Origin of the sequence: Bacteroides ilei, from assembly GCF_900128495.1 — a bacterium.
GTDB lineage: Bacteria > Bacteroidota > Bacteroidia > Bacteroidales > Bacteroidaceae > Phocaeicola > Phocaeicola ilei.
The window spans coordinates 1,150,559-1,208,229 of sequence record NZ_LT635801.1; the positions used below are offsets into that span (position 1 = coordinate 1,150,559).

Here is a 57,671-nt window from a genome sequence, read left to right on the forward strand (position 1 = left end):
CTATCAGTTGCCGGATGTACTGTACGGCCAGCGTAAAGGTTTTTCCAGAACCTGCCGAGGCTTTATACACCAATAATTGAGGATATGAGGTCATTTTTCGGTTGGTTATACAGTTTGTGGAGTAACAAAGGTATGAAAAAATGTCGTTTTTTCGACAGAAGTGACGTAATACATTTTCCCGTTCGGGCAGGAATGACTGCCCGTATGAACAGAAACCGTCCTTTATCCGGATTTTGTATGGCAGATAAAGGACGGTTCCGATAGTTGCAATATGTTTTTACTCTTTGATATCCTGATATAGATAACGTTTGATGCTTTTTTTGGCTGTCTTTTCAAATTCTTCCGGATACAGCTTGACATGAGCTATCTGTGAATAGGCCGGCAGTGTCTTGTTCAACATGACACGGTTGGCTTCGATGGCTGCTTCCAGCTGTTTCTTGTCCATACCCTGTGAAAACGCTTCTTCATTGTCCGCGTATACGAGTGCAACCAGCTTATTGTCCGAAAGAATTACCAGTGATTCATTGACATAGGGCATGTTGTTGAGTCGTGCCTCTATTTCTTCCGGATATATGTTTTGTCCGGAAGCTGTAAGTAACATGTTCTTGCAGCGTCCTTTGATATAGATGTTCCCTTCGGTGTCTTTGACAGCCATGTCGCCTGTATGTAACCAGCCGTCCTTATCTATAGTCTGAGCGGTGGCTTCTTCATTTTTATAGTAGCCGAGCATGACATTCATACCGCGGCAGACCAGTTCGCCCGGAATGTTTTCCGGATCGTCGGACAGGATTCTGGTTTCCATGTTTGCCACTGTCTTACCGCACGACATGTATTTGATTTCATCCCAACGGCTGTGGCAGATAAGCGGTGCCGTTTCTGTCATGCCGTAGGCGATGGTATACGGGAAATTGATCTTGCGCAGAAAGGCTTCCACTTCAGCATTGAAAGGGGCTCCGCCTACTACGATCTCAATGAAATTTCCCCCGAAGACTTCCATGGCCTGATGCCGGATCTGTTCTTTTATCTTGTCACTTATTATAGGCAAGTTGAGTAGCAGTTTTCCCAGTTTGTTGTCTACCTTCGGAAGAATGTTCTTCTTGAATATCTTTTCAACTATCAGAGGAACACAGGCGATAACCCGCGGACGGATAACGGCAAACGATTCGGCTATGATCTTGGGGCTAGGCATGCGGGTCAGGAACCATAAGTGGGCACCTACAGTTACTCCGTACAGAAAATCGAATACCAATCCGAATATGTGTCCTAAAGGAAGCATGGAGACAATGCTGTCGCCGGCTTTCAATTCTACCTTGTCATGGATATGGACAATATTCGACAAGATGCTGCGGTAAGGCAGCATCACTCCTTTTGAATAGCCTGTGGTTCCTGATGTATAGTTGATGATGGCCAGTTCTTCCGGTTCTTCGCGCCGGTAAGAGATATCGGTCGAACGGAAACGGCAGGGATAGCGTTTCCCGAATTCTTCGTTCAGATGTTCTCGTGCATAAGTCAGTTTTTCGGAGCGGGAAACGACCAGATCAAAATTCTTCAGTTCGATGATCCCTTCCAAGTGAGGCATGGCCGCTTCATTGTAGTTTTCCCACACCTGGTCGCCTACGAACAGCATACGTGCTTCCGAATGGTTGACTACGTTATGCACATTGTCTGCCTTAAACTCGTGCAGGATAGGGACTGCTACGGCACCGTAAGTAATGACGCCCAGGAAGGTTGCCGTCCAGTTGGCGCTGTTTCTTCCACATAGTGCTATTTTGTCTCCCTTCTTGATTCCTGCGTATTCAAACAGAATATGCATCTTTTCTATTTTACGGGCTACATCCTTATATTGGAGGGTGGCCCCCTTATAGTCGGTCATGGCATCCAAGTCCCAGTTTTTCCGGATGCTATCTTCTATAAGTTGTATAAGACTGCTTTGTATATCCATTGTTTAATTCCTGCACAATTTTTGCGCTTGTGTGCGCAAAAGTAATAAAAGTTGGGTGAACGCGCCCCATGTTTGTAGAATTATTTTCCGGCAGTCGGAGGATAATACGTGAGATTTGCTAACTTTGCCCTGAATTAAAATATTGGATTATGCTGATTTATAATACGACTTACCATGTTGAAATCAACGACGCCCGGAATTTCATAATCTGGCTGAATGAATGTTACATTCCACAGGCTGAGGAGTCGGGTGAATTGAAGAATCCTCATATATTCCGGATCTTGAGTCATAAGGAACAGGATAGCGAATGTTTTTCTCTTCAGTTTGAAGTGGAGGACAGTACAGTTCTGCACCGGTGGTATACAGGTTCCGGCATGAAGTTGAATGAAGAGATGATGAAGATATTTAAAGACAAGGTGATAGGTTTTCCTACCCTGATGGAGGTAATCAAGTGATACAGCCGGTCAAGGAAAAGATTATATTAGGTATCGACCCGGGTACGAATATCATGGGATATGGTGTATTGAAGGTGACGGGTGTGAAACCCCAGGTGATGACTTTGGGAGTGATTGATCTGCGTAAATGTACCGATCCTTATCTGAAGTTACGGCATATCTATGAGCGGGTGCAGGGTATCATCACCTCCTATCTGCCCGACGAACTGGCCATTGAAGCTCCTTTTTTCGGGAAAAACGTACAGTCTATGTTGAAATTGGGACGGGCTCAGGGAGTTGCCATTGTGGCGGCCTTGTGCCGGGATATACCGGTAACCGAATATGCTCCGTTGAAAATCAAGATGGCCATAACCGGTAACGGTCAGGCCAGCAAGGAGCAGGTGGCCGATATGTTGAAGCGTATGCTGCATATTCCGGCATCGGAGATGGGGCCTTTCATGGATGCGACAGATGCTTTGGGAGCGGCTTATTGTCATTATCTTCAGATGGGACGTCCGTCCGTGCCGAACGTTTACTCGAGTTGGAAAGACTACATAGCGAAGAATCCTGATAAAGTTAATAAATGATATTACCATGAACGTAAAGCACCTTTTAGTCATGTCGATGCTGGCAACTGCCATCGGCTGTACTTCTGTACAACAGAATACGTATGAGTCATATGATGATTATCCGGTTTATGACGGGAACTGGGATGAGATGGTCTATTCACCTGCCTTTACCCGTTTCGCCTTGTGGGCTCCTACAGCCCAGGAAGTGAGGGTCCTGCTTTATGAGGCCGGTGAGGGCGGATCTGCTTACCAGATGGTTGCCATGCAACCTGACCGGGACGGTATGTGGAGAGCACAGGTTGACGGTGACTTGAAAGGTAGGTTTTATACATTCAATGTAAAGATCAGTGATATCTGGCAGGGAGATACTCCGGGAGTTATGGCTAAGGCGGTTGGGGTTAATGGAAACCGTGCCGCTATCATAGACTGGAACGTGACGAATCCTGTAGGTTGGGACAAGGACCAGCGTCCTCCATTGAAGAATTTTTCCGATATCATTATTTATGAAATGCATCATCGGGACTTTTCGATCGATACTGTCGGGGGAATCAAAAACCGGGGAAAGTTCCTGGCACTGACAGAAGAAGGTACGAAAACTTTTTTAGGTGAAAAGACTGGTCTGGACCATCTGAAGGAACTGGGTATTACACATGTACATCTGTTGCCGTCGTTCGATTTCTCGTCGGTCGACGAAACCAAACTTGACAAGCCTCAATACAACTGGGGATATGATCCGAAGAATTACAATGTACCCGACGGATCATATTCGACCGATCCTTACCGGCCGGAAGTGCGTATCCGTGAATTCAAACAGATGGTGATGGCGCTCCATAAAGCCGGTATCCGTGTCATTATGGATGTGGTATATAATCATACAGCGGTGACCGATGGAAGTAATTTCCAGCGTACGGTACCCGGTTATTTTTATCGTCAGGACAAGGACGGAAAGTTTGCCGACGCTTCTGCTTGCGGGAACGAGACAGCCAGTGAACGGGCCATGATGCGTAAGTTTATGATAGAGTCTGTCTGCTATTGGGCGAAGGAATACCATATCGACGGCTTCCGTTTCGATTTGATGGGTATTCATGATATTGAAACGATGAATGCAATCCGGAAAGCTTTGGACAAGATTGATCCGACTATCTACATTTATGGTGAAGGATGGGCGGCGGGTGCTCCTCAGTTGCCTGAAGAAAAGCTGGCCATGAAGAACAATACCTACAAGATGCCGGGTATCGCGGCTTTCAGTGATGAATTCCGGGACAGTTTGCGAGGACCTTTCGGCAATGACGCTCAGGGTGCCTTCATCATCGGTCGTCCGGGGCATGAAGCAGGAGTCAGATTCGGACTTGTAGGCGGTATCATGCATCCGCAGGTAAACAGTAATCCCAAGCATAAGGTTCCGAAAATCTGGGCCAATTCTCCGTCGCAGATGATCAGTTATGTGAGCTGCCATGATGATTTGTGTCTTACCGACCGTCTGAAAGCTACTTTGCCCGGGGCTTCGGTACAGGAGCTGAGCGCCTTGCAGAAACTGGCGGAAACAGCTGTATTGACATCGCAGGGGGTACCGTTCATCTTTGCGGGTGATGAGGTCTTGCGCGACAAGAAAGGGGTGCATAACTCATATAGCAGTCCGGATTCCATCAATGCGATCGATTGGCGTAACAAAACACAGCATAAGGATGTCTTTGATTATGTGAAAGGTTTGATAGCTATGCGTAAAGCTCATCCTGCATTCAGAATGGGCGATGCCGGGCTGGTGCAGAAACATCTTGAATTTATAGATGTGCCGGCATCGAATGTAGTGGCATTCCGGCTGAAGGGAAATCCTTGTGGAGATTCATGGCTGAACACGATTGTGGTGCTGAATGCCCGTACCGAACCGGTTGCGGTACCCATACCGGAAGGTAAGTATTGGGTGGCATGCCGTGACGGAAAGATAGACCTGGTGTTGGGGTTGGGTATTATAACTGGAAATCAGATACTGGTGGCCCCGCGTTCCGCTATGATTGTACATCAATGATAATTGATAGACTACAAAATAAATACAACAGAAAACTAATAAGGAAAGACAATGCAGAATATTATTTCTATAGAGAATGGGGTGACGCGTCATCCTCTCTATCGCATGAAGGAACCGATTAACCTTCAGATTGCGGCCGGTGAACATGTCGCTATTGTGGGAAGAAACGGATCTGGGAAGAGTTTGCTTGTGGATACGATTATCGGACGGTATCCATTATTGATGAATGAGGTGAAATATGATTTCTCTCCTTCGGAGTCGAAAATGGTATGCGATAATATCAAATACATAACTTTCCGTGATTCTTACGGGGATGCTGACGGTACATATTATTATCAGCAACGGTGGAATGCACACGACCATGATGATACGCCGATTGTACGTGACCTGCTTCCTGAATGTAAGAATGAAGAACTGAGGAAGTCGTTATATGACCTGTTTGGAATTGAAGCCATGCTCGACAAGCATATTATTCTGTTGTCGAGCGGTGAGTTGAGAAAATTCCAGCTTACCAAAACGTTGTTGAGCAATCCGCGCGTCCTGATTATGGATAATCCGTTTATCGGACTGGATGCCAAGACGCGTGACCTGTTACATAGATTGTTGGCCCGGCTGACAGAGGTTACTGATCTTCAGGTTATTCTAGTTCTGTCAAAGACCGATGATATTCCTACTTTTATAACTCATGTAATTCCGGTTGAAGATCGTCATTGTGGTAAGAAGATCACGTTGCAGGAATATCTGGCTACCCGTCCGGCTGATCCGGTTCATGTATTGTCGGATGAAAAGCGCCAGCGTATTCTTGATTTGCCTTATGCCGACAACCTTTATCATGCGGAGCATATTGTAGACTTGAATAAGGTGAGTATCCGTTATGGGGAAAGGACTATTCTGAAAGACTTGGACTGGAGTGTCCTCAATGGAGAGAAGTGGGCGCTGAGCGGTGAGAACGGTGCCGGAAAATCTACTTTGCTGAGTTTGGTCTGTGCCGATAATCCCCAAAGTTATGCCTGTGATATTTCTCTGTTCGGACGTAAAAGAGGAAGCGGGGAAAGCATTTGGGAAATAAAGAAACACATCGGTTATGTAAGTCCGGAAATGCATCGAGCCTATCTGAAGAATCTACCTACTATTGATATTGTAGCCAGCGGACTGTATGATTCTATCGGTCTGTATCGGAAGACCCGGGAAGAGGATGTTGCCGTATGTGAATGGTGGATGGATATTTTTGGCATTCGGGATTTGAAGGACCGTAATTTTTTACAGTTATCGAGCGGTGAACAGCGTCTGGTATTACTGGCTCGTGCTTTTGTCAAGGATCCGGAACTGCTGATTCTGGATGAGCCGCTGCATGGCTTGGATATGATTAACCGCCGGTTGGTCAAGGATATCATAGAAGCTTTCTGCCATCGGAAGGATAAGACTATGATTATGGTGACCCACTATCAGGAGGAACTTCCGGATACGATTACGAATTCATTGTTCTTGAAACGCAATAATTGATAAAGATTATTCTGGAACTATTCCAGCAAATATAATCGAAGGCTTCATCACAGGTAAAGGTATGCTGTGATGAAGCCTTTTTGTTTTCTATTGGGGTACCTCTATTTCTTAGGGATGGGAGCCTTTGAAAACCATTTGTTGATCATTAAGGCCAATGCGCCGTCGCCCGTTACATTACAAGCAGTACCGAAACTGTCCATGGCTATGTATAGGGCAATCATCAGTGCCTGTGCATTGTCGTCGAAGCCCAAGATGGAGGAGAGGATGCCTAAGGCTGCCATGATGGCACCTCCCGGAACACCCGGTGCAGCAACCATGGTAATGCCCAGCATGAAGATAAAGCCGGCCATCATCTGGAAATTATAGGGGATACCTTGTATCATCATCAGGGCCAGTGCGCAGGCTACAATCTTCATGGTGCTCCCCGACAGATGGATTGTGGCACATAAAGGAATTACGAATCCGGCAATTCCTTCGTCTACACCGTTCTTTATGGTCTGCTTCAATGTTACAGGGATCGTTGCGGCCGATGACTGGGTGCCTAATGCCGTAAAATAGGCGGGCATCATCCTCCCTAACAGTCGGAACGGATTCTTGTGTACAAACAGGGCTGCGATGCTATATTGGAAGACCAGGAGGAAAATGTGGAGTAGGAATATCACTCCGATAATCTTGATGAATATCAGCAGGATATGAAATACCTGTCCCGAGTGGGTCATATTGAAAAAGATTCCGAATATGTAGACGGGTAAAAGCGGAAGAATGACTTCCTGGATTGTTTTTACGATGATGAGCTGGAAGTCATTGCATACGTTTTTCAGATAGTCGGTTTCCAGATGGGCTATACCCAGTCCTACGGTAAATGCCAGTACCAAGGCTGTCATGATGTTCAAGGGTTCAGGTATCGGGATGCTGAAAAAAGGTTTTATTCCTTGCGCCTCACTGATTTCGGAAAGCGGTATATTGTTGTCGATAAGTCGTGGAAAGATACTTTCTCCTACGCCATACGACAGGAAACCGGAAATTAAGGTCGCTCCGTATGCCAGCAGAACGGTGACAACAAGCATTTTACCTGCCCCTTTGCCTATGTTGGCGATAGCCGGAGTCACCAGTCCCACTATGATCAATGGAATAATGAATCCTAGAAACTGGCTGAATATTTCGTTGAATGTAACGAAGACTCGTACAGGTAGATCAGGAGATATCATTCCAGCCGCAATACCGAGTATGATGGCAATGATGATCCGCGGCAATAAACCGATTCTTATCTTTTTCATCGTTTGTTATGTGTTAAACGTTTCTGTATTTTGATAGCAAATTTTAAGTTGAAATTACAAAATTATGGATTTTTGTTTCATATGCAAACAACTTTTATTCGTTCTTTCATTAATCGGTTTTTTATGTCGTTTTTTTGATACACCTTATCTGGAATAATTTGTACTTTTGCCCAGTTTTAAAATGTATTTGAAAGTTTATGGAACCGATACAGAAAATTAATAAGGTAGAGATTCGTAATCTGCAGATGGAGGATTATGCACAGTTGGCTCAGTCATTTACCCGTGTATATGCAGATAAAGATGTTTTCTGGACAAAAGAACAGATCAAGACTTTGATAAAGATATTCCCGGAAGGACAGATCGTTACGGTAGTCGATGACAAGATTGTAGGTTGTGCCCTGTCTATCATTGTTGATTATGATATGGTAAAGGGGGATCATACTTATGCCAAGGTAACAGGTAATGAAACGTTTAATACGCACAACCCTAAAGGAAACATTTTGTATGGTATCGAAGTATTCGTTCATCCGGAATACCGAGGTCTGCGTCTGGCTCGCCGTATGTATGAGTACCGTAAAGAACTGTGTGAAACCTTGAACTTGAAGGCAATCATGTTTGGCGGACGTATCCCGAATTATCATAAATATGCCGACACGATGCGTCCGAAGGAGTATATTGACAAGGTACGTTCCCGTGAAATCTATGACCCGGTGCTGACCTTCCAGTTGTCGAATGATTTCCATGTGCGCCGTGTAATGCGTAATTACCTGCCGAACGATGAAGAGTCAAAGCATTGCGCAACTTTACTTCAGTGGGATAACATCTATTATCAGCCACCTACAGATTCTTATGTAGACAAGAAGACTACCGTACGGGTGGGACTGGTGCAATGGCAGATGCGTCCGTACAAGACTCTGGATGATGTTTTTGAACAGGTGGAGTTCTTTGTCGATGCCGTTTCAGGGTATAAGAGTGACTTTATCCTGTTCCCTGAATATTTCAACGCTCCGTTGATGGCTAAATTCAATGATATGGGGGAAGCACAGTCAATCCGTGGACTGGCCCAGTATACCGATGAAGTCCGTGAACGTTTTATCAAGTTGGCTATCAGCTATAATATCAATATCATAACGGGAAGTATGCCATATGTAAAGGAAGACGGCGGATTGTATAACGTAGGTTTCTTATGCCGTCGTGACGGATCGTATGAAATGTACGAAAAGGTACATGTCACTCCTGATGAAGTCAAGAGCTGGGGATTGAGCGGAGGTAAGATGGTACAGACTTTCGATACCGATTGTGCTAAAATCGGTGTATTGATCTGTTATGATGTCGAGTTTCCGGAATTGTCACGTCTGATGGCCGACCAGGGTATGCAGATTCTGTTCGTTCCGTTCCTGACGGATACCCAGAACGGCTATTCCCGTGTCCGTGTCTGTGCGCAGGCCCGTGCCATTGAAAATGAATGTTTTGTCGTGATTGCCGGAAGTGTAGGCAACCTGCCTCGTGTGCATAATATGGATATCCAGTATGCACAGTCTGGTGTATTTACTCCTTGCGACTTTGCTTTCCCTACAGACGGTAAGCGTGCCGAAGCTACTCCGAATACAGAAATGATTCTGGTATCGGATGTAGATCTGGATTTGCTGAATGAACTTCATACATATGGTAGTGTCCGTAATTTACGTGATCGTAGAAATGATTTGTATGAATTGCGTATGAAAAAGGCTGCTATGGAAGAAAAGTGATCCACAGGAATTGAGGACATTCATATCTTTCAAGTTTAAAAGAAGACATCCTGTAAACAGTTGTTTCATATTACTGTTTACAGGATGTCTTCTTTTTAGGTTTCCCGTTTTATTTATAAAGGTTTTCGTTGAAGTCGAACAACCATTCGGCATCTTTCAGCATCGGATGGTGTTTGTCCTTTTCAGACAATATGACTTTTTCTGCCGGAATTTTCCAGTCAATGCCTAAGGCCGGGTCATTCCATGCTATGGCCCCTTCGCTTTGAGGTGCATAGAAATTGTCGCATTTGTATTGGAAAATCACTTCGTCGGTCAATACGCTGAATCCATGTGCAAATCCTCTCGGAATAAAGAACTGGCGGTGGTTATCTTCTGTCAGTTCTACAGATACATGTTGGCCGAAAGTCGGGGATCCCTTACGTATATCTACTGCTACGTCCAGGACCGATCCTTTTATGACACGCACCAGTTTGCTTTGGGCAAACGGTGGTTTCTGGAAGTGAAGTCCGCGGAGAACTCCATAGCTGGATTTGCTCTCATTGTCTTGTACAAAGCGTACGGTACGTACCTGTGCATTGAAATCCCTTTCAGAAAATGATTCGAAAAAATAGCCTCTGTCGTCTTTGAACAGGCGAGGTTCTATGATTACTACGCCATCAATGGCGGTTTTGATTACTTCCATCTTTTTATTCTAATTGTTCTAAGTTTTCGTTCTTTTTCAGTTCGTCAATGACTTTCAGCAGATATTGTCCATATTGGTTCTTCAGCATCGGTTGGGCCAGTTCCCTCATTTTCTCGGGTGTGATCCAGCCTTTACGTAACGCAATGCCTTCCAGACAGGCCACTTTCAGCCCCTGACGCTTTTCTATTACTTCAATATAGGTTGAGGCCTCGGCCAAGGAATCGTGGGTTCCGGTATCCAGCCAGGCAAATCCTCGTCCCAAAGTCTGGACCTTCAGTTTATTGGCTGCCAGGAATATCTGGTTGACCGTTGTGATCTCCAGTTCTCCGCGGGCTGAAGGCTTGATGTTCTTGGCTATTTCTACCACTTCATTCGGGTAGAAATACAGCCCCGTTACAGCATAGTTTGATTTGGGGTGTTCCGGTTTCTCTTCAATGCTCAGGCAGTTGCCTTCCTTGTCGAATTCAGCGACACCGTAACGTTCCGGGTCACTGACCCAATAGCCGAATACCGTAGCTTTCTGTTCCGCTTCCGCTGTGCGTACGGCTTCCCTTAACATAGCCGAAAATCCATTGCCATGGAATATGTTGTCTCCCAATACCAGACAGGCACAATCGCTTCCGATAAACTTCTCACCGATGATGAATGCTTGGGCCAGTCCGTCGGGAGATGGCTGTTCGGCATATTCAAAACGGACTCCGAAGTCGCTTCCGTTTCCTAGAAGGCGTTTGAAACCGGGTAAGTCTTGAGGGGTTGAAATAATCAGTATTTCCCGTATTCCGGCAAGCATAAGTACCGAAATCGGATAATAGATCATGGGCTTGTCGAATATAGGGATCAGTTGTTTGGATATCCCTTTGGTTATGGGGTAGAGGCGTGTGCCCGAACCGCCGGCTAATACAATACCTTTCATGGAGAATGTTTGTTTAAGTTCGGATGCAAAATAAAGGTATTTTCGGTTAAAGGCAAAGTTTTTGTCAAGAATCTGGTTCCAGCCCGTCTATTCTTTTGTAAGGAACAGTGCTGCGTATAATTTCTTGCCTGTCGGGGTTATCATCATTGTATCGAACAGGTGTTGGGCTTTATCCATTTTATAATAGCCTTCTACCAGATTTACGATCAGGTCGGCTTCAAACAGGGGAGAGAAGTGCAGCTTGACGGCCGACGGGTATTGATGGTGGGTACCTACTACATCGGCCAGCCATACCTTTTCTTCTGCTGTAAGGCCTGTTTCATTTTTCAGCCATTCTTCCACCAGCTTTTTCCCTTCACTTTCCTGGTGGGCAGGCAGGCTGTTTCCGTAAAGTTTGCGTGCATTGGGGCAACCTATGTCGTGCAGCCAGGCTGCTATTTCAATAAGGTCGGTCTGATGTTGGTCCCATCCTTCTCCATATGCGATAAGCCGGGTATAGGCCGCTACCGACTGGGTATGGAGTATCTGTTCGATAGCTGGTGCATTGTTTATATAGTATTCCGTTACTTTCTGCTCCAGTGCATTCTTTATTGGAGTTAGTGTGTGCATTTCCATTTTATGTCATTGTTTTTATTTAATACCTCTTGCCTTGTATATCTTTTCTTTGGCGGCATTGATCTGTTGGAATTTTATTTCGGCCGCTTTCCGGATGTCTTCTCCCAGGGTGGCTACCTTGTCGGGATGATGCTTCAAGGCCAGACGACGGTAGGCGGCCCGTACTTCCTCATCGGTAGCGGTAGGTTCTATTTCCAGAACTTTGTAGGCTCCTTCCAGTGAATCACCTCCCAGGTTAAGCATGGATTCCAGTTCCTTTTCCGAAAGGTTCATGGAAAGGGAAACTTCCTTCAGTGCTTCGATTTCGGCCGTGCATACATTTCCGTCTGCCTGGGCTATCTTGACCAGGAAATCGAGTAGCTGCAAACGCTGTTCGTATGTCATGTTTGCGGCAATCTGGGCTCCGCATTGGCGGATGGTGTTCTTGAAGGCATCCGGATTGTTACGTTCCATCTGTTTGCGTTGTTCAAAAAGATTAAGCAGTATCTGTTCGCCTTGGCTTACGGCCTCTTCACCGAAGTTCACTCTCAGAAAACGGCGTACCAATTCCATTTCACTGTGCATGATTTTTCCGTCGGCGCGGATGATGTACGATGCCAGAACCAGCATGGAGAACAGGAAGCTGTTGCGTTGTCCCGCATACGGATCGGATGTGTTGTATCCGGTTGTGTCTCCATTATCTCCGTTGAAAGAATCCTGTGCATTGTCGAATAAAGAGCCGAGGGCAAAACCCGCCAGTGCGCCTAAAGGTCCCATTGTCATGAAACCCATGATCCCGCCTATCCATTTACCTATTTTCATAATTCTGTTTTTAAGTTTCTTAATTGCGTGGTAAAGTTAGTAAAAAATAGACGGAACACACCCGGGATTATATGCAATTTTTATTGCAGGATAATCCCGGACATGTCCCGTCACAATCTGTCAGGTCTGTTTTATTCTTTTTCTTTTTCTTTTTCCCCGGCATGATATTCTGCCAGTTCACGTTCGCCTTCATCGGCAAAACCGTAGGATTCATCATGCTGGCTTATATCCAGTCCTACTGCTTCGCTCTTGGCCGAAACACGTAACGGAATCATTTTGTTGGTCAGCCAGTAAAGTGCATAGCTCACTATGAATGTATATCCGCATACCAGGACAACGGCCAGCAGGTGGATGAGGAATACGTCAATGTTTCCGGCAACCAGTCCGTTGACGAATACTCCGGTCAGGATAGTTCCGAATATACCGCCTACACCGTGGGTAGGGAATACGTCGAGAGCATCATCCACACTGGTCTTGTTTTTCCAGTATACTGCAATGTTACATACCATGGTGGTAGTCAGTGCTATGAAGATGCTTTCACCTACCGTGACATATCCGGCAGACGGGGTGATGGCAACCAGTCCGACTACGGCTCCTACAGCTGCTCCCATGGCCGACGGCTTACGTCCGCGCAGGCAATCGAAGAATATCCATACCATCATGGCTGTCGCCGATGCCGTGTTGGTGTTCAGGAAGGCTTTGATGGCAATGCTGTCTGCTGCCAGGGAAGAACCTGCGTTGAATCCGAACCAGCCCAGCCATAGCATGGCAGCGCCCAGAATTACGAAAGGTATATTTGCCGGGTTATGATGCTTGTTGGTACGGCGTCCCAGGAAGATGGCTCCTGCCAGTGCGGCTACACCCGAAGAAGCGTGTACTACGATACCTCCGGCGAAGTCGACTACCCCCATCTGACGGAGGAATCCGTCCGGATGCCATGTCCAGTGTGCCAGCGGACAATATACGAATATGCAGAACAGGATCATGAAAATGAGGTATCCCGAGAAACGGACACGTTCGGCAAATGATCCTGTGATAAGCGACGGGGTGATTATGGCAAATTTCATCTGGAAGAGCGCATATAACGCCAGCGGTATAGTCGGGGCCAGGTAGGTATCTACTTTGGCTCCTACGCCATGGAACATAAAAAAGGTAGCGGGATTTCCGATGAAGCTTCCGCAATCGTCACCGAAGGCAAGACTGAATCCGAAAACCACCCAGATTACACTGACAACTCCCATTGCTATGAAGCTTTGGAGTATGGTGGAGATAACGTTTTTCTTTCCTACCATACCTCCATAGAAGAAGGAAAGTCCCGGGGTCATCATCAGTACGAAAATTGTAGCGGTGATCATCCATGCGACGTTGGCCGCGTTCATGTTTTCATCCGGTTCCCATAGTCCGGGAGTCTCTGGGGTCAGTACGCCGATGAGGCTGATTATGACAATCAATGTCATTAAAATAATCCATCTCTTTTTCATCTCGTAGTTGTTTAATAGTTGTTTATATTAAAAGGATATGTAATACTGCTGTTTTGTGTTATATTTATCTTGATAATGCAAATATACTATTAAAATGATATTATATAATGTTTTTTTACATCTATTTGATTAATTTATTTTGAATGTGGATATTGTTTGTGATAATTGTTTTTATATACGCTTGTTTTTATGTCTTTATGTAATATTTATATCCTATTTTAATTTCAATTTGAAACTTAGATTTAAAATGAAAATAAAAAACTCCATCGGACGGATGGGTTTACATACCCACGAGTCCGATGGAGTGAGCGAGAATTGTTTCTGTCTTATGGCAGACAGGTCATTTTATCTCTTCCAGATACAGCACACGGCTTGACCAGTCATTCTGGTTGGTGTAAGAGGTAGCGTGTCTGTATGGTAATTCCAGTCCGTTAGCCATCAGGTATTCTCCGCTGAATGTCTTGCCTTCGAAGCTTAGAGGTTTGTTGTCTACCCGGTTCAGCTCATGTATCTTATATAGCTTGTCGGCTTGGAGTCCGGCCATTTTTACGCGGGGAAGGTGTTCGTTGATGAAATGCTCGGTTTTCCACCAGTAGAATACGGCCTTGTCTTTTTCGGGTGATACGTACATCAGTGAAGCTACTCCCATATGGTCGTATGGAGAGACCAGCCGGTAGATGTCGCCTAATTGGACTACCGGGCGTATCATCTTGTAGTCGGCTATGGCTTTCTTGCAGAGTTCCTTTTCTGTGTCGGTCATGTTTTTCGGCTGGATTTCCATACCTAACCGTCCGCTCATTGCTACGTCAATCCGGTATTTCAGCGGGATAGACCGGGAAGTCTGGTGGTTAGGTGATGCGCTGATGTGTGAAGCCATTGTAATGGCCGGGAAGAAGTACGATGTACCCCATTGCATATAGATACGCTGGAGGGCATCGGTATTGTCGCTTACCCAGAACTCGTCGAAATAAGGCAAGTAACCCCAATTGGCACGTCCACCGCCGCTTGCACAAGCCTGGATGGTCAGGTCCGGATACTTGGCACGGATACGTTGGAGCACTTTTTCCAGTCCGCGGTGATATTCTATATACATATGGCTCTGGTTGTCTTTGGTAAGATAGTTCGATCCATGGTTCATGATAGACATGTTGGCATCCCATTTGATATAGTCGATTTCCGGATACTGGGTCATGAGGTTGTCTACAACGCCGAATATGAAATCCTGTACATCCGGATTTGCCAGGTCAAGTACGACCTGTGTTCCTCCTCTTCCCTGAACCGGATCGCGTTGTGGAGCCTTTATGATCCATTCCGGATGTTTTTCATACAGTTCGCTGGTTGTATTGGTCATTTCGGGTTCAATCCAGAGTCCGAAACGGATGCCGTGTTTCTTGGCGTCACGTAACAGTCCGTCGATACCTTCCGGAAGCTTTTTCTTGTCGACGGTCCAGTCGCCTAGTGATGAATTGTCTGTATTGCGCTGGTATTTGTTTCCGAACCATCCGTCATCCATGACGAAGAGTTCTCCTCCCATGGAAGCGATGTCGGACATCATTTGGTCCATGCCTTCCTGGTTGATGTCAAAATAGACTCCTTCCCAGCTGTTCAGCAATATCTTGCGGAGGGTATTCCCATGAGCCAGCTTATACAGGCGTCCCCAACGGTGGAAGTTGCGGCTGGCTCCGCTTAATCCTTCCTGTGTATAGGTAAGTGCCAGTGCCGGGGTACGGAATACTTCGTCCTTGGGCAGGTTATATGCCGAATTCTCTTCATTGATGCCGGCGTAGAATTGATGGTAGTCACCGTCGTCGGTATTGATGCGTAGTTTATAGTTGCCTGAGTAGCAGAGGGCTGCACCTATGGTATTCCCTGTGTTTTCTTGTGGTTTTCCGTCGAGTGAGAACATGACCTCGGCATGGCTGGTGTGCGAATTGCGGACTCCGTCTCTGTTGGCTATTACCTTCATTCCGGGATGAAGCGGTTCCTGGTTAAGCCGTGCTTCGTTTCCCCATGAGCCGTAGAGGGAGGAGAGCCATACGTTGCCGCGGCGGATGGGAAGATAGGCCGAAGCGAACTGGTTCAGGGTGACGGCTTTCTTTTCATCATGACTGATTTCGGTCCACGTCTCGATGACATCTACATCTTTGTAGGCTTTGTAGCATACATTTACGTAGAACGGATATACTTTATCCTTCAGGTAGATGGTAGTAGTAACGTCCTTGTCGTTTTCTTTGGTGTCCGACTTGATTACTTCCATCTGCAGGGTCATGTTTCCGTCGGCATGCCGGACGGCCAATGCGGTTTCACCGGGGCAGTTCATGCCGTAGACGGGATAGGCGGAGAATGTAGGGCTTCCGGAACTGCTCAGATTCTGCAGGTCATTGTCGGTAAGTTTGTTTCCATAATAGAGATACTTTAATTCCCCTCCGGCGGGTGCTTCAAGTACAAGCGATGTATTTGGAGTGGAAATGCTCAGTTGTTGGGCCGGAAGCATGGACCAGATCAAGGAGAATCCGGTCAGAAGTAAAATGTGTTTTTTCATAATTGGATGTTATAAATGTTTGTTGTCTGCAAAAATAGTAAAAACAACTGTTCTACATAAATTTGATCTTTATATTATGTCAGATATTTATATCTGTGGTTCCGGTGCGTGGGAAAATGTTATTTTTCCCGGATAATGTCGGATTTTGAAAATAATTTGTAAATTTACAATGATATATTAATGAGTGATATTATAAGAATTGAATATTATGAAAAGACATTTGATTTCGGCTTTATGCCTTTCTTTCCTGTTTCAGACAGGGGCTTTCGCCAAGGTAGTCCTGCCTGACATATTGAGTGACAATATGGTATTGCAACAGAATACCGAAGTGAAGTTGTGGGGAACCGCCACGCCGGACGCAGAGGTTACCGTGACTCCTTCGTGGTCGGGGAAGACCTATTCGGTCAAGGCCGGCAAAGACGGCAAGTGGTTGTTGAAGGTGGCTACTCCGGCCGCATCGTACGATGCATATTCCATTACGTTTTCCGACGGAGAGGCACTCTCTTTGAAGAATATCCTGATTGGTGAGGTATGGTTCTGTTCGGGTCAGTCAAACATGGAGATGCCTTTGGACGGCTTCTGGGGCTGCCCGGTTGAAGGCGCCAATGAAACGATTGCTACGGCAGGCCGCTGGAAAGGTATCCGTGTGGCTACGATAGAGAAGAACGGCCAGTTGGAACCGGTAGACAATTGTAAAGGAAGCTGGAAGGTGAGTTGCCCGGCCAATGCTCCTGCCTTCAGCGCTACGGCATTCAATTTTGCCATGATGGTGAACGAAGTGCTCGATATTCCGGTAGGTATCATCAATTGTAGCTGGGGAGGCTCTACCGTAGAGGGATGGCTTCCGGCCGATATCGTGAAGACTTATCCGGATATAGACCTGAAACGTGATATCCGTAAGGAAGAACCGCACGACTGGTGGCATTACATGAGTCCTACCATCATGTATAACGGAATGTTGCATCCGCTGGAGAATTATACCGTCAAAGGTTTTCTCTGGTACCAGGGGGAATCGAACGTAGGCCGTCATGCAACCTATGCCGAACGTCTGAAGACTTTGGTCGAACTCTGGCGTAAAGAGTGGGGACAGGGAGATCTGCCGTTCTATTATGTGGAGATTGCACCTTACGGTTCAGAGAAGACAACAGGGAGTGCCTTGTTGCGTGAAGCCCAGTTCAAGGCACAGAGTCTGATTCCGAACAGTGCCATGATATGTACCAATGACCTGGTAGAACCGTATGAAGCGAGAAACATACATCCGAAAGACAAGCGCACGGTAGGGCGCCGGCTGGCTTATCTGGCTTTGGAGAAGACGTATGGTGTGAAAGGTATCCGTTCTGTAGGGCCGGTATACCGTTCGATGGAAGTGAAGGACGGAGCGGTGATCCTGAGCTTCGACAATGCCGACGACGGGTTTAACCGGATGAAGGGTATGACGGGATTTGAAGTTGCCGGAAAAGACCATGTATTCTATCCGGCTCAGGCCGAAACGGTGAATGTCAAGCAGATCAAGGTGACTTGTCCCGATGTGGCAGATCCGGTGGCCGTACGTTATGCTTTCCGTGACTTCCAGATCGGTAACGTGAAGAATTTACGTGAGCTTCCGCTTTACCCGTTCCGTACCGATGACTGGGAAGAGTAAAAAAGCTTTTTATAGAGACAAAAAAAAGAGGGTGTGTCAAAATGCATACCCTCTTTTTTTATGACAACGCCCCGACTTTCCCAAGCCGAGGCGTTGTTATTACCTAAAGATTTTGTATCTTTAAGCATAAGCAAAGTAATATGGCAAAGATACATTTTCGTTCTTACAATCCCAATCAAATCGTCCTTTTCCCACAAAGAATAGATGAAAATATTCCATCGGACGATCCTGTACGTATTCTGAATGCTATGGTTGACAATCTTGACCTTAGTTCGTTCCATAAATTGTATAAGGAGTTCGGCCGTTCTCCCTATCACCCACGAATGATGCTCAAAGCTGTTTTGTATGCCTATATGAACAATATCTATTCCTGTCGTAAGATAGAAAAGTCCTTGCTGCGGGATATTCATTTCATCTGGCTTGCCGGTTATGAGAAGCCGGATTACCGGACTATAAACCGTTTCCGTAACCGTGTTAAGGATGAGATAAACGGAATATTCACACAAATAGTCCTCATTCTGGCATCCAAAGGATTCATAAGCCTTGACGTTGAATATGTTGACGGTACAAAAATTGAATCAAAAGCCAACAGATACACATTCGTATGGCGTAAGAACGTAGAACGTAACCGTGCCAGGCTTCTTGAGAAGATACGTATTCTTCTACAGCAGATTGATGAGGTCGTAGCACAGGAGAATGCCGGTATTGAAAATACCGCTACCGAGTTTACCCCTTCCATGCTGGCGGATATGATATCAGAGTTAAAAGCCTCCCTTGAAAATGCACCAGCCGCATCGGACAAGGAAGAAAAGAAAGCTAAGAAACAAAAGGTAAAGCAAATCAAGCAATTGGAATCGCACTGTGAGAAACTTGCCGAATATGACAGGCACATGAGAATACTCGGCCAACGAAATTCCTACTCCAAAACAGATTCTGATGCTACATTTATGCATATGAAGGAAGACCCTATGGGAAACGGGCAATTAAAACCGGGATATAATCTACAAATCGGAACCGAAAACCAGTTTATGGTCGATTTTGGACTCTACCCTAATCCTACAGACACTCTTACATTGATTCCTTTTGAAAATTCGTTTCATGAACGTTATAACCGTTTCCCATTAGAAGAGGTTGCCGATTCCGGTTATGGCTCGGAGGAGAACTATAGCTTTATGGAAGAAAACGGAATAGAAGCATATGTCAAGTACAATTTCTTTCATAAGGAGCAAAGAGCAGACAAATATGTGACAAATCCTTTCAAACAGGAAAACCTATATTATAACAAGGAGAAAGATTATTATGTTTGTCCCATGGGGCAACATATGAAGCGGACAGGTGTAAGGCATTCTAAAACTGAAAGTGGATATATTACAGAAAGCATTGCCTATAGGGCTGCCAGATGTGAGGGATGTCCTCTCAGATGTATGTGTTTCAGCTCAAAGTCACCAAGACGTACCATAGAAGTCAATCAAAGGCTGAAAGAATACAAACAAAAAGCGCGTGAAAGGCTTACCTCAGAGAAAGGTATCAAACATAGAGGGCAAAGATGCATAGAGCCTGAAGCCGTCTTTGGACAAATCAAATACGACATGGGATACAAAAGGTTCAGGCATTTTGGAAAAGACAAGGTCACAATGGACTTTGCCTTCTTTGCCATTGCTTTTAATATAAAGAAAATGTGTGCTAAAATCAAAAATCAGAAAATGACAGACAAAAATTATCAAAATATAAGGGTGGCATAAGCCATCTACAGCACATTATACCACCAAAGGCATGGACATAGGAAAAACATAAATCATACTCTATGAAAAATGGCAAAACGATGATTATATAACGAAAAAGAGGATGCATCATTTTTGACACATCCTCTTCCTTTATGAGAAGGGTGATTGGTCATTAATGGATTTCAATCACACGGTTGACTTCAGCTTTCTGTTCCGGAGTACGTTTCGGCAATTCGATTGTCAACACACCGTCGGCAACGTTTGCGCTGATCTTTTCCTTGTCAACGTCATCAGGCAAAACCAATGATTGCTGGAATTTGGCATAAGAGAACTCACGACGGATATATTTCTTGTTGTCTTTGTCCTCTTCCTTGTTGTCGTTCTTCTTTTCCATTGTGATCACCAGTTCTGAATCTTGGGTCAAATGTATGTTGAAATCATCTTTCGACATACCTGGAGCAGCAACTTCAACTTTGTAGTCTTTGTCGCTTTCGCTCACATTGACCGCCGGGGTATTGGCTGTTGATCTAACAACCCAATCGTTATCGAAAAAGTCATTGAATATACTCGGTAACCAGTTCTGATTGTAATTTTTTCTAGTCGGCATCATAATTGTAATCTCCTATTTTTTATTTTGTTATTCTTAATTTGGTTCTCATCTCTCAACCTTTCGGTTTCGAAATTCACTTGGTATTCTGCAAAGTGTGTGCCTGTCGGGCAAATTGTCAGATGCCATATGCCGTTATTTAAACTTGTGAAAACAATTTTAAACCTGGGGCCGGCTGTTTTAAACTTGGGCCTGTCCGTTTTAAACTTGTGCAAACATTCGTTGTTTCCGAAGGTGGCGGAACATGACGTAAGGAGCTGACTTATTGTCGTAAAACAGACTTTTTTGTCAGTCCTCCGGCATTTCTCTTGTGGAGTAGGCGGAGAAAATGTACCTTTGCGGGAAAAGGTATGGCATGGAAGGAAATGAGTCAAGGCGGAAAGTCGCCTTTATAGGGAACAGCCATATGGCCTATTGGCCGTTGGAGGTTTATTTTCCCTGGTGGGAGTGTCTGAATTACGGGCTTCCGGGAGAGGGTCTGGACTATATCGAGTCTTTTTCCGAGGATGTTTCCGATTGCTATGCCGTGGTTCAGTTCGGTACGAACGATCTGTACAGGTTGAATGACGGGAATATGGAAGCGTATGCCTGCCGGTACGTAGAGGCGGTGAAGGCTATCCGCTCACGGGGCACTTATCTGTTCTGTATCTTCCCCCGCAATGACTATGCAGATGGCAGCAGGTCGGTAAACCGTTTCATCGCCCGTTTGAACGGAGCAGTCCGGGAACGTCTGGCCGGTAGCGGAATCGTGTATCTGGATGTATTCGACAAGCTGCTGTACGAGGGGCGCCTCAATCCCGACATGACCATAGACGACCTGCATCTGAACGGAGCCGGTTATCGTGTTCTGGCCGATTGCCTGCAAGCCGTATTATAATATAAGGTGTAATGCGCTATATCTTATTTAATGTTCTTTTTTCATATCTGTCTTGTTCCCGTCCTGCTTTATTTGTATATTTGATGCATAAAAATTAGAGGAAGTTATGAAGAAGACAGTTTGTTCATGGATCAGTATCGTCATAGGGTGTACCGTTATGGCGGCCGGTTTCGTATTTTTTATCAACCCTTATAATATTGTCCCCGGAGGTGTTTACGGGGCGAGTATCGTATTGCATAACCTGTTCCCTTCTGTGCAGGTAGGTACATTCGGGTATATGTTTGACATTCCTTTGCTTATCCTTTCCGTATGGCTGTTGGGAACGAAACTGGGTACCCGTACCATCGGAGCGGCCCTGATGACTCCCTTGATCATGAATGTGATGTCACGCCTGGTATATCCTTCACAGGAGGCCTTGGAGTCACTTGACCCTACATTGCTGTTGGGAGGTACACTGGATATGAGTGACCATCTGATGCTTACTTCTGTTATCGGTGCGGTATTGATCGGACTGGGGTCCGGTATTGTAGTCCGTAACCAGGCCACTACTGGCGGTAGCGACATTGTAGGTATGCTGTTGCAGAAATATTGCCATATCCGTTTCTCGCATGCCATTCTGTTTGTCGACGGGGCGGTGGTATGCTTCGGTCTGGTGGTTATCGGCTTCGGGATCGGTACGGCCGATGATGTGGCACAACCTTCATGGTATCTTTCTCTCTATTCACTGATTTCCATTTTTGTCATATCCCGGGTCATAGCCTATGTCATCAACGGTGAGAAGAACGACAAGCTGATTTTTGTAATCAGTGAGAAAAAACTGACCGATCTGCATGACTATATCCTCAAGGATCTGGACCGTTCGGCTACATACATCAAGAGTTCCGGGCTATATTCCGGGCAGGAAAAGCAGATGCTTTTCCTGGTGGTGAGCTACAAGCAGGTGAGCGGTGTGAAGCTGAAGATCAAGGAAGCCGATCCGAGAGCCTTTGTGGTAGTGACCGATGCGTATGACACGTTCGGCGAAGGCTGGAAGCAGCTTCCTTCTCCCGATGAGATCCATCCGGAATAATGTCAGATTTTGGCTAAAGCCTGTTCGAGGTCGTCAATCAGGTCGTCTGCATGTTCGGTTCCTATGGAAAGTCTTACGGTTCCCTGGGTGATGCCTTGTTCTGTCAGTTCCTGGCTGTTCAGTTGTGAGTGCGTAGTGCTTGCCGGGTGGATGACGAGTGATTTGACATCGGCTACATTGGCCAGAAGGGAAAATATCTCAAGGCTGTCGATGAAACGGTGGGCTTCTTCACGTCCTCCTTCCACTTCGAAGGTAAAGATTGTGCCTGTCCCTTTCGGAAAATAGCGCAGGTAAAGGGCATGGTCGGGATGTTCCGGCAATGACGGATGGTTGACTTTCCTCACTTTGGGGTGGCTTTTCAGGAAATCCACTATTTTCAGCGCATTTTCAACGTGGCGTTCTACACGTAATGACAGGGTTTCCAGTCCTTGAAGCAGGATAAAGGCATTGAACGGACTGATTGCTGCTCCCGTATCACGTAGCAGGACTGCCCGGATGCGTGTAACGAATGTCGCAGGACCGGCCGCTTCGGTAAAGCGTATACCGTGATAGCTGGCGTCAGGTTCGGTAAATTGAGGAAACTTGCCCGATGCGTTCCAGTCGAATTTTCCGGAATCTACAATGACTCCTCCCAGCGAGGTTCCGTGTCCTCCGATGAATTTGGTTGCCGAATGGACCACGATATCAGCCCCGTGTTCGATGGGACGGATGAGGTAGGGGGTACCGAAGGTATTGTCCACAACCAGAGGAATCCGGTGCCGGTGGGCTATTCGGGCTACGGCTTCCATGTCGATGATGTTCGAGTTCGGGTTTCCGAGTGTTTCAATGAATATCGCCTTGGTATTTTCTTGGATGGCATTTTCAAAGTTCGACAGATCTGTCGGATCAACAAATGTGGCGGTCACACCGTAGGCTGGCAATGTGTGGGCAAGCAGGTTGTATGTCCCTCCATAAATGGTTTGTGCCGCTACGATATGGCTTCCGGCCGTAGCCAGATTCTGGAATGTATACGTGATAGCCGCTGCTCCGGAAGCTACTGCCAGTGCTGCCGTTCCTCCTTCCAGTGCGGCAATCCGTTGCTCAAATACGTCTTGTGTGGGATTAGTCAGCCGTCCGTAGATATTACCGGCATCCTGCAGGCTGAAGCGTGCTTCCGCATGTGCGGAGTTGTGGAATACGTACGAGGTGGTCTGATAAATGGGTACTGCGCGGGCGCCTGTTGCCGGGTCCGGCTGTTCTTGTCCTGCGTGTAGCTGTAACGTTTCGAAATGAAGTCTTTTTGTTGCCATAGTTGTATTTCCGTTTATTTCAGGTGAATGTTATTTCTGTTTTTTTCTGACTGCAAATTTAGAGCAATACAGATATATAATCCAATATATGGAATAATTATGGAAAATATCACTAAATTTGCTCTGTATAAAAGAAAAAAGTTGTTGTCTGATTAGTGGAAATGCCGTATAGGCAGAAAATTATTCTTTTCATGTTATGATGGAAAAACTGGATAAAGTTGATTTGCAGATACTCCGGACGTTGCAGGAGAACGCCCGTCTCACTACCAAGGAACTGGCGGCCAAGGTCAGTCTGTCATCTACCCCTGTATTCGAGCGTCTGAAAAGACTGGAGGCTAACGGTTACATAAAGAAGTACATTGCGGTGCTTGACGCGGAAAAGCTGAACCAGGGATTTGTGGTATTCTGTAATGTGAAGTTGCGCCGGATGAACCGGAGTATAGCCGAAGAGTTTACCGGAGTCATTCAGGATATTCCGGAAGTGACCGAATGTTATAACATTTCGGGCAGTTACGACTATCTGCTGAAAATACATGCTCCCAATATGAAGTACTATCAGGAGTTTATATTGAATGTATTGGGTTCCATAGAAAGTCTGGGCTCTATAGAGAGTGTATTTGTGATGGCCGAGATCAAGCAGAATTACGGCATCAGTATCTGAGGTGATAGAGTACTTGCTTTTATGTGGGTGGATGGAAAACTTATTCCAGTTTCCATCCATAGTCATTATGGTAGACCATCAGTCTGCCCATTCCTCCGTCTACCGTCAGGTTGGTCCCGTTGATGAAACTGTTTTGTCCGTCGCACAGAAAAAGTACCGCTCTGGCGATGTCTTCCGGTTCACCTATCCGTCCTGACGGCTGTTGTTTCAGATCGCTTTCCGTATAGTGGAGGACAGGTGCGTCCCGATGGAAACGTGCGGTCTCTATCCATCCGGGGGCTATGGAGTTGACGCGGGCTATACCGCTCAGACTGACGGCCAGGGCATGGGTAAGTGCCGTGACACCGCCCTTGGCGGCTGTGTAGCTTTCGGTATCGGCCTGCGACTGGAAGGCGCGGGTGGAAGAGATGTTGACGATGCTTGCCCCTTTGGCGAAACGGGATTTGAAGCGGCAGGCAAGCCAGTATGGTGCGACAACTCCGATACGTTGTACGTAGAGAAAGTCTTCATAGGAACATTCCGAGAGGATTCCGCCTTTGGTAAGGCAGGCATTGTTGACAACAACATGGATTGCTTTTTCTCTTTCCAGAATCAGGTCGGCAAACCGGTCCAGTGTTTCTTTTTCGGCAATGTCTCCCTGAAATCCGGTAACGTTTCCTGGCAGATTCCCGTCGACCGGGTCTTTGTCGATGTAATATACGTTTGCTCCCAGTTTGGCAAATGTTTCCGTCAGGCATCTGCCGATGCCGGCGGCTCCACCGGTTATTACGCACACTTTATCTTTATAATCCATACGAATCTTTACTTTTGGGGTGATAGTTCAAAATTTCGGCATCTTCTGGAAAAATGTCTTTATCTTTTCCTCGAAAGGCCTTTATCTTTAAGACCGGATACCTTCATCTTTTTTACATAAAGCCTTCATCTTTCTGCAGAATTCCAAGTTCTTTTTGGTGGGGGCGGGCTATTGGCGGTATGCTAGTTTTCCAGTATCTGTTCCAGCCTTTCCAGGTCCAGATCTTCATCACCGGTCAGCAGGGAATCGCCCAGCAGGATGTTCAGGGAATCACTGTCGCTGTAATGGGGCAGGTAAGTGTTGCAGTCCCAATTCCGTTCAATCTTTTCTTTCGGCGATGGGAATCGGGCTATGTATTCTTTAGCCAGGTGCTTGTCGGCCAACACTTTTTCCATAAAGTACCCGAATACCGGAAGTGCGGTACGGCTTCCTTGGCCGAGTTCACCGGTACGGAAGTGGATACTCCGGTATTCTCCTCCTACCCATGCTCCTCCTACCAGGTTCGGACTCACTCCTACGAACCAGGCATCGGAATGGTTGGACGATGTCCCTGTCTTTCCTCCGAATTCAGTCCCTTTATCGAATATCTTGAATCTCCATAAGGCCTGTGAAGTTCCTCCGGGGCAGGTCAGTCCGCCTCTCAGCATCTGTTGCATCAGATAGGCGCTTTCATACGGGATGGCCTGTGTCTCTTCCGGTTCCTTCTCATAGATCACTTTCCCGTCTTTGTCCTCAATTCGGGTTACCAGGACCGGTTCGATGGCGACACCGTCATTGACAACCGTTCCGTAGGCTGAAACCAGTTCCAGAAGAGATACGTCGGATGCTCCCAGACTCAATGACGGGATGGTGTCCAGTTCGGTCCGGATACCCATGGCGTGTGCCGTACGGATAATGTTGGGTATCCCTATTTCATGGGCTACGTTGGCCGCGATAGTATTTACGGATTGTGCGAAAGCCATTTTCAGTGAGAAGGTATCGAGGGTAGCGCCTCCGTTGGCGTTGTGTGGCATCCATATTTTCTTTTCTCCGTCTTCCTCCACTTCCCATGGTATGTTTTCGTCTACCCGGAGGTCGCATGGAGAAAGGCCCTGATTCATGGCTTCGGTATATACAAACAGTTTGAAAGTCGAACCGGGCTGGCGCTTGGACAGCACCTTGTCATATTTCCATGAATTGAAGTTGATGTCGCCTACCCATGCCTTTACCGCACCAGTGTGTGGGGCGATGGCCACAAACCCGCAATGCATGAAACTTACCATATAGCGTATGGAATCCATGGTACTCAGTAGGGTGTCACGCTGTCCCAGGTCATAATCGAAGACTTTGCACCGGTGCGGAAGGTTCAGGTAATAGGTGATGGAATCCGGGCTGTTGGCATAGCGTTGCGACAGATAGCGGTAGGCAGGTGTCCGGGCTGCCAGATCTTCAATGAAATGGGGAAGCTCTTCACCTTGGCGGTCACGCCAAGGTGCCATGTTGGCCCAGTGGTTGTCGAATTTCTTCTGGATTTCGCGCATCTGCTTGTTGACCGCCTCTTCGGCATATTGCTGCATGCGGCTGTCTATGGTGGTATAGATTTTCAGTCCGTCACCGTAAAGGTCGATGTCGTTTTCCTTGCACCAGTCTTTCAGTGAGTTGGCTACGGCATCACGGAAGTAGAGTGCGTTGCCGCTGGTTTCCGTTTCCTCTTTGAAATGCAGTACTGTAGGCAACTGGCGGATAGAGTCAAGTTGTTCCTTGCTGAGCATATGCTGTTCATAGAGCTTGCCCAATACCACGTTGCGGCGTGCCAGGCTGTTTTTGGGGTTGATGCGGGGATTATAATAGGTAGTTGCCTTCAACAGACCGATAAGTGTGGCTGCCTGTTCTACCGTAACCTTGTCGGGAGTCGTATTGAAATAGGTATGGCAGGCCGTCTTGATGCCGAAGGCATTGCTTCCGAAATCGACGGTGTTGAAATACATGGTAAGGATTTCCTCCTTGCTGTAAAGCATCTCGATCTTTACCGCGGTAACCCATTCCTTTGCCTTCATGATGAGCAGCTTTACACCGGGGATATGCCCCAGCAGACCGGTGGAGTATTGTGAGCGGACCTTGAACAGGTTCTTTACCAACTGTTGGGTGATGGTGCTGGCTCCGCGGGCATCGCCTTGGGTTATGAAATCTTTCGCCGCTGCAAACACCCCTTCAAAATCGATTCCGAAATGTTTGTAGAAACGTTCGTCTTCCGTATAGACCAGCGTCTTGATCAGGATAGGTGATATATCCTTATACTCTACGGGAGTACGGTTCTCGGAGTAGTACTTGCCGATCAGTTTCCCGTCGGAGCTGTATATTTCGGAAGCGATATGCTGGATAGGTTCCTTGATGTTGAACATGCTGGGGGATTTTCCGAAGAGTCCCAGAAAATTGATGTCGATCATTCCCAGGAGTACGATGAGGCCGATAATGAAACTGGCCAGCCCCATGCCTATACGGCCGTACCACGGAAGGCGTTTGAATGTCCGTAAGTACCAGTTGTATGCCTTTCTGCATCCTGAATATGCCATGTTGAGGCATTTACGTGCGGTATTGGCGGTCAATGAGATTATTTTTTTCATACGTTTTCGTTATGGCATGCGTCTTCGGTGTGGCGGGCGACAGACGTCAAGCTGTTTTTCTCTGATTGATTGGGTTGCCGGACAAAATGCCGGAATACGGTTTTTGGCGGTAAAGATAACGATTTTTTGTGTATTGTGGCGTATTTTGTGCCTTCTTAACCAATATACATGCAGATTCTGTAATTTGTCTGGAAATACATTTGGACTTTCAGTAATAAATAAGTGTCGGTTTAAGGGCGTTTAAGATGATAAATTTATTACATTTGCATCCTGATAAGTGAAATAAAGAAAAAATATATGTTGTCAGTCTTACAGAAAGTCAGCCGGTGGCTTGCCGGTTATACGTCTATATTTATTATTGCAATAGCTGTCTTTACATTTTTTGTTCCTGTTACGTTCAAGTGGGTGTCGGGGGTGACGCAGACTGTTATTTTAGGTATAATCATGCTGACGATGGGGCTGACTTTGACTACCGGTGATTTCAAGATTTTGGCCAGGAGGCCTTTCGATATTTTGATCGGTGCCTGTGCCCAGTTTGTCATTATGCCTGGTATGGCTTATCTACTGGTTCGTGTATTTCGGTTGGAGCCGGCTTTGGCCGTCGGCATTCTGTTGGTGGGATGTTGTCCTGGAGGGGTATCCAGTAACATTATGTCTTTTCTTTGTCATGGTGATGTGGCTTTTTCAGTAGGTATGACGTGTGCTTCCACGCTGTTGGCACCGGTTATGACTCCTTTCCTGATGAAGATCGTTGCAGGTGAGATTGTGGCGATAGATGCGGTAGGGATGTTCCTGAATATCCTGATCGTTACGATCATACCGGTAGCTATAGGTTGTTTCCTGAACTATAATTTCAGTAGCCGACGGAGTTTCCCTGTCGTGCAGTCGCTCATGCCGGGCTTGAGCGTGATTTGTCTGGCCTTGATTGTAGGAGGTGTGATAAGCACGGTGCACGATGATCTGGTAGCCCGTGGAGTTGTCATGTTTTTCTGGACCTTCGGTGTGGTATTCCTCCATAACTCTTCCGGTTATCTGTTGGGGTGGTTTGCCGGTAGGCTGGCCGGATTCAATACAGCGAAAAAGCGTACGGTAAGCATTGAGGTCGGCATGCAGAATGCCGGACTGGCTACCAATCTGGCCGCCAATTTTTTTGCAGCGCAGCCGTTGGCGGTTCTGCCTTGTGCCATATCCTGTGTATGGCATTCCATTTCCGGGACCATTCTGGCTGGACTCTTTTTACGGTGGGGCCAGTTGAAGAAGTCGAATAAAATTTGAGGAGGATAATATATGAAGGTTTATTTAATCAGACATACTTCAGTCGATGTTGCTCCAGGCACTTGTTATGGTCAGACAGATGTACCTTTGCGGGATACATTCGAGCAGGAAGCAGCCGTGTGCCGGTCAAGGATTGAAGGGATTGCATTTGATCATGTATATACCAGTCCGCTTTCGCGTTGTACCCGTCTGGCTGCATATTGTGGTTATCCCGGTGCGGAACGCGACAGCCGTCTGATGGAAATCAACTGCGGTGAATGGGAGATGCAGCGGTATGATGACATAACCGATCCCCGTATCTACCAATGGTATGAGGACTATCTTCATATCCCGACAACAGGAGGTGAGTCTTTTATGGAGCTGTACGGGCGTGTCTCCGCTTTTATGGACGAGCTGAAAAAGAAACCTTATGAAAACGTGTTGGTCTTTGCCCATGGAGGGGTGTTGATCTGTGCGCAGGCCTATGCCGGAGTGGTTCCGATAGAGAAGGGATTCGATGCGCTTTCTCCTTATGGAGGTATGGTTGAAATCATAATCTGACGGTTCCGATTCCTGTTAATTGTTATGAAAATTAAAAAAATGAAATTTGCCGAAAGAAATTTATATTTTTACACTCTAAATAGGGGATATTCTTTATTTGTGATCAAGAAATCTAATAAAACACTTTTGTTATGTTAAGAAAAATACGCATTGTACTGGCAGTTATCTTTTTTGTATTGATAACGCTTCTTTTCCTTGACTTTACAGGGACTGTACATACTTGGTTCGGGTGGATGGCGAAAATCCAGTTCCTTCCGGCGGTACTTGCCTTGAATGTCGGGGTAATCGTGTTTCTCGTGATCCTGACCTTGTTGTTGGGGAGGGTTTACTGTTCCGTCATTTGTCCGTTGGGCGTGTTTCAGGACGTTGTTTCCTGGCTGAGTGGCAGACGGAAAAAGAAAAAATTCCGTTTTTTCTATTCTCCTGCCGTCAATTGGCTGCGCTATGGCGTTTTTGCCATATTTGTAATCGCATTGTTGGCTGGGGTAGGTTCGCTGGTAGCTTTGTTGGCCCCTTATAGCTCATACGGTAGAATCGTTTCGAATCTGTTGTCTCCGCTCTATGCATGGGGAAACAATCTGTTGGCCTATTTTGCCGAACGTGCAGAAAGTTATGCTTTTTATGAAACTGAAGTGTGGATGAGAGGTCTTCCTACTTTCGTGATTGCAGTAGTTACATTGATTGTGGTAGTGGTTCTCGCATGGCGTAACGGACGTACTTATTGCAATACGATTTGTCCGGTCGGGACGGTCCTTGGATTCTTGTCGCGCTTTTCTGTGTTCCGTCCGGTTATCGATACCGACAAATGTAATAACTGTGGCGTGTGTTCCATGAAATGTAAGGCTGCGTGCATTGACGGAAAGAATCATAAAATAGACTATAGCCGGTGTGTATCCTGTATGGATTGTCTGGGGGCATGTAAGCATCATGCAATCAGTTACCGGAGCCGTATGGGTAGCAAGCAACCGGAAGCATGTACAGCTGGCAGTGGAGACAAACCGGTAGACAATTCGAGAAGAACTTTCCTGGCTACAGCGACGGGAGTGGCTGCCGCTTCGGTTTTGAAGGCACAGGAAAAGAAGGTCGACGGTGGTCTGGCTACTATTGAGGACAAGCAGGTACCTCCGCGCGCTACACGTATTCTCCCTCCGGGAGCGTTGAGTGCACGTAATTTTGCGCAGCATTGTACGGCTTGCCAACTGTGTGTTTCAGCCTGTCCTAGCCAGGTTCTGCATCCGTCTCAGGATTTGATGACTCTGATGCAGCCGGAAATGTCGTACGAGCGGGGATATTGCCGTCCGGAATGTACGAAATGTTCGGAAGTATGCCCTGCCGGTGCTATCCGTCCGATTACGAAGGCCGACAAATCGGCTATTCATATCGGTCATGCCGTATGGATACGCAAGAACTGTGTGGTGTTGACGGATGATGTGGATTGCGGAAACTGTGCACGCCATTGTCCGGTGAATGCCATCCAGATGGTACCTTCGGTAGCTGATAATCCAGATTCCCGGAAGATACCGGTTGTCAATATTGAAAAATGTATCGGTTGCGGTGCATGTGAAAACCTTTGTCCGGCCCGTCCGTTCAGTGCCATTTATGTAGAAGGCCATGAAGTTCACCGGATTAATTAAAAGTTTTGAAGTATGGAAAACAAGAATAAAAACAAAATAAACCGTCGCGATTTCATCAAGATTGTAGGTATCAGTACCGCGACGTTCTCTGGAATGATGTATGGTTGTAAACCGCGTGGAGAAAGTGATGACAAGGGGCCTACTACAGCTGCGAATGTTCCTACCGGTGAGATGACTTACCGTACTTCACCCACTACTGGTGACAAGGTTTCCATTTTGGGGTATGGCTGTATGCGCTGGCCAACCCTGCCGAGCCCTGCAGGCGACGGGAATGTCATCGACCAGGATGCGGTGAACGAACTGGTAGATTATGCCATAGCCCATGGCGTGAATTATTTCGATACGGCTCCTGTATATGTACAGGGATGGTCGGAAAGATCTACCGGAAACGCGTTGAAACGGCATCCGCGTGACAAATTTTTTGTCGCTACCAAAATGTCGAACATGCGGGCCTATTCCCGTGAAGAATCGTTGGCCATGTATCATAAATCATTCAGAGAGCTACAGGTAGACTATATCGACTATTATCTTCTGCACTCGGTAGGCGGGGGAGACGGTATGGGTCTGTTGAAGAAACGTTTCTTCGATAACGGTATGCTGGATTTCCTGATGGAGGAGCGTAAGGCTGGACGTATACGTAATCTGGGATTCTCCTATCATGGAGATATTAAAGTGTTCGATTATCTGCTTTCAATACACGATAAGGTGAAGTGGGATTTCGTGCAGATCCAGATGAATTATCTCGACTGGCATCATGCAAAGGAAATCAACAAGAGCAATACCAATGCCGAATACCTGTATGGCGAGCTGCAGAAAAGAGGTATTCCAGCCATTATCATGGAACCGTTGCTGGGCGGACGTCTGTCGAATGTGCCCGACCATGTGATGGCACATCTGAAGCAGCGTGAACCGGACAACAGTGTGGCATCATGGGCTTTCCGTTTTGCCGGTACGTATCCGGGAGTCTTGACTGTATTAAGCGGAATGACATACATGGAACATCTGCAGGACAACATCCGTACCTATTCTCCGCTGAAGCCGTTGACACAGGAGGATCTGGATTTTCTGGAAGGGACGGCCGACCTGATTGTGCAGTATCCTACGGTTCCGTGTAACGACTGTAAATACTGTATGCCTTGTCCGTATGGTATCGATATTCCGGCTATTCTGGTACATTATAATAAATGTGTGAATGAAGGGAATGTATCCAACACTCAAGGGGATGAAAACTACAAGGAGGCCCGTAGGGCATTTTTGGTGGGTTATGACCGTAGTGTTCCTAAGTTGCGTCAGGCAAGCCATTGTATCGGGTGCAACCAATGTTCTCCTGAATGTCCGCAAGGTATCGATATACCGAAAGAGCTGCATAAGATTGATGCATATGTAGAAAAGTTGAAGCAGGGTACCTTATGATGGATGAACTTGTACGGACGCTTCATGAGTATGGCTATACCTTGGTGTTGAAGACGGCCCGGGGGGATATACAGACCTTTACAGGCCGGGGAGTTTCCGACCTGTTCCGGATGGTCAAGGAGAAGACCGGGATACTGGAAGGAGCCATGGTGGCCGACAAAGTGGTTGGCAAGGGTGCGGCAGCTCTGATGATTCTGGGTGGTGTGGCCGAACTGCATGCCGATGTGCTCAGTGAAGCGGCCCGGAATCTGCTTGATGATTCGGAGGTGGAATATAGCTTTGATGAATTGGTGCCGAAGATATGGAACCGTACCCATACCGGAGGATGTCCTGTTGAGAATCTATGCAAGGATGCCCTTACGGCCGCTGCCTGTTTCCCGCTGATTGAAAAGTTTGTGGAATCAATGAGGCAGAAATGATGAAAGAATGATATTATTTGTGACTTATAACAATTTGTAAAATGGAAAATAGTGTAAAACTTTATTCGTTGTCTTACCGTAATGTAATGACGTATGCAACGGCCCTGCTGTTCGTGCTGGGAAATATTGTCATGCCGCAACTGTTTCATCTTGTCCCTCAGGGAGGGGTGACTTGGTTGCCTATCTATTTCTTTACTTTGGTAGGAGCTTATAAATATGGATGGAAAGTTGGTCTGTTGACGGCTGTCCTGTCGCCGCTGGTCAATTCTTTCCTGTTCGGTATGCCGGCTTTGCCGGTCTTACCGGCTATTTTGGTAAAGTCGGTCCTGCTGGCTGCCGGAGCCGGGTATGCGGCCCGCCGTTTCAAGAAAGTGTCTTTGTTGCTTTTCTTGTCGGTTGTGCTTTTCTATCAAGTATTCGGAACAATGGCTGAATGGGCTATGAGCGGTAGTTTCTATGCTGCCCTTCAGGATTTCCGTATCGGTATTCCAGGTATCCTGCTGCAGATTTTCGGAGGATATCTGTTTGTGAAATATTTAATACGCAATTGATTATGTTTGGAATAGGAACACAGGAGCTTTTAATCATCGTCTTGATCATATTGATTCTCTTCGGCGGGAAAAAAATTCCGGAACTCATGAAGGGGTTAGGCAAAGGTGTGCGTAGCTTCAAGGACGGGATGAACGGGATAGAGAACGAAGCGAAGAAGGAAGAAAAACAGGACGCTGAAGGGAAAAAGGACTGAGCATATGGTACAAGGGGAAGAGAAACAGGAAGAGGCCATGTCGTTTTGGGAACATCTGGATGTATTGAGAGGCTCTCTTGTCCGGATGGTACTGGTAACGGTAATATGTGGCTTGATAGCCTTTTTATTTAAGGATGAGGTCTTTTCCATCATTCTGGCTCCCAAATACGATGATTTCATTGTGTATAGGTTGTTCGACCGGATAAGTAAAGGGCTGACAGGGACAGGTACATCCCACTTTTCGGTCCAGTTGGTCAATACCGGACTTGCGCAACAGTTTATCATACACATGAAGACATCCGTATATGTGGGGTTATTGTTCGCTTCCCCTTATATCCTTTACCTTCTGTTCCGTTTTGTTTCGCCGGCTTTGTATGCCGACGAACGCAAGTATTCGGTCCGGGTGGTGACCTGGGGATATGTGATGTTTCTGTTAGGGGTATTGTTGAGCTATTTTCTGATATTTCCGTTGACTTTCCGCTTTTTGGGAACGTATCAGGTAAGTGAGGATGTTACCAACCTGATAACGCTGGACTCCTATATGAGTACCTTGATGACGTTGAATCTGGCCATGGGCATTATTTTCGAATTGCCTCTGTTATGCTGGCTGTTGGCAAAACTGGGCCTTCTGAAGGCCGGACTCATGAAACGTTTCCGCAAACAGGCTTTTGTGGCAATCCTTGTCGTTGCCGCAATCATTACCCCTACATCCGATGCCTTTACCATGCTGGTGGTAGCGTTGCCGGTATGGTTGCTGTATGAAGCAAGTATTTTGATCGTGAAGCATGCATACAGGGAAAAAGTGTTTTAAAACAGCCGCAGCAGCCATTCATAGAGAGAACTGCCGGCTCCTGCCAACAGTTGCCATAGCCAATGGACCAGTTGGAACATGGCGTAGATAAGCATGCAGAAAACCACAATCATTACAGAAAAATAAAGTGCTTTACGGTTTATGTCTTTCTTGATATCTTCATCTCCTTCAACGAAACCTACAATCAGACGGTAATTCTTTTTATAAGCTTTGTTGAATACATCGATAATGTCGCCTATATAGAATGGAATCATGCCGGTAAGCCAGTCTATAAGCATATTGTAGATAATGGCCAGTGTCAGAGGTATGGAATGAAGTTTGAATAGTGACAGGTAGATATAGGGTAGTGAAAAGAGTGTAGGGACGGCATCGCCGAATCCTGGAAAGATGAAGCCGATAATCGGGTCAAGAAACCAGTCGTCCATACTTTTTTTCAGGTAATAAACTATCTTATATGAGATAGATGACTTGATGTTTTCTTTTTCATTCATGATGTTTTATGTTAGAATAAAGATAGAAATCCAGTTAAAGATAATGCGGATTTTGTAAAAACACGTCATATTTTTTATTTATTATGCCTTTGGGAAAACATTTTGTTCTTTTGGTGTATGAATTGCCGGAAGAAGAAGTAAATTTGCACCGGTTTTTAATTACTGGAAAAGGAAATGGGTGTTATTAGATTTCTTAAGAACTGGACTTTACCTATAGCCATGTTGGCGGGGGTGATAGCGTATTTTGTTTATGTGAATATTCCTGGCCTTGGTTTTACCCGTCCGTTCGTAAACAGGGCGGTCGACATTATCCAGCCGTTATTGATTTTTTCCATGTTGTTCCTTACGTTCTGTAAGGTGAACCTGAAGGATTTGCATTTCTGCAAATGGCATCTGTGGTTATTGTTGTTTCAGGCGCTTTCGTTTATCATATTGGCCATGATATTGATATTGTTGCCGCATAGTGGCCTGAGGGTAGTACTGGAAGGTGCCATGATTTGCCTGATCTGTCCTACCGCCACAGCCGGGGCAGTGATAACCAAGAAGCTGGGGGGTAATGCCGGCAGTCTGACTACCTATACAATTTTCATCAATCTGGTGACATCCTTGTTGGTTCCGGCTCTTATTCCCTTTGTACATCCGCATCCGGAAATGTCGGCTTTCAATTCGTTTGTCCTCATTATAGGAAAGGTATTTCCCTTGCTGCTGCTGCCTTTCGTGGCCGCTGTTTTGCTACGGTATATTTTTCCGAAACTTCATGCGAAGATTTCGGAGTATCATGAACTTTCCTTTTATCTGTGGGCTGTGGCGCTGGCTTTGGCCATAGCCGTTACGGTAAAAAGTATTGTACACAGTGAAGTGTCCTTTTACACGGAGCTGGGACTGGCGGTGGTATCACTGGTTTGTTGCGGACTGCAATTCTTTATCGGTCGGAAGATAGGCCGGCACTATCAGGATCCGATCAGTGCGGGGCAGTCCCTCGGGCAGAAGAATACGGTACTTGCCATCTGGATGGGATATACGTTCTTCACTCCGATTACAGCCATTGCAGGAGGTTTTTATAGCGTATGGCACAATATAGTCAATTCCTACCAGTTGTATGAGGCACGGAAAAAGGATGAAAAAATGGCGCACTGATTGATTCGGTGCGCTAGTCGTTTATGTGGATTTCTTTTCCTTCCATCCTGATTCTGCCTTCATTGTTCAGTTCCGACAGGGCTCTGGCTAGGGAGGGGCGGGCTACACCAAGAATGAAAGCCACTTCCTGTTGGTTTGAAATACGTTTATTGACCTGCAGATAGTTCAGCAGACGTGATTTGAGGCTTTGAAGTGCAAATTCGTTGAGCTTCCTGCTGAGAAACAGGCTCCGGTCGGAAATGAGTCCGATAAAGTTTTTCATTACAGACGGAGTTTCATGCATAAAATCCAGAAAACGGTTTTTGTCCATAATGAATACGTCACAGTCGGAAATGGCCTCTACATTTACCGGAAATCGGTTTTCGGAAGCGTAGATGAAGGCTGGAGCCAAGACGTCGGGAGCGTTGATGACGTCGATTGTCAGCTGTTTCCCTTCCGCATTTTCCATCTGGGCACGGACGGTGCCTGTACATAATATATAGAGAGAACGGCATACGTCACCCTGGCGTGCAATGTATTCCCGGCTTTTATATTTCCGTAGGCTGTTGGGGGCTTTATGAAGAAGTTGTTCTGCCTCAGCTTCGGTTACTTGGCCGAATAACGGAAGCCGTACAAGTTGTTGTGCTGTCATCATCATTTTAACTATTATTTGGAGATAAGTGTAACATTCGTTACAGATACTGGAAAGACATTTATCCATCTTTGCACAAACTTAATGAAAAATCAATTATTAATGAATGGTATGGAAGGAAATATGTTCTGTTTTCAGTGTCAGGAAGCCGCTAAAGGTACAGGTTGCATCTTGAAAGGTGTATGTGGGAAAAACGCTGCTACAGCCCGTTACATGGATCTGTTGCTTTTTGTTGTAAGAGGAGTTGCCGTTATGGCCGACAGCTTGCGCAGACATCATGTAGGAGTACGTGAAGAAGTGGACCGATATGTGACCGATGCTTTGTTTTCAACGATAACCAATGCAAACTTTGATGATGCAAGTATTCTGGAACGTGTGGAAAGAGGTATACGTTTACGTGATATGTTGAAAGAGGATGCCCGGATACAGGGTGTGGAATTACCCGAGGTCGATGAGTTGGAATGGGAAGGGACACGTGATTCGTTCGAGACGAAGGCCCTTGAAGTGGGAGTATTGAGAGAGACGGATGCCGATTTGCGCTCTTTGAAGGAGCTGGCGGTATACGGACTGAAAGGTATGGCCGCCTATCATGAGCATGCTATGAGACTGGGTTTCAATGATCCGGAAATCCATGCTTTCATGCAGAATGTTCTGGCTGAGGTTGCCTTCGACAGGTTAAATATTGAAGAATGGATCCAGCTGGTTCTGCGTGTAGGGAATGTAGGTGTCCAGGTTATGGCTCTGCTCGACAAGGCCAATACCAGCCGTTACGGTAATCCGGAAATAACAAAGGTAAATATTGGAGTAGGCCCCCGTCCGGGTATATTGATCAGCGGTCATGATTTGCACGACATTGAAGACCTGCTGAAGCAGACAGAAGGTACTGGAGTGGATGTGTATACACACAGTGAAATGCTTCCGGCACATTATTATCCGGCATTCAAGAAGTATAAACATTTTATTGGTAATTATGGGAATGCATGGTGGAAACAGCGGGAAGAATTCGCTTCGTTCAACGGACCGGTTGTCTTTACGACCAACTGCATTGTTCCTCCGTTGGAAAACGCTCCGTATAAAGACCGTATGTTTACTTCAAATTCAACAGGATATCCCGGGTGCAGACATATAAAGACCGGAGCTGACGGACATAAGGATTATTCGGAGGTGATAGCGTTGGCCCGAACCTGCCAGCCGCCGGTAGAGATTGAGACCGGTGAGATAATAGGCGGATTTGCGCATAACCAGGTTCTTCAGCTGGCCGATGCTGTAGTCGGTGCAGTAAAAAGCGGGGCCATCCGTAAATTTGTAGTGATGGCCGGGTGTGACGGCCGCATGAAAAGCCGTGAATACTATACTGATTTTGCGAGATCTCTGCCTGAAGGTACGGTTATACTGACTGCGGGTTGTGCCAAGTACAAGTATAACAAGTTGCCATTGGGAGACATAGCCGGCATTCCCCGTGTACTTGACGCCGGACAATGTAACGACAGTTATTCATTGGCGTTGATTGCCTTGAAACTGAAGGAAGTCTTTGAGTTGGATGACATCAACGATCTTCCCATTGTATATAACATCGCATGGTATGAACAGAAGGCGGTTATCGTACTGCTGGCTCTTTTGAGTTTGGGTGTCAAGAATATCCATCTGGGACCTACATTGCCGGCATTCCTTTCGCCTAATGTGGTGAAAGTGCTTTCCGACACGTTCGGTATCGGGGGAATAACGACCGTTGACAATGATCTGAAACGTTTCGGCCTGGTATGATGACATAGCCGGCTGCAGTTGTCCGAATCCGTTGGAACTTATTTTGTTTCCGACGGATTTTTTTACATCAAGTGATGAAAGATGGGAGGGAATGTTTATCTTTGCTTAAATTTAATGACAGTTTAAAAGAAGGTTTATGAGTAAAGTTATTATTAATTCCTACGAAGAGTTTGAAAAGTTATTGGGACAGCAGATTGGAGTTTCCGACTGGTTGGAAGTAACTCAGGAACGGATTAACCAGTTTGCGGACGCTACATTGGACCATCAGTGGATTCATGTGGACGTGGAACGCGCCAAAGTGGAAAGTCCGTTCAAGAGTACGATTGTACATGGATATCTGACATTGTCCCTTCTGCCTTATTTCTGGAATCAGATTATAGAGGTGAATAACCTGAAGATGATGGTAAACTACGGTATGGACAAGATGAAGTTTGGACAGGCAGTGTTGTCTGGACAACGCATCCGTATGACAGCTGAGCTACATTCTTTGGTCAACCTGCGTGGAACGGCAAAAGCCGAAATCAAGTTTTTCATTGAGATTGAAGGCCAGAAGAAGAAAGCGTTGGAAGGTATCGCTACTTTCCTGTATTATTTCAATAACTGACAGAAACAGTGGAATAGGCCGGGTGCAGGTTGTATATGAGGTCTGTGCCTGGTCTAATTTGTTTCTTTTCGTATGGAAAGTGAAGAATGATGAATCGGATAGAATTGGCTGGACAACTCCGTTTGTGGGCAAAGCAGTACCATACCCGTGACTTTATAAATTCAGATCCGGTACAGTTTCCGCATCGGTACCGGGAGCGGCAGGATATAGAAATCAGCGGATTGCTTACTGCTATATTGAGTTTCGGCAACAGAAGACAAATTCTTAAAAAAGCCGATGAGTTAGACGTAATGATGCATCATGCACCGCTACGGTATGTGTTGTCGGGGCAATGGAGGCAGGATTTCAGGGAAGATGACGGTAGAAGCTTTTACAGGATGCTTTCGTATGCTACGTTCCGCTCTTATTTTGAAAAATTATTTCCGGTTTATACTTCATATGGAAGTCTGGAGGATGCGTTATTACTTCTGGAAGGGAATCCGATGCAGAAATTATGTACTTTTCTGGAGGTTTCCGACCGTAGTCCGCAGAAGAAGTTGAACATGTTTCTACGTTGGATGGTGCGCCGTGATTCTGATGTTGATTTTGGTATCTGGCGGCATATGGATCCGGCCGATTTGCTTATCCCGCTTGATACACATGTATGTCGGGTGGCCTTTGATCTTGGACTGGTAGAGAAACAGACGTTTTCTTTGGCTTCGGCCCGCAAGATAACCGATGCATTGGCCGAAATTTTTCCGGGTGATCCCTGCTTGGGCGATTTTGCTCTTTTCGGTTATGGCATCAATCATGTATAATATTTGTATTGTAGGAAAATGATAAGAATTCTGGCTACAGGAGATTGGCATTTGGGCAATAATTTTCATGGATTCGACAGGCAGGAAGAACATGAACATTTTTTGCGGTGGCTGCTTGATACGATAGCAGAAAAACATCCCGATGCATTGTTGGTGTCGGGTGATGTGTTCGATTCGGCTAATCCTTCGGCAGCCTCCCAGGAACTGTATTATACGTTTTTGGACGATTTGAGCCGATGTTTTTCTGAGCTTCAGACGGTTATCATTGCCGGGAACCATGATTCGGCAGCCCGACTGGAGGCGTCCCGACAGATTCTGGAGCGTCACAAGGTTTATGTACGTGGATTGTGTCCGAAGACAGAAAATGGGGAAATTTCCGTTGATGACCTGTTGGTTCCTCTTCATGCTTGCGACGGCTCCGGTGAACGTGCCTGGGTTTTGGCGGTTCCATATCTGAGAATCGGTGATTTCCGTCGGGGAGCTGGATACGGTGAAGGTATGTCCGAATGTCTGGAAGAACTGGTTTCACGGGCCGGATCCAGACGGGAATCCGGTAAGGAAGCTATGATTTTGCTGGCCCATCTGTATGCTACGGGCAGTATGATTGCCGACAATTCATCCGAGCGGATTGTTGTGGGCGGTTCGGAGATGGTGGATCTGCATGGATTGGAATCTCAAGTGACATTGGGGGTACTGGGACATCTGCATAAGAACCAGTATCTGGGGGATAGACGTGTTTTTGTTTATCCGGGAAGTGCTTTGCCCATGTCATTTACTGAGCGTAGTTACCGTCATGGAGTTGTCTATTATGAAATAGAAGATGGAGAGTTGAATGGGGTCTCCGAATTTATTTCCTATCCTTTGCAGCATCCGTTGTTGTCGCTTCCCGATAAGCCGGCTCCGCTGGAGAATGTCTTGGATATATTGTCGGGATTGCCTGATGGCCAGAATGATGCGAGTGCTCCGTATCTGGAGGTGAATGTCTTGCTGGATACTCCGGTGGCTGGCATCAATAAGCAGATAGAAGATGTGCTTTTACATAAACATGTACGGTTATGCCGGACCGTGATTTCATATCGGGTGCCGGTAACCGGGAGTGACGATGTGGAACTGGAATCGGTGGAAGATCTGTTGAATCTGAATCCGGTTGAGGTTATCAGGAAAAGTTATTTGAACAAGTATAAATGTGAGATGCGTCCGGAGCTGGAAGCATTGGCTATGCAGGCGGTCGAGGCTGCCCGTAAAGAGGGGGAGGAATGATGAAGATTCTGAAAGTGACCATGTTTAACCTTGCTTCTCTGGAAGGAAAGCAGGTAATCGATTTTGAAAGCGGTCCGTTGAAGGATGCCGATCTCTTCTCGATCGTGGGGGAGACAGGCAGCGGAAAGTCGACAATTCTGGATGCTATCTGTCTGGCACTTTATGGACTGGCACCCCGTTTTTATGGTGCAGATAATTTTGATTATTACAATGCTGGGAAGCCGGACAATAATAAGGTGCTTGATCCGGATGATCCGCGTAATATATTGCGTAAAGGGACCAAGGAGTGTTTTTCGGAAGTGTATTTTCAGGCAACAGACGGATATCGGTATCGTGCACTCTGGGCGTGTTCCATTGCTAGGACCAATTATTCGAAGCCGGAACGGCGGCTGTTCAGGATAGAAGGAACGGACGATGGGGCGGTCCGTGAAAAAGAGTTGGATATTACCGGCGGATCACGGATGAAACGGGGGCATAAGAATGTCAACAATGAAAAGCTTGATGAGATTATAGGGCTTGACTATGGTCAGTTTACCCGTACTGTCATGCTTGCCCAGAATTCTTTTGCCAATTTTGTGAAAGCCAGTGATACCGATAAGGCTGTTCTGCTTGAAAAGTTGACCGGTACCCAGTTGTATGCTGCTGTAGCCCGGAAAATCTATGATTTTTATAAGGAGGCTGAATCCAGTTACAAAGAACTGAATGAGGAAGTAAAATCGTTAGGTTTGCATTTGCTTACGGAAGAACAGCTTACCGGTTACAGGGAGCAGCAGGCCGGAATCGAATTACAATGGAAAAAGGTGGAGGCTGAAAAGCAGGATCTGCAACGGCAGCAGCAATGGTATGGCGACTGGAACAGTTTGAAAAAATCATTGTTTCAGGAAGAGGAAGTTCTGGTGCAAGCCAGGTATAAGGCAGATATCCTGAAACCGGTACGTGATGAATTGTCGCTTCGTGACAGGGTTTCGGATATACAGGATACGTTTCTTGAATTCCGGAAATCAGACCGGGAAATTGTCGGTTTACAGGCAGAACTGGAGCAGATGAGGAGTAATGCGGTTGCTCAGGAGAAGTCTTTTATAGAAGTCCAGCAGCATCTGGAAAGCCTGAAAGAAAATTGGAATGCTGGTCGGATAGAATTGGAACGGCTGACTCCCCTGATTGTTGAGGCCCGTAAGCTGAAAGTGGAATTAAAGGCGCAGGCGGAATTGTTGGAAAGGCTACGTGGCAATAGGAAATCTTTGGTGGAACGTCAGGAGCAGGTAAAGGTGGAACTGTTGAAGAATAAGGAGCAGCAGAATCTGTTGCAGCAGAAGCTGGAGGATGCTGTAAAGGTCCTGCAGGGACTAGAAGCGTATTCACCTATGTTTGAGCAATTCGGAATCATCAAGGAACGTCTGGAAAACCTGTATAAATCGGAACAGCGGTGGTTTCGGGAAAATGATATACTCCTGAGTCTGAAGGACAAGATGGAGAAAGACCAGATACAGATTACCGTAACAGAACAGCGGATGAAGGAGCGGGAGAAACAGATTGCTTCAATTCAGGCTTCTGTCAAGGAAAAGAATCTTATCAGTGAAAAGATGGATGTGAATGAATTGCGGCAACGTCTGGAAACATTGGGAAATCGGTATAGACTGTTGGATAACTTGAAAAAAACGTATGAGGATATCCGTGAAAGGCAGAAGTCACATCAGGCCGATTGTGATGATTTGAAAGGGGTAGAGGAAGGCATGAAAAAGGTTTCATGTGAAATAGAAGAATTGACACAGGAACGAGACAGGATCAATATGTTGCTGCCGGGATTGGAAGATGCATACCGGCTGGTGAGCGGAAAGAGTGCAGAAGATATGCGTGCCGGTCTGCAACCAGGCAAACCGTGCCCTGTCTGCGGGTCAGTCTCTCATCCTTATGCCGATAATTTTGACCAGGTCTTATCTCCATTGAAAAATGAAATAGGAAAGTACCGTAGCCGTCTGGCTGATATTGATGTACGTCTGAATCATCGGGAATCCGGATTGTTACCTTGTCTGTCCGGGTTGTTAGGCAGGCAGAATGGGTTGAAAGTGGATATACAGCGCATTGAAAAGGAACTGGAAAAGCTTGGTGAGGATTGGCAGGAACGGATAAAGACATTCCCGGATATTGTTCCGGATGTCGTTCAGGACCATTCGGTAGATATGATTCCCCTGTTTAAAGATAAGTTGGATGATATAACGGAAGAAGGTAAGCAGGTCCGGAGGCAATTTGATGATTTCCAACGTTTACAGCTTGAACTGAAAACGTTGAATGAAACGTTGGGGAAGGAACAGGCCGACTATAAGATGCAGAATGATAATTATCATAGGCAATTGGCGGTGTTCAAGCAGACTGGAGGGCAGCTGAAACAGAAAGAACAGGATCTGGTACAATTGGCCTGTTCCAACCAGAATTTGCGTGAGACTCTTCGTAAGGATATTGCTATAGCCGGATGGGAACAGGCTTATGATACGGATTATAGCTCTTTTGTCGAAGGTTTCGAAAATCTGTTTACCACTTATTCTACAAACCGGACTATACAGGCAGAAACCGCTTCTTCTCTGAATGAATGTAAAGTGAAGGAAGAGGGTTTATCAGTGCGGTTGGGAAACTGTAGGGAAGAGTTGCAGAAAGTGGAATCGGAACTTTTATCGGCTGAAACGCTATATCAGGTGAAAAGTGGCGAGTATGTCCGGATTCTGGATGGTAATGATCCTGATGAGATGGAGCAGTCAATGAAGAAAAAGGTGTCTATTCTGGAAAGGCGGGTAGACGAGGAAAATCTGCGTCTAAGGTCCGTTTTGGAAAGTTACAATAAGATGAAGGGTGAAATTGCTGCCCGGAAGAATCAATGGCAGCAGAAAGTCGGGCTGCATGAAAATCTGAAGAACCGGTTGGATGAGTATATAGACACGTATAATCAGAATATGACCCTTACAGTTGATGATTCGGGTAAAAGTCAGGAACGGTTGACTTGGGAAGTTCTGGATCATTGCTTTGATCCGGCGGTAGACTGGAAAGAAAAGAGAGAAACACTCCGGAAGGCCGATGAGTATGTAAAACTATGCCAAGGTCGGAGGGATGCACAGAAACAGGCTCTTGAGGGGCATATGCAGAAAAAAAGAGACGATTTCCGGCCTTTGGAGGAATTGGATGCACTTGTATCTGAAAAGCAGGCAGTTATGGAAGAACTGGATAAACAGAAACAGTTTGTGGGTGGAGTGTTGATAGCTCATACGCGTAGTATGGAACAGATGGCCTCCCGTAAAGATGAGTTGGAACGCCGGAAGAGGCTGTTTCAGGATTGGAAGGAATTGAATGATATTCTGGGTAATGCCAGTGGTGACCGTTTCCGGGAGACTGCCCAATGTTTTACTTTGCATTTTCTGATCAGGCAGGCAAATGTCCAGTTGCATATGTTGAACCGACGGTATAGTCTGGAGCAGGTGAAAGATTCTTTGGGAATCCGTGTGATTGATCATGACAGGGCGGATGAAGTGCGTAATGTCAGTTCCTTGTCGGGTGGCGAGACATTCCTGATCAGTCTGGCATTGGCTTTGGGACTCTCTTCCCTTTCATCGCACAATGTTTCGATGGGTAACCTGTTTGTTGATGAAGGATTCGGTACATTAGACAGCAATAGCTTGAATATGGTGATTGACGCCTTGTCGAATTTGCAGTCCATGCAGGGTAAGAAGGTTGGAGTAATCAGTCATACGGCCGAGATGAGAGAACGTATCCGGACGCAGATTCTGGTAAAGAAAGTAGGTTCAGGTGGAAAAAGTCTTATTGAGGTAGTCGGCTGATCTTTGTACCTTTATATATAAAAGACGGATATGACAGCTTGTGATGCGGGTCATATCCGTCTTTTGTATGGGATAGGGATAGAGAATTACAGGTCGATTGTCACTTCTACCGGGCAGTGGTCGGAACCGAATATTTCCGTATGGATCTTGGCGTCCTGAAGCTTGTCGGCTATGCGGGCAGAGGCAAGGAAATAGTCGATACGCCACCCTGCATTTTTTTCACGTGCCTTGAAGCGGTACGACCACCATGAGTAGATGTTTTCCTGCGTCGGATAGAAATGACGGAAGGTGTCAATGAATCCGGCATCAAGCAAAGTCTGGAACTTTTCACGTTCCTGATCAGTAAAACCCGCATTCATGCGGTTTGTTTTCGGATTTTTCAAATCGATTTCCTTATGAGCCACATTCAGGTCACCACAGACAATAACTGGTTTTTTCCGGTCAAGTTGTATCAGGTATTTCCGGAAATCATCTTCCCATGTCATACGGTAATCCAATCGTTTCAGTCCGTCTTGCGAATTGGGAGTATATACGGTTACCAGATAGAAGTTCTCCATTTCCAGCGTAATGACCCGTCCTTCATGGTCGTGTTCATCTATGCCTAGGCCGTAAGTGACGGAAAGCGGCATGTGTCGGGTAAATACAGCTGTTCCGGAATATCCTTTTTTCTCGGCATAATTCCAGTAGGATGTATAGCCGTCGAAAGCGAGGTCAAGCTGTCCTTCCTGCATTTTGGTTTCCTGCAGGCAGAAGAAATCGGCGTCTAACTCACTGAAGGTTTCACGGAAACCTTTGTCGCAACAGGCACGAAGCCCGTTTACATTCCATGATATCAGTTTCATAAGAAATGTCTTTATTTATTGGTTATGTCAAACAGATAGGTAATTCGGGCACCGAGATAAGAATGTGCCGAACGTGAGAAATCATCTTTTTTGGTACTGTTATAGAAATCGCTCAGACCGAAATAATAGCGACCTTCGGCAATGAAATTTCCGATGCCAGTCCGGATTTCCACTCCGAATCCTCCTACAATACCGTAGTCGAATTTCTTGTCGGCCATTTTACCGTATTGTGCGTTGGTGTGTGTCGGACGGTTATTGGGGTCAAATCCTTCGCTTTTCTGTTCACTTTCATTGAGCAGGAATCCTACTTGCGGTCCGAGATTCAGGACAAAACGTGCACCATGTCCCTGGTCTTTCCCGAATGCCAGATGTGCCAGAAGAGGAACTTCCACATAATTCATCGTGCGTTGGTAAGAATCACCGCTTTCATCGTCGTATACTTCTTTCCATCCTCTTTGCGAATAGTTTATTTCAGCCTGGATACCACAGATCATGCTGAAATATTTTTCGGAGATGTATCTGGCAGTCACACCGAAACTGGGGCCTATCAGTTTTCCTTGTTTGATGGCAGGGCTGAAGCTTACCGAACTGAGGTTGACTCCTCCGTTGACGCCGACTGAAAAGTTATGGCGCTGGTCTTGCAACTGTGCGTGTGCGGGTAAGCTTAGCAGAAAGCTTATTCCGGCCAATATTCGGATAATTGTTTTTCTCTTCATTTACTATATCAGTCAAAATCAAGTTTAATCAGTTCGAAGTCTTTTGTAAAATGTACAAAGAATACTTTGCGGTTAATGAAGCCTCCCCAGTTGTTTACCCGGTCGAACTTGAATCCATGCTGGATAGGAGTGACTTTTACCCGGTCAAGATTCTCTTCAAGTTTGTTGCCTTGTGTGGCAAGTCCCTCCAGAAAGAAGTTTCCGATGTCATATCCCAACATTCCATATTTGGGGAATGTATTTGCCATATCTTTGCTATACCAGCGGCGATATGATTTGGTGAAGTTTATGGCTGCGGGAAAAAAGTTGTTGGTATAGAACGATGAGTAGAAATAGGTATCGAGTTCATAGAATCCAGCCAGAAAATCCTGGGTATAGGTCTGCCATTCCGGATAGCCGAACAGATGCATCTCATAATCCTGGTTTTCACGGCATACCGATGTCAGAGGGGGAATCAGTTTTGTCAATGCGGTCGATTTCCCGGAAATCGGAATGAAGATATTCGGTTTTGTAGCCGACATAGCTGGAATGATTTTATCGGGAGTGGTAGTCTGCTCTACTTTCAGTTGGGTGAATGGGATCTTGTTGTCCTTCAACTCGGACTTCAATCCTTTGATGAATTCGGCCTTTTCCTTGTCACCGTTGCCGCAATCCAGAAAAATGACGTTGGCGTTGCCGAACTGACGGACAAAGTGTTCATATACTTCCGAGTAGAAATAGGATTGGGGAGTATTGATCTGGTAGATGTTCGGATTCTTGAATACCTGCTCAACCTTCGGTGAGAAAGGGATAACCAGGCGTATATCGTTTTTTTCAGCAAAATCGGCCAATGCCGGGATACCTTCCTGATGAACCGGACCGATAATCAGATCCATATTTTTCAGATTGTTCTTAGCCAGGATTGATTTGACACCAGAGGCGGTCCCTTTGGTATCGAATGTGTAGATATCCATAGAAACACCTTTCCGTTTCAGATTGTCGACGGCAAGCAGAAATCCTTCATAGAATTCAGTCATGCGGATTTTTTCTTCGTTATTTGACGAGAAGGGCAACATCAGAGCTACCTGGATGGTACCGATCTTTTTCCTGTCGGCTGTATTGGAACTGAAAAGTTCTTCATTTGTAGGGGTACTGGCCGGTTGCTGTTGGGTGGATTCCGATTTCGGGTAAGGGATAAAGAGGAAAGTACCTCTTTTCAGTTTTCCGTTCTTCAGCTCCGGGTTGGCTGCAATCAGTTCTTCCTGAGTGATTCCATACATCTGGCTTATGCTGAAAATCGTTTCCTTGCGTTGTACTTTATGCATATCTTTCCATCCCTTTTTCTGAGTGCTTTCTGTTTGGTCCGTATTGGGAACAGATGCGCTTTGTGATGATGTAGCGGAAGCGCTTTCCGAAGGGATTACAATGACTTGCCCGATGCGGAAGTTGCTGGCACTCAAACCGGGGTTTGCGTCACATATGGCCTTGGCACTGACGTTATATTTAACGGTCAGCTGGTACAGAGTTTCACCTGCCTGGATGGTATGGAACTGTCTTGTCCCGTTTTCACCATTCCGTGATTGAGGTATTTTCAGCTTCTGTCCTACACGTATGACATCACCGCTACCCGGGTTCAGGCGGATAATGTCTTCGATGGATACGTTATACATGCTGGCAATGGAATACAGTCCCTGGCCTTTGGTTACGGTATGCAGGAAATATCCGGTGTCTGTCTGTGCCTGCATCGTTGTTCCCGGACAAGCTGCAGCAAGTGCCAGTGCAAGACAAATGGTATGGATTAATTTCATTTTCGTTATACTTTGTTGAGAGGCAAAAGTACAAAAAAAAGAATTATCTTTGCAAAGATATCATTGATTTTAGGTATGGAAGAGGGAAAAGAGACTATCAGTGTAGAAGGTGCCCGCGTGCACAATCTGAAAAATATAAATGTAGAGATACCACGCGACAGCCTTACTGTCATTACGGGTTTGAGTGGAAGCGGCAAATCGTCTTTGGCTTTCGATACGATTTTTGCAGAAGGACAGCGCCGCTATATAGAGACTTTTTCGGCATATGCCCGTAATTTCTTAGGTGGAATGGAACGCCCGGATGTGGATAAGATTTCAGGATTGAGTCCGGTCATTTCCATAGAACAGAAAACTACCAACAAGAATCCCCGTTCGACAGTTGGTACCACTACCGAAATATATGACTATCTGCGTCTGCTTTATGCGCGTGCCGGTATTGCCTATTCCTACCTGTCGGGGGAAAAGATGGTAAAATATACGGAAGAGCAGATTCTGGATCTGATCCATCGTGACTATAAAGGCAGGCGTATCTATATTCTGGCTCCTTTGGTACGTACCCGTAAGGGACATTATAAGGAACTGTTCGAACAGGTACGTAAAAAGGGATATCTGTATGTACGTGTCGACGGGGAGATACGTGAGATTGTCCACGGGATGAAGCTGGACCGTTATAAGAATCATGATATTGAAGTGGTGGTCGACAAGACCATTGTCGGCGATAAGGATGACAAGCGTTTGAAGCAGAGTGTGGCGACGGCTATGCAGCAGGGCGACGGACTGCTGATGATTCTGGATGCCCAGACTGAAAGTGTCCGTCATTACAGTAAACGCCTGATGTGTCCGGTAACCGGATTATCCTATAAGGAGCCGGCTCCCCATAATTTTTCTTTCAATTCACCTCAGGGGGCTTGTCCCCGCTGCAAGGGTTTGGGATATGTGAATCTGATTGATGTTGACAAGGTTATTCCCGACCGTTCTTTGTCTGTTTATGAAGGTGCGGTTGCTCCGCTCGGTAAATATAAGAATGTAATGATATTCTGGCAGATAGAGGCTTTGCTCGAGAAGTATGAGGCAACCTTGAAGACTCCGGTACAGGAACTTCCCGAAGATGCCATCAATGAAATTCTCTATGGATCGGATGAACGGTTGAAGATCAAAAGTTCCCTTATCCATGCTTCATCCGATTATTTTACTAATTATGAAGGTATCGTCAAATACATTCAGATGATGCAGGAAAAAGATGCCTCAGCTACGGCGCAGAAATGGGCCGACCAGTTTGCCAAGACTGATGTCTGTCCCGAATGTAAAGGTGCCCGTTTGAATAAGGAGGCTCTTTGGTTCCGTATCCATGATAAGAATATCTATGAGCTTGCGTCCATGGATATAAGTGAACTTTATGAATGGTTGTCGCATGTAGATGAATTTCTGGATGACAGACAGCGGGTCATCGCCTCTGAAATATTGAAGGAACTGCGTACCCGTCTGAAATTTCTGCTTGATGTCGGGTTGGATTACCTTTCGTTGAACCGTTCTTCGGTCAGTCTGTCGGGGGGTGAGAATCAACGTATCCGTCTGGCAACCCAGATAGGTTCGCAGTTGGTCAATGTACTATATATTCTGGACGAACCTAGTATCGGACTTCATCAGCGTGATAATATACGGCTGATCAATTCATTGAAGGAGTTGCGTGATCTGGGTAATTCGGTGATTGTGGTAGAACATGATAAGGATATGATGCTGGCTGCCGATTATATCGTAGATATGGGTCCCAAAGCAGGGCGTCTGGGAGGAGAGGTTGTATTTGCAGGAACTCCCGAAGAAATGCTGAAGACTGACACTTTGACTTCGCGGTATCTGAACGGGAAGATGAAGATTGAAATACCGGAAGTGCGCCGTAAAGGTAACGGACATTCGTTGTGGCTGAGAGGTGCCCGGGGAAATAACCTGAAGGGAGTGGATGTTGAATTTCCGTTGGGCAGGTTGATCTGTGTGACGGGTGTTTCTGGAAGTGGAAAGTCGACCTTGATAAATGATACGCTTCAGCCTATCCTGTCACAGCATTTTTACCGTTCTTTGCAGGACCCTTTGCCTTATGACTCTATTGAAGGATTGGAATACATAGATAAGGTGGTCAATGTAGATCAGTCGCCGTTGGGAAGGACACCCCGGTCCAATCCCGCTACCTATACCGGAGTCTTTTCTGATATCCGTAATCTTTTTGTGGGCTTGCCTGAGGCAAAAATCAGGGGATATAAGCCGGGAAGATTCTCTTTTAATGTTGCGGGGGGGAGATGTGAGGCCTGTGGCGGCAATGGTTACAAGACTATTGAGATGAATTTCTTGCCCGATGTATTGGTACCTTGTGAGGTCTGTCACGGGAAACGGTACAACCGTGAAACCCTGGAGGTGCGTTTTAAAGGTAAGTCAATAGCCGATGTGCTTGATATGACGATAAACCGGGCGGTTGAGTTTTTTGAAAATGTACCTCAGATTCTGAATAAAATTAAAGTATTGCAGGAGGTAGGACTGGGTTATATCAAGCTTGGACAGCCGTCAACCACTTTATCCGGAGGAGAAAGCCAACGTGTCAAGCTGGCTACCGAACTGTCTAAACGTGATACGGGGAAGACTGTCTATATTCTGGATGAGCCCACCACAGGATTGCATTTTGAAGATATACGTGTGCTGATGAACGTCTTGAACCGATTGGTAGACAAGGGTAATACAGTCATCGTCATAGAGCATAACCTGGATGTGATCAAAATGGCCGATTATATCATCGATATGGGGCCTGAAGGCGGAAAGGGAGGTGGTGAACTGTTGTCATACGGTACGCCCGAGGAAGTGGCTTTGAGCACTAAAGGTTATACACCTAAGTATATCAAGGAAGAATTGGAAAATAAATGATGGAAATAATCGAAAACAGGATAAACTATGTCGAAAGAGAAGATTGCTAAGACCAATGCGGCCCGCTTGCTTGACAGAGATAAAATCAAGTATGAGCTTGTTCCGTATGAGGTTGATGAAAACGATTTGAGCTGTGTACATGTTGCGGCTACATTGGGAGAGAATATTGAGCAGGTTTTCAAGACGTTGGTGCTTCATGGTGACAAGTCAGGCTATTTTGTCTGTGTAGTTCCCGGAGAGCATGAAGTAGACTTGAAGATGGTGGCCAAGGTTTCGGGAAACAAGAAGTGTGATCTGATTCCGATGAAGGAGCTTCTACCGCTTACAGGATATATTCGTGGAGGATGTTCTCCGATAGGGATGAAGAAGCATTTCCCTACCTATATTCATCATACCTGTAATGATTATCCCTATATTTACGTGAGTGCGGGAATGAGAGGGTTACAGGTGAAACTGGCCCCATCCGACCTGATTAAGGTAAGTCAGGCTGAGGTCTGTTCACTTTTTGAAGACTGAAAATCGGCCGATTGGGGTGAGACAGATTTTAATAAGGATAATGTAGCCCGGCGTATGTTTTCCCATGCGATTTTGGGCTTCATTGCTTCCGGGAGGGAGAGAGTATCCGGACTGGTCTGCAGTAGAAACTTGAAACCGGCTTTTTTCAGTTGGTCCTTATCTTCTATCTTTCCCGCCAGTAATGCTACCGGTACAGAATGACGGTTTGCCCGTTCCAGCACTCCAGCCGGAACTTTACCTTGTAAGGTCTGGCTGTCTGCTTTGCCTTCTCCTGTAATGACCAGATCGGTTCCATCCAGGTAGTTGTCGAATCCGACTGCATCCAGCATCAGGTTGATGCCTGGCTTCAGTTGTGCGTGCATGAATGCGTAAAATGCAGCTCCCAGTCCTCCGGCAGCTCCACCTCCTTGCAGTTCTTTTACCTTTTTCCCGGTAGTTTTTTCTATGATTGCAGACAGACTGTACATTGCTTTGTCAAGTATTGCAAGCTGTGCTGGAGTCCCTCCTTTCTGAGCCCCGAATACATAAGCTGCTCCTTGAGGACCACAAAAAGGGTTATGTACATCACAGGCTACAACGAATGAAGACTCTTCTAATCCTGCAAGTATGCCATTAGTGTCAATTCTATTAACCTGTCCCATTGTTTGTCCGCCATACCCCTCCAGCAATTTTTCTCCGTCATAGAGTTTTGCCCCTAGAGCCTGGAGCATTCCCAGTCCGGCATCATTGGTCGCACTTCCGCCTATCCCAACCAGAAAATTCCGGTATCCGCGTTTCAGTGCGTCGGCAATCAGTTCTCCTGTTCCGTAAGTGGTGGTTTTCATCGGATCTCTTTCTTTTTCGGGGACCAGCGGGAGTCCGTTTATTTCCGCCATCTCGATGATTGCAGTTTTACCGTCGCCGGATACTCCGTAGCGCGCTTTGCGTATCCGCATTAACGGATCATGCGCTTCAATAGTGATAAAGTGCCCTTGAGTAGCCTTGACCAGAATGTCTAGTATACCTTCTCCGCCGTCGGAAACCGCTAACGGGATGACTTGGCAATATGGAATTTGCTCCTTGATAGTTTGTTCCACGCACTGTCCCACTTCGGCAGAAGTGAGACAACCTTTGAAGGAATCTATGGCAAGTATTATCTTTTTCATGGAATGATTGTTTTATCCTCTGCAAAAGTACATAATTTTATGTAGGTTGGATAATCCTTATTTATGTACGTTCACATATCGGTCTGCCAAAATATATCGGATAGAAAGGGGATTCCCTATGACAAGTGCAGATATTCCTATCAGGAAAGAGGGAATTTCTTTTGTATGGAACTAAAAATAGACTTATTTTGGGGCAGAATTCAAAAAAGAATAAAGTTATGAAGAGACAGACTTGTTTTTTGGCAGTAATCATATCGGCTTTTCTGATGGCCGGCTGCAGTACATCATGGACAACAAAGAGTAGGAGTGATTTGGTCAGCAGTATACATAGGGGTATGACTATGCAGCAAGTTATGGATGAAATGGGAAAACCAAAATTCCGTTCGTTTGTGGGAGATCGGGAAGAATGGAGGTATGAGAAATTTAAGATGGTCACGGGACATACTACTATCATTATCGGTTTTTCCGATGGTAAAGTAGAATATATGGATTCGTTTGAAGGAGTTTTGCCTCAAGAAGTGCTGCCCGGACAGACACCGGTAGTTGTGTTGCCTTCTGACGGATGGCAATATCCGGAAGGTGAGGGGTATTATTCATTTGAAGGGCTGATTGCCAGGTTAAAAAAGACAACATTGAAGTCTGAGCGTTATAATATTGTCAAAGAAGCGGCCAGAAGGAACCGTTTCACCTCGGAACAATGCGCTGAAATACTGAAGACACTGGCCTGGGATGATGAACGTCTGGAAGTCCTTCCGTTACTGGTGCCCATCATTTCCGACAGATACAATGACAGTAAGATTGTGCAGGCTATGACTTTCATTTCCGGTGAGAAGGAGGCACGAGCTATCTTGAACGCTTATAGGGGCAGGTCGTATTGTTCCTTTGCCATGACGGATGCTGATTTTTCTGATTTTTACCGGCAGATGAAGGAGGAGCCGTTTAAAGACGGGCAGTTAAAGCTGATTCGGAATAAGGCTGTCTCAAGCGGCTTTTCGTGTAACCAATGTGTGAAGATTCTGGAGTTGCTTACGTGGGATGATGACAAGATGGAATTCCTTTCTGTGCTGGCTCCGGTAATAGTAGACCGGTCTAATAGCGACAAGGTAGTGAAATGCTTTACTTATATGAGTGGTCGGGAGAAAGCCCGTAGGATATTGGAGGCATACAAATGACAGGTAAATCATAGAAATCTTTGTTTTTTTGCAGCTTTATCAAAAATGTTTATCTTTGCACTCAATTCATTATACGTATGACGCGTATATTGTTGAGTAAAGTAAAGTTTTTATATGAAGAATATCCGAAATTTCTGTATTATCGCTCATATTGACCATGGTAAGTCTACACTGGCCGACCGCTTGTTGGAATATACCCAGACTGTGAAGATTACCGAAGGACAGATGCTGGACGATATGGATCTGGAACGTGAGCGGGGAATTACGATTAAGAGTCACGCCATCCAGATGGAGTACAACTATAAAGGGGAAAAATATATTTTGAACCTGATTGATACTCCGGGACACGTGGATTTTTCTTATGAGGTTTCCCGGTCTATCGCAGCTTGTGAGGGTGCCTTGCTTGTAGTCGATGCTTCCCAAGGTGTACAGGCACAGACTATCTCCAATCTGTATATGGCGTTGGAGCATGATCTTGAGATCATTCCGGTTATGAACAAATGTGATATGGCCAGTGCGATGCCCGAAGAAGTGGAAGATGAGATTGTTGATCTGCTCGGCTGTGACCGTGGAGATATTATCAGGGCTTCCGGAAAGACGGGAATGGGAGTGGAAGAGATTCTTCAGGCTGTAGTGGAACGTATCCCATGTCCCAAAGGAGATGAAAATGCTCCTTTACAGGCTTTGATCTTTGATTCTGTGTTCAATTCTTTTCGGGGTATCATTGCTTATTTCAAGGTGGTGAATGGAGTTATCCGGACAGGCGATAAGGTGAAGTTTTTCAATACGGGCAAAGAATACGATGCAGATGAAGTGGGTGTGTTGAAGATGGATCTGGTTCCGCGTAAGGAATTGCGTACGGGTGATGTCGGATATATCATATCGGGTATCAAGACTTCCCGTGAGGTGAAAGTGGGAGATACCATTACTCATATAGCCCGTCCGTGCGATAAGGCTATAGAAGGTTTTGAGGAAGTGAAACCAATGGTATTTGCCGGAGTTTACCCTATTGAAGCCGAAGAATATGAAAACTTACGGGCTTCTCTGGAGAAATTACAGCTGAATGATGCTTCTCTGACTTTCCAGCCGGAATCTTCGCTGGCTTTGGGATTTGGTTTTCGATGTGGCTTTTTGGGACTGCTTCATATGGAAATAGTTCAGGAACGCTTGGACCGTGAGTTTGATATGAATGTTATAACTACGGTGCCGAATGTTTCTTATATGGTGTATGACAAACAAGGTGGAGTACAGGAGGTACATAATCCAGGTGGTATGCCCGATCCTACATTGATAGATCATATTGAAGAGCCTTATATTGACGCTTCCATCATTACCCGTACCGATTATATCGGGCCGATTATGACTCTCTGTCTGGGAAAGCGAGGTGAACTGGTCCGCCAGGATTATATATCAGGTAACCGGGTAGAGCTTCATTACCGCATGCCGTTGGGAGAAATCGTCATCGATTTCTACGACAAACTGAAAAGTATTTCGAAAGGATATGCTTCATTTGATTACCATCAGTCAGGTTTCCGGCCGTCGAAGTTAGTGAAGTTGGATATCTTGCTGAATGGAGAGTCGGTGGATGCTCTTTCTACATTGACACATTTTGATAATGCTTATGATTTGGGACGACGGATGTGTGAAAAACTGAAGGAGTTGATTCCACGTCAGCAGTTCGAAATAGCAATTCAGGCGGCTATAGGGGCTAAGATTATTGCCCGTGAAACCATCAAGGCTGTTCGAAAAGACGTGACAGCCAAATGTTATGGTGGTGACGTAAGCCGTAAAAGAAAATTGCTGGAGAAACAGAAACGTGGAAAGAAACGTATGAAACAGATTGGTACGGTGGAAGTACCTCAGAAAGCATTTTTGGCAGTATTGAAACTTGATTGATTCTTTTTTAATATCGTTTGATATATGGTTGGAACAAACGATGGATTTATTGTTGTTCCAACCGTTTTTTATGATAATATAGTTTTTACACAATATATGTTATAGAACATATATTTCGCATGTATAAATTTTATAAAACATGCGTTTAAAAAGATAAATAGAACTTGTGATTTATGGTGGTTGATATGTTGGTGTATGGGTTATAGTGGGTAATAATTTACCTGCTGTCACAAGGTAAAATAAAAAAAAAACATCAATCATGATGAATCAGCAGACACATCCTTTTTTGGCAGATGAGGTTCTCATTGAACTTTTCTGCAATGGTGAAAAAACAGCGTTCGATGTATTGTATAAACGTTATTCAAACGTAGTACTAGAAACAATCAGAAGTAAAGTGAAGGTTAAGGAGGAAGCGGAAGACTTGTTCCATGACTTCATGCTTCATTTGAGTTATAAACTGCGGAATTCTTATAGGGAAAAAGGGCAGTTTAAATCCTGGTTGTTTAAGTCATTGAACAATTACATGTGTAGTTATTTTAGAAAGAAAAAACAAATCTTTGTTGATATAAATTTGGAATTATCTAATCAGAGTCTCTATGAAGATGATTCCGAATATATGCAATTAAAAGAAAAAATATTAGGTTACCTGCAGGAATTTCTCAGAACTCTTCCAGAGTCTTCTCTGATGCTTTTAAAGATGCGGTATTGGGAAGGTATTTCATATAAAGAAATTTCAAGACGTACTAATATAAAATATCCTACTATAGTTTCCATGGTTCGGACAATTCAGAAAAAATTGATAAGTTTTATGGAAGATAGAGGTTGTACCCGTTTTGACTTATAATTTTTTCATTTTTTAAGCAGAAAAACCCCGTTAACGTTACCAATGAAACAATTTTTATGTTACATTTGCCCCATATTTGTAAAGTTGGGTTTGCAAACATGGTAAATAACATAAAACATCTAGGTATTGTGGAAAGCATAAACGGAGCTTTGGTAAAAGTGAAGATTTCTCAAAGTTCTGCTTGTTCATCGTGTAGCGTTAAGGGGCACTGCAATGTGTCTGAGACAAAAGAAAAGTTAATTGATGTTTTCAATAAAGATAAAGTACCCTGTCGGATTGGTGATAGGGTAATGATTATAGGAACTACATCGATGGGCATGAAAGCTGTATTTTTGGCTTTTGTGCTCCCTTTTCTTGTGCTTATGATAGTGTTGGCTGTGGCTTTGAAGGCTACTGGTAGCGAACCGGTGGCAGCTGTATCTTCGCTGCTTTCTCTTATTCCTTATTATCTGATAATTTATTTGTGTCGCAAGAAATTAAGCCGCACGTTTACTTTTACGCTGGATACCGTATTGTAAATCTTATTATAATATAATTAATCAACTAACTTTATATTTATGAATTTAATTTTGGTTGCAGTAATTTCATTGGGAGCTATCGGTTTGGTTGCGGCAGTAATCTTGTACGCGGCTTCGAAGAAATTTGCTGTGTATGAAGATCCGCGAATTGCTCAGGTTGCTGAGGTACTGCCTCAGGCAAACTG

50 protein-coding genes (2 of these 50 running past the window's edge) are annotated in these 57,671 nt (G+C 45.6%); 31 read left to right on the plus strand and 19 right to left on the minus strand.

What is annotated here, in order from left to right; genetic code table 11:
* Both BQ7489_RS04960 and BQ7489_RS04965 read right to left on the minus strand, forming a co-directional pair.
* On the minus strand, window positions 1-94 hold the 5' end (the start) of the coding sequence (locus BQ7489_RS04960; RefSeq protein WP_072530196.1) for a UvrD-helicase domain-containing protein. 3,152 nt of this gene lie to the left of the window's left edge; 94 of the gene's 3,246 nt are visible here — the first part of the coding sequence; its start codon is at window positions 92-94; its stop codon lies beyond the left edge, outside the window.
* A gap of 183 nt (window positions 95-277) precedes the next feature.
* Window positions 278-1,942, minus strand: a complete 1,665-nt coding sequence (locus tag BQ7489_RS04965; RefSeq protein ID WP_072530197.1) for an AMP-binding protein — start codon at window positions 1,940-1,942, stop codon at window positions 278-280.
* Between the two features lie 149 nt (window positions 1,943-2,091).
* Here BQ7489_RS04965 and BQ7489_RS04970 point away from each other — a divergent pair, with 149 nt between their 5' ends.
* The 4 genes from BQ7489_RS04970 to BQ7489_RS04985 are packed head-to-tail and all read left to right on the plus strand — an operon-like array spanning window position 2,092 to window position 6,474.
* Complete coding sequence (locus tag BQ7489_RS04970; RefSeq protein ID WP_072530198.1) at window positions 2,092-2,397, plus strand: DUF4286 family protein; 306 nt, start codon at window positions 2,092-2,094, stop codon at window positions 2,395-2,397.
* Complete coding sequence (ruvC, locus tag BQ7489_RS04975; RefSeq protein WP_072530199.1) at window positions 2,394-2,963, plus strand: crossover junction endodeoxyribonuclease RuvC; 570 nt, start codon at window positions 2,394-2,396, stop codon at window positions 2,961-2,963. Before BQ7489_RS04970 ends, ruvC begins: the two co-directional genes overlap by 4 nt.
* A gap of 7 nt (window positions 2,964-2,970) precedes the next feature.
* A complete protein-coding gene (pulA, locus tag BQ7489_RS04980) occupies window positions 2,971-4,971 on the plus strand; it encodes a type I pullulanase (RefSeq protein WP_072530200.1) in 2,001 nt (666 codons plus the stop codon).
* Window positions 4,972-5,022: 51 nt separating this feature from the next.
* Window positions 5,023-6,474 (plus strand): ATP-binding cassette domain-containing protein, encoded by a 1,452-nt coding sequence (locus BQ7489_RS04985; RefSeq protein WP_072530201.1) that lies wholly within the window; start codon window positions 5,023-5,025, stop codon window positions 6,472-6,474.
* Between the two features lie 101 nt (window positions 6,475-6,575).
* On the opposite strand, the gene BQ7489_RS04990 is transcribed toward BQ7489_RS04985, so the two are convergent.
* Window positions 6,576-7,751: a dicarboxylate/amino acid:cation symporter gene (locus tag BQ7489_RS04990; protein WP_072530202.1), complete on the minus strand. Its 1,176-nt coding sequence runs from the start codon at window positions 7,749-7,751 to the stop codon at window positions 6,576-6,578.
* 197 nt (window positions 7,752-7,948) lie between these two features.
* Between BQ7489_RS04990 and BQ7489_RS04995 the strand changes: the two genes are divergently transcribed.
* Window positions 7,949-9,499 carry a carbon-nitrogen hydrolase family protein gene (locus tag BQ7489_RS04995; protein WP_072530203.1) on the plus strand — a complete coding sequence of 517 codons (1,551 nt, stop codon included), beginning with the start codon at window positions 7,949-7,951 and terminating at the stop codon, window positions 9,497-9,499.
* 109 nt (window positions 9,500-9,608) lie between these two features.
* Here the strand turns inward: BQ7489_RS04995 and rfbC are convergent, their stop codons facing one another.
* The 6 genes from rfbC to BQ7489_RS05025 form a co-directional block, all read right to left on the minus strand.
* Entirely contained in the window at window positions 9,609-10,181 is a 573-nt protein-coding gene (gene rfbC / locus BQ7489_RS05000) for a dTDP-4-dehydrorhamnose 3,5-epimerase (RefSeq protein WP_072530204.1), read from the minus strand.
* A 4-nt stretch (window positions 10,182-10,185) separates the two neighbouring features.
* Window positions 10,186-11,094 (minus strand): glucose-1-phosphate thymidylyltransferase RfbA, encoded by a 909-nt coding sequence (rfbA, locus tag BQ7489_RS05005; RefSeq protein ID WP_072530205.1) that lies wholly within the window; start codon window positions 11,092-11,094, stop codon window positions 10,186-10,188.
* 87 nt (window positions 11,095-11,181) lie between these two features.
* Window positions 11,182-11,709: an HD domain-containing protein gene (locus tag BQ7489_RS05010; protein WP_072530206.1), complete on the minus strand. Its 528-nt coding sequence runs from the start codon at window positions 11,707-11,709 to the stop codon at window positions 11,182-11,184.
* Window positions 11,710-11,724: 15 nt separating this feature from the next.
* Entirely contained in the window at window positions 11,725-12,510 is a 786-nt protein-coding gene (locus BQ7489_RS05015) for a DnaJ domain-containing protein (RefSeq protein ID WP_072530207.1), read from the minus strand.
* Between the two features lie 131 nt (window positions 12,511-12,641).
* Window positions 12,642-13,991, minus strand: a complete 1,350-nt coding sequence (locus tag BQ7489_RS05020; protein ID WP_072530208.1) for an ammonium transporter — start codon at window positions 13,989-13,991, stop codon at window positions 12,642-12,644.
* Between the two features lie 340 nt (window positions 13,992-14,331).
* The gene (locus BQ7489_RS05025) at window positions 14,332-16,485 is read right to left on the minus strand and encodes an alpha-galactosidase (RefSeq protein WP_394334075.1); all 2,154 of its coding nucleotides are present in this window, start codon (window positions 16,483-16,485) and stop codon (window positions 14,332-14,334) included.
* Between the two features lie 256 nt (window positions 16,486-16,741).
* Between BQ7489_RS05025 and BQ7489_RS05030 the strand changes: the two genes are divergently transcribed.
* Window positions 16,742-18,175, plus strand: a complete 1,434-nt coding sequence (locus tag BQ7489_RS05030; protein WP_072530210.1) for a sialate O-acetylesterase — start codon at window positions 16,742-16,744, stop codon at window positions 18,173-18,175.
* Between the two features lie 140 nt (window positions 18,176-18,315).
* Window positions 18,316-19,917, plus strand: coding sequence for an IS1182 family transposase (locus BQ7489_RS05035; RefSeq protein WP_072530211.1), 1,602 nt, complete (start codon window positions 18,316-18,318; stop codon window positions 19,915-19,917).
* 154 nt (window positions 19,918-20,071) lie between these two features.
* Here BQ7489_RS05035 and BQ7489_RS05040 read toward each other — a convergent pair whose 3' ends face one another.
* A complete protein-coding gene (locus BQ7489_RS05040; protein WP_072530212.1) occupies window positions 20,072-20,509 on the minus strand; it encodes an Hsp20/alpha crystallin family protein in 438 nt (145 codons plus the stop codon).
* A 352-nt stretch (window positions 20,510-20,861) separates the two neighbouring features.
* Between BQ7489_RS05040 and BQ7489_RS05050 the strand changes: the two genes are divergently transcribed.
* Together BQ7489_RS05050 and BQ7489_RS05055 are read left to right on the plus strand one after the other, a co-directional pair.
* Complete coding sequence (locus BQ7489_RS05050) at window positions 20,862-21,383, plus strand: SGNH/GDSL hydrolase family protein (protein ID WP_072530214.1); 522 nt, start codon at window positions 20,862-20,864, stop codon at window positions 21,381-21,383.
* A gap of 106 nt (window positions 21,384-21,489) precedes the next feature.
* Window positions 21,490-22,452, plus strand: a complete 963-nt coding sequence (locus BQ7489_RS05055) for a YitT family protein (RefSeq protein ID WP_072530215.1) — start codon at window positions 21,490-21,492, stop codon at window positions 22,450-22,452.
* A gap of 2 nt (window positions 22,453-22,454) precedes the next feature.
* On the opposite strand, the gene BQ7489_RS05060 is transcribed toward BQ7489_RS05055, so the two are convergent.
* Window positions 22,455-23,741: an O-acetylhomoserine aminocarboxypropyltransferase/cysteine synthase family protein gene (locus tag BQ7489_RS05060; RefSeq protein WP_072530216.1), complete on the minus strand. Its 1,287-nt coding sequence runs from the start codon at window positions 23,739-23,741 to the stop codon at window positions 22,455-22,457.
* Between the two features lie 199 nt (window positions 23,742-23,940).
* Between BQ7489_RS05060 and BQ7489_RS05065 the strand changes: the two genes are divergently transcribed.
* A complete protein-coding gene (locus BQ7489_RS05065; RefSeq protein ID WP_072532033.1) occupies window positions 23,941-24,402 on the plus strand; it encodes an Lrp/AsnC family transcriptional regulator in 462 nt (153 codons plus the stop codon).
* Window positions 24,403-24,442: 40 nt separating this feature from the next.
* Here the strand turns inward: BQ7489_RS05065 and BQ7489_RS05070 are convergent, their stop codons facing one another.
* Both BQ7489_RS05070 and BQ7489_RS05075 read right to left on the minus strand, forming a co-directional pair.
* Window positions 24,443-25,195: an SDR family NAD(P)-dependent oxidoreductase gene (locus BQ7489_RS05070; RefSeq protein ID WP_072530217.1), complete on the minus strand. Its 753-nt coding sequence runs from the start codon at window positions 25,193-25,195 to the stop codon at window positions 24,443-24,445.
* 182 nt (window positions 25,196-25,377) lie between these two features.
* Window positions 25,378-27,798 (minus strand): transglycosylase domain-containing protein, encoded by a 2,421-nt coding sequence (locus tag BQ7489_RS05075; protein WP_072530218.1) that lies wholly within the window; start codon window positions 27,796-27,798, stop codon window positions 25,378-25,380.
* A gap of 297 nt (window positions 27,799-28,095) precedes the next feature.
* On the opposite strand from BQ7489_RS05075, the gene BQ7489_RS05080 reads away from it, so the two are divergent.
* The 8 genes from BQ7489_RS05080 to tatC all read left to right on the plus strand — a co-directional run bounded on the left by BQ7489_RS05080 (window position 28,096) and on the right by tatC (window position 34,635).
* Complete coding sequence (locus BQ7489_RS05080) at window positions 28,096-29,073, plus strand: bile acid:sodium symporter family protein (RefSeq protein ID WP_204352742.1); 978 nt, start codon at window positions 28,096-28,098, stop codon at window positions 29,071-29,073.
* Window positions 29,074-29,085: 12 nt separating this feature from the next.
* Complete coding sequence (gene cobC / locus BQ7489_RS05085) at window positions 29,086-29,613, plus strand: alpha-ribazole phosphatase (protein ID WP_072530219.1); 528 nt, start codon at window positions 29,086-29,088, stop codon at window positions 29,611-29,613.
* Window positions 29,614-29,744: 131 nt separating this feature from the next.
* Window positions 29,745-31,247: a 4Fe-4S binding protein gene (locus tag BQ7489_RS05090; RefSeq protein WP_072530220.1), complete on the plus strand. Its 1,503-nt coding sequence runs from the start codon at window positions 29,745-29,747 to the stop codon at window positions 31,245-31,247.
* A 12-nt stretch (window positions 31,248-31,259) separates the two neighbouring features.
* A complete protein-coding gene (locus BQ7489_RS05095) occupies window positions 31,260-32,660 on the plus strand; it encodes an aldo/keto reductase (RefSeq protein WP_072530221.1) in 1,401 nt (466 codons plus the stop codon).
* Window positions 32,657-33,079, plus strand: a complete 423-nt coding sequence (locus BQ7489_RS05100) for a DUF1893 domain-containing protein (protein WP_113745236.1) — start codon at window positions 32,657-32,659, stop codon at window positions 33,077-33,079. Before BQ7489_RS05095 ends, BQ7489_RS05100 begins: the two co-directional genes overlap by 4 nt.
* Window positions 33,080-33,120: 41 nt before the next feature.
* Window positions 33,121-33,630, plus strand: a complete 510-nt coding sequence (locus BQ7489_RS05105; protein ID WP_072530222.1) for an ECF transporter S component — start codon at window positions 33,121-33,123, stop codon at window positions 33,628-33,630.
* Between the two features lie 2 nt (window positions 33,631-33,632).
* Window positions 33,633-33,824, plus strand: coding sequence for a Sec-independent protein translocase subunit TatA/TatB (locus BQ7489_RS05110; protein WP_072530223.1), 192 nt, complete (start codon window positions 33,633-33,635; stop codon window positions 33,822-33,824).
* Between the two features lie 4 nt (window positions 33,825-33,828).
* Window positions 33,829-34,635, plus strand: coding sequence for a twin-arginine translocase subunit TatC (tatC, locus tag BQ7489_RS05115; RefSeq protein WP_072530224.1), 807 nt, complete (start codon window positions 33,829-33,831; stop codon window positions 34,633-34,635).
* On the opposite strand, the gene BQ7489_RS05120 is transcribed toward tatC, so the two are convergent.
* Window positions 34,632-35,126 carry a DUF4112 domain-containing protein gene (locus tag BQ7489_RS05120; protein WP_072530225.1) on the minus strand — a complete coding sequence of 165 codons (495 nt, stop codon included), beginning with the start codon at window positions 35,124-35,126 and terminating at the stop codon, window positions 34,632-34,634. The genes tatC and BQ7489_RS05120 overlap by 4 nt on opposite strands.
* A gap of 174 nt (window positions 35,127-35,300) precedes the next feature.
* Between BQ7489_RS05120 and BQ7489_RS05125 the strand changes: the two genes are divergently transcribed.
* Window positions 35,301-36,263 (plus strand): transporter, encoded by a 963-nt coding sequence (locus BQ7489_RS05125; RefSeq protein ID WP_072530226.1) that lies wholly within the window; start codon window positions 35,301-35,303, stop codon window positions 36,261-36,263.
* A gap of 13 nt (window positions 36,264-36,276) precedes the next feature.
* On the opposite strand, the gene BQ7489_RS05130 is transcribed toward BQ7489_RS05125, so the two are convergent.
* The gene (locus tag BQ7489_RS05130; RefSeq protein WP_072532036.1) at window positions 36,277-36,894 is read right to left on the minus strand and encodes a Crp/Fnr family transcriptional regulator; all 618 of its coding nucleotides are present in this window, start codon (window positions 36,892-36,894) and stop codon (window positions 36,277-36,279) included.
* 111 nt (window positions 36,895-37,005) lie between these two features.
* Between BQ7489_RS05130 and hcp the strand changes: the two genes are divergently transcribed.
* From hcp to BQ7489_RS05155, 5 genes are all read left to right on the plus strand, one after another.
* Window positions 37,006-38,658 carry a hydroxylamine reductase gene (hcp, locus tag BQ7489_RS05135; protein ID WP_072532037.1) on the plus strand — a complete coding sequence of 551 codons (1,653 nt, stop codon included), beginning with the start codon at window positions 37,006-37,008 and terminating at the stop codon, window positions 38,656-38,658.
* 136 nt (window positions 38,659-38,794) lie between these two features.
* On the plus strand, window positions 38,795-39,262 hold the full coding sequence (locus BQ7489_RS05140; RefSeq protein WP_072530227.1) for a MaoC family dehydratase: 468 nt from the start codon (window positions 38,795-38,797) through the stop codon (window positions 39,260-39,262).
* An 89-nt stretch (window positions 39,263-39,351) separates the two neighbouring features.
* Window positions 39,352-40,059, plus strand: a complete 708-nt coding sequence (locus BQ7489_RS05145; RefSeq protein WP_072530228.1) for a TIGR02757 family protein — start codon at window positions 39,352-39,354, stop codon at window positions 40,057-40,059.
* Between the two features lie 18 nt (window positions 40,060-40,077).
* Window positions 40,078-41,319, plus strand: coding sequence for an exonuclease SbcCD subunit D (locus BQ7489_RS05150; RefSeq protein WP_072530229.1), 1,242 nt, complete (start codon window positions 40,078-40,080; stop codon window positions 41,317-41,319).
* On the plus strand, window positions 41,316-45,143 hold the full coding sequence (locus BQ7489_RS05155; protein ID WP_072530230.1) for an AAA family ATPase: 3,828 nt from the start codon (window positions 41,316-41,318) through the stop codon (window positions 45,141-45,143). Before BQ7489_RS05150 ends, BQ7489_RS05155 begins: the two co-directional genes overlap by 4 nt.
* An 86-nt stretch (window positions 45,144-45,229) precedes the next feature.
* Here BQ7489_RS05155 and BQ7489_RS05160 read toward each other — a convergent pair whose 3' ends face one another.
* From BQ7489_RS05160 to BQ7489_RS05170, 3 genes are read right to left on the minus strand one after another with little or no spacing between them, the layout of a single operon-like run.
* Window positions 45,230-45,985, minus strand: a complete 756-nt coding sequence (locus BQ7489_RS05160) for an exodeoxyribonuclease III (protein WP_072530231.1) — start codon at window positions 45,983-45,985, stop codon at window positions 45,230-45,232.
* Window positions 45,986-45,996: 11 nt separating this feature from the next.
* Entirely contained in the window at window positions 45,997-46,701 is a 705-nt protein-coding gene (locus BQ7489_RS05165) for a porin family protein (RefSeq protein ID WP_072530232.1), read from the minus strand.
* An 8-nt stretch (window positions 46,702-46,709) separates the two neighbouring features.
* Complete coding sequence (locus BQ7489_RS05170) at window positions 46,710-48,488, minus strand: PBP1 and LysM peptidoglycan-binding domain-containing protein (protein ID WP_072530233.1); 1,779 nt, start codon at window positions 48,486-48,488, stop codon at window positions 46,710-46,712.
* Window positions 48,489-48,563: 75 nt separating this feature from the next.
* Between BQ7489_RS05170 and uvrA the strand changes: the two genes are divergently transcribed.
* Both uvrA and ybaK read left to right on the plus strand, forming a co-directional pair.
* Window positions 48,564-51,395, plus strand: coding sequence for an excinuclease ABC subunit UvrA (uvrA, locus tag BQ7489_RS05175; protein WP_072530234.1), 2,832 nt, complete (start codon window positions 48,564-48,566; stop codon window positions 51,393-51,395).
* Between the two features lie 27 nt (window positions 51,396-51,422).
* On the plus strand, window positions 51,423-51,911 hold the full coding sequence (ybaK, locus tag BQ7489_RS05180) for a Cys-tRNA(Pro) deacylase (protein ID WP_072530235.1): 489 nt from the start codon (window positions 51,423-51,425) through the stop codon (window positions 51,909-51,911).
* Here ybaK and BQ7489_RS05185 read toward each other — a convergent pair.
* Entirely contained in the window at window positions 51,878-53,056 is a 1,179-nt protein-coding gene (locus BQ7489_RS05185) for a glycerate kinase family protein (protein ID WP_072530236.1), read from the minus strand. The genes ybaK and BQ7489_RS05185 overlap by 34 nt on opposite strands.
* Before the next feature lie 218 nt (window positions 53,057-53,274).
* Here BQ7489_RS05185 and BQ7489_RS05190 point away from each other — a divergent pair, with 218 nt between their 5' ends.
* The 5 genes from BQ7489_RS05190 to BQ7489_RS05210 form a co-directional block, all read left to right on the plus strand.
* Entirely contained in the window at window positions 53,275-54,228 is a 954-nt protein-coding gene (locus tag BQ7489_RS05190) for a DUF4476 domain-containing protein (protein ID WP_162617776.1), read from the plus strand.
* Between the two features lie 114 nt (window positions 54,229-54,342).
* Window positions 54,343-56,124 carry a translation elongation factor 4 gene (lepA, locus tag BQ7489_RS05195; RefSeq protein ID WP_072530238.1) on the plus strand — a complete coding sequence of 594 codons (1,782 nt, stop codon included), beginning with the start codon at window positions 54,343-54,345 and terminating at the stop codon, window positions 56,122-56,124.
* A gap of 259 nt (window positions 56,125-56,383) precedes the next feature.
* The gene (locus tag BQ7489_RS05200) at window positions 56,384-56,968 is read left to right on the plus strand and encodes an RNA polymerase sigma factor (RefSeq protein WP_072530239.1); all 585 of its coding nucleotides are present in this window, start codon (window positions 56,384-56,386) and stop codon (window positions 56,966-56,968) included.
* A 98-nt stretch (window positions 56,969-57,066) separates the two neighbouring features.
* Window positions 57,067-57,486, plus strand: a complete 420-nt coding sequence (locus tag BQ7489_RS05205) for a SoxR reducing system RseC family protein (RefSeq protein ID WP_072532038.1) — start codon at window positions 57,067-57,069, stop codon at window positions 57,484-57,486.
* Between the two features lie 39 nt (window positions 57,487-57,525).
* A protein-coding gene (locus BQ7489_RS05210) for a Fe-S cluster domain-containing protein (RefSeq protein WP_072530240.1) crosses the window boundary here: on the plus strand, window positions 57,526-57,671 show its start. It continues 826 nt past the right edge of the window; 146 of the gene's 972 nt are visible here — the first part of the coding sequence; it begins with the start codon at window positions 57,526-57,528; its stop codon lies beyond the right edge, outside the window.

Excerpts from the sequence above, each read along its gene's own strand:
- BQ7489_RS04965 (WP_072530197.1), bottom strand. The coding sequence starts at position 1,942 with ATGGATATACAAAGCAGTCTTATACAACTTATAGAAGATAGCATCCGG.
- BQ7489_RS04970 (WP_072530198.1), top strand. The coding sequence starts at position 2,092 with ATGCTGATTTATAATACGACTTACCATGTTGAAATCAACGACGCCCGG.
- pulA (WP_072530200.1), top strand. The coding sequence starts at position 2,971 with ATGAACGTAAAGCACCTTTTAGTCATGTCGATGCTGGCAACTGCCATC.
- BQ7489_RS04985 (WP_072530201.1), top strand. The coding sequence starts at position 5,023 with ATGCAGAATATTATTTCTATAGAGAATGGGGTGACGCGTCATCCTCTC.
- BQ7489_RS04990 (WP_072530202.1), bottom strand. The coding sequence starts at position 7,751 with ATGAAAAAGATAAGAATCGGTTTATTGCCGCGGATCATCATTGCCATC.
- BQ7489_RS04995 (WP_072530203.1), top strand. The coding sequence starts at position 7,949 with ATGGAACCGATACAGAAAATTAATAAGGTAGAGATTCGTAATCTGCAG.
- rfbC (WP_072530204.1), bottom strand. The coding sequence starts at position 10,181 with ATGGAAGTAATCAAAACCGCCATTGATGGCGTAGTAATCATAGAACCT.
- rfbA (WP_072530205.1), bottom strand. The coding sequence starts at position 11,094 with ATGAAAGGTATTGTATTAGCCGGCGGTTCGGGCACACGCCTCTACCCC.
- BQ7489_RS05010 (WP_072530206.1), bottom strand. The coding sequence starts at position 11,709 with ATGGAAATGCACACACTAACTCCAATAAAGAATGCACTGGAGCAGAAA.
- BQ7489_RS05015 (WP_072530207.1), bottom strand. The coding sequence starts at position 12,510 with ATGAAAATAGGTAAATGGATAGGCGGGATCATGGGTTTCATGACAATG.
- BQ7489_RS05020 (WP_072530208.1), bottom strand. The coding sequence starts at position 13,991 with ATGAAAAAGAGATGGATTATTTTAATGACATTGATTGTCATAATCAGC.
- BQ7489_RS05025 (WP_394334075.1), bottom strand. The coding sequence starts at position 16,485 with ATGCTTCCGGCCCAACAACTGAGCATTTCCACTCCAAATACATCGCTT.
- BQ7489_RS05030 (WP_072530210.1), top strand. The coding sequence starts at position 16,742 with ATGAAAAGACATTTGATTTCGGCTTTATGCCTTTCTTTCCTGTTTCAG.
- BQ7489_RS05035 (WP_072530211.1), top strand. The coding sequence starts at position 18,316 with ATGGCAAAGATACATTTTCGTTCTTACAATCCCAATCAAATCGTCCTT.
- BQ7489_RS05040 (WP_072530212.1), bottom strand. The coding sequence starts at position 20,509 with ATGATGCCGACTAGAAAAAATTACAATCAGAACTGGTTACCGAGTATA.
- BQ7489_RS05050 (WP_072530214.1), top strand. The coding sequence starts at position 20,862 with ATGGAAGGAAATGAGTCAAGGCGGAAAGTCGCCTTTATAGGGAACAGC.
- BQ7489_RS05055 (WP_072530215.1), top strand. The coding sequence starts at position 21,490 with ATGAAGAAGACAGTTTGTTCATGGATCAGTATCGTCATAGGGTGTACC.
- BQ7489_RS05060 (WP_072530216.1), bottom strand. The coding sequence starts at position 23,741 with ATGGCAACAAAAAGACTTCATTTCGAAACGTTACAGCTACACGCAGGA.
- BQ7489_RS05065 (WP_072532033.1), top strand. The coding sequence starts at position 23,941 with ATGGAAAAACTGGATAAAGTTGATTTGCAGATACTCCGGACGTTGCAG.
- BQ7489_RS05070 (WP_072530217.1), bottom strand. The coding sequence starts at position 25,195 with ATGGATTATAAAGATAAAGTGTGCGTAATAACCGGTGGAGCCGCCGGC.
- BQ7489_RS05075 (WP_072530218.1), bottom strand. The coding sequence starts at position 27,798 with ATGAAAAAAATAATCTCATTGACCGCCAATACCGCACGTAAATGCCTC.
- BQ7489_RS05080 (WP_204352742.1), top strand. The coding sequence starts at position 28,096 with ATGTTGTCAGTCTTACAGAAAGTCAGCCGGTGGCTTGCCGGTTATACG.
- cobC (WP_072530219.1), top strand. The coding sequence starts at position 29,086 with ATGAAGGTTTATTTAATCAGACATACTTCAGTCGATGTTGCTCCAGGC.
- BQ7489_RS05090 (WP_072530220.1), top strand. The coding sequence starts at position 29,745 with ATGTTAAGAAAAATACGCATTGTACTGGCAGTTATCTTTTTTGTATTG.
- BQ7489_RS05095 (WP_072530221.1), top strand. The coding sequence starts at position 31,260 with ATGGAAAACAAGAATAAAAACAAAATAAACCGTCGCGATTTCATCAAG.
- BQ7489_RS05100 (WP_113745236.1), top strand. The coding sequence starts at position 32,657 with ATGATGGATGAACTTGTACGGACGCTTCATGAGTATGGCTATACCTTG.
- BQ7489_RS05105 (WP_072530222.1), top strand. The coding sequence starts at position 33,121 with ATGGAAAATAGTGTAAAACTTTATTCGTTGTCTTACCGTAATGTAATG.
- BQ7489_RS05110 (WP_072530223.1), top strand. The coding sequence starts at position 33,633 with ATGTTTGGAATAGGAACACAGGAGCTTTTAATCATCGTCTTGATCATA.
- tatC (WP_072530224.1), top strand. The coding sequence starts at position 33,829 with ATGGTACAAGGGGAAGAGAAACAGGAAGAGGCCATGTCGTTTTGGGAA.
- BQ7489_RS05120 (WP_072530225.1), bottom strand. The coding sequence starts at position 35,126 with ATGAATGAAAAAGAAAACATCAAGTCATCTATCTCATATAAGATAGTT.
- BQ7489_RS05125 (WP_072530226.1), top strand. The coding sequence starts at position 35,301 with ATGGGTGTTATTAGATTTCTTAAGAACTGGACTTTACCTATAGCCATG.
- BQ7489_RS05130 (WP_072532036.1), bottom strand. The coding sequence starts at position 36,894 with ATGACAGCACAACAACTTGTACGGCTTCCGTTATTCGGCCAAGTAACC.
- hcp (WP_072532037.1), top strand. The coding sequence starts at position 37,006 with ATGGAAGGAAATATGTTCTGTTTTCAGTGTCAGGAAGCCGCTAAAGGT.
- BQ7489_RS05140 (WP_072530227.1), top strand. The coding sequence starts at position 38,795 with ATGAGTAAAGTTATTATTAATTCCTACGAAGAGTTTGAAAAGTTATTG.
- BQ7489_RS05145 (WP_072530228.1), top strand. The coding sequence starts at position 39,352 with ATGAATCGGATAGAATTGGCTGGACAACTCCGTTTGTGGGCAAAGCAG.
- BQ7489_RS05150 (WP_072530229.1), top strand. The coding sequence starts at position 40,078 with ATGATAAGAATTCTGGCTACAGGAGATTGGCATTTGGGCAATAATTTT.
- BQ7489_RS05155 (WP_072530230.1), top strand. The coding sequence starts at position 41,316 with ATGATGAAGATTCTGAAAGTGACCATGTTTAACCTTGCTTCTCTGGAA.
- BQ7489_RS05160 (WP_072530231.1), bottom strand. The coding sequence starts at position 45,985 with ATGAAACTGATATCATGGAATGTAAACGGGCTTCGTGCCTGTTGCGAC.
- BQ7489_RS05165 (WP_072530232.1), bottom strand. The coding sequence starts at position 46,701 with ATGAAGAGAAAAACAATTATCCGAATATTGGCCGGAATAAGCTTTCTG.
- BQ7489_RS05170 (WP_072530233.1), bottom strand. The coding sequence starts at position 48,488 with ATGAAATTAATCCATACCATTTGTCTTGCACTGGCACTTGCTGCAGCT.
- uvrA (WP_072530234.1), top strand. The coding sequence starts at position 48,564 with ATGGAAGAGGGAAAAGAGACTATCAGTGTAGAAGGTGCCCGCGTGCAC.
- ybaK (WP_072530235.1), top strand. The coding sequence starts at position 51,423 with ATGTCGAAAGAGAAGATTGCTAAGACCAATGCGGCCCGCTTGCTTGAC.
- BQ7489_RS05185 (WP_072530236.1), bottom strand. The coding sequence starts at position 53,056 with ATGAAAAAGATAATACTTGCCATAGATTCCTTCAAAGGTTGTCTCACT.
- BQ7489_RS05190 (WP_162617776.1), top strand. The coding sequence starts at position 53,275 with ATGAAGAGACAGACTTGTTTTTTGGCAGTAATCATATCGGCTTTTCTG.
- lepA (WP_072530238.1), top strand. The coding sequence starts at position 54,343 with ATGAAGAATATCCGAAATTTCTGTATTATCGCTCATATTGACCATGGT.
- BQ7489_RS05200 (WP_072530239.1), top strand. The coding sequence starts at position 56,384 with ATGATGAATCAGCAGACACATCCTTTTTTGGCAGATGAGGTTCTCATT.
- BQ7489_RS05205 (WP_072532038.1), top strand. The coding sequence starts at position 57,067 with ATGGTAAATAACATAAAACATCTAGGTATTGTGGAAAGCATAAACGGA.